Origin of the sequence: Pseudomonas sp. SAS7, assembly GCF_052112345.1 — a bacterium.
Classification (GTDB): domain Bacteria; phylum Pseudomonadota; class Gammaproteobacteria; order Pseudomonadales; family Pseudomonadaceae; genus Aquipseudomonas; species Aquipseudomonas putida_Q.
Genome location: NZ_JBEGGO010000022.1, coordinates 57,672 through 109,210 on the forward strand (window position 1 = coordinate 57,672; position 51,539 = coordinate 109,210).

Annotated in this window: 41 protein-coding genes, 1 other RNA gene and 3 pseudogenes; 28 read left to right on the plus strand and 17 right to left on the minus strand. The window is 59.9% G+C overall.

The window, feature by feature from the left end; translation table 11 throughout:
* Window positions 1-27: 27 nt before the first annotated feature.
* The 8 genes from ccoG to ABI582_RS26655 all read left to right on the plus strand — a co-directional run bounded on the left by ccoG (window position 28) and on the right by ABI582_RS26655 (window position 8,499).
* Window positions 28-1,443 carry a cytochrome c oxidase accessory protein CcoG gene (gene ccoG, locus ABI582_RS26620; RefSeq protein WP_138737460.1) on the plus strand — a complete coding sequence of 472 codons (1,416 nt, stop codon included), beginning with the start codon at window positions 28-30 and terminating at the stop codon, window positions 1,441-1,443.
* A 15-nt stretch (window positions 1,444-1,458) separates the two neighbouring features.
* A complete protein-coding gene (locus ABI582_RS26625) occupies window positions 1,459-1,986 on the plus strand; it encodes a FixH family protein (protein WP_442120759.1) in 528 nt (175 codons plus the stop codon).
* A gap of 156 nt (window positions 1,987-2,142) precedes the next feature.
* On the plus strand, window positions 2,143-4,617 hold the full coding sequence (locus ABI582_RS26630) for a heavy metal translocating P-type ATPase (RefSeq protein ID WP_442120760.1): 2,475 nt from the start codon (window positions 2,143-2,145) through the stop codon (window positions 4,615-4,617).
* Window positions 4,596-4,811: a cbb3-type cytochrome oxidase assembly protein CcoS gene (gene ccoS / locus ABI582_RS26635; RefSeq protein WP_258653453.1), complete on the plus strand. Its 216-nt coding sequence runs from the start codon at window positions 4,596-4,598 to the stop codon at window positions 4,809-4,811. The genes ABI582_RS26630 and ccoS overlap by 22 nt, the downstream gene beginning before the upstream one ends.
* Window positions 4,804-5,487, plus strand: coding sequence for a sulfite exporter TauE/SafE family protein (locus tag ABI582_RS26640; RefSeq protein ID WP_019473381.1), 684 nt, complete (start codon window positions 4,804-4,806; stop codon window positions 5,485-5,487). Before ccoS ends, ABI582_RS26640 begins: the two co-directional genes overlap by 8 nt.
* 104 nt (window positions 5,488-5,591) lie before the next feature.
* Window positions 5,592-6,974, plus strand: coding sequence for an oxygen-independent coproporphyrinogen III oxidase (gene hemN, locus ABI582_RS26645; protein ID WP_442120761.1), 1,383 nt, complete (start codon window positions 5,592-5,594; stop codon window positions 6,972-6,974).
* Window positions 6,975-7,160: 186 nt separating this feature from the next.
* Window positions 7,161-7,895: a Crp/Fnr family transcriptional regulator FnrA gene (fnrA, locus tag ABI582_RS26650; RefSeq protein ID WP_012273416.1), complete on the plus strand. Its 735-nt coding sequence runs from the start codon at window positions 7,161-7,163 to the stop codon at window positions 7,893-7,895.
* 55 nt (window positions 7,896-7,950) lie between these two features.
* Window positions 7,951-8,499 (plus strand): adenine phosphoribosyltransferase, encoded by a 549-nt coding sequence (locus ABI582_RS26655; RefSeq protein WP_019473383.1) that lies wholly within the window; start codon window positions 7,951-7,953, stop codon window positions 8,497-8,499.
* A gap of 127 nt (window positions 8,500-8,626) precedes the next feature.
* Here ABI582_RS26655 and recR read toward each other — a convergent pair whose 3' ends face one another.
* The 3 genes from recR to dnaX form a co-directional block, all read right to left on the minus strand.
* Window positions 8,627-9,229, minus strand: a complete 603-nt coding sequence (gene recR, locus ABI582_RS26660; RefSeq protein WP_114170166.1) for a recombination mediator RecR — start codon at window positions 9,227-9,229, stop codon at window positions 8,627-8,629.
* Between the two features lie 220 nt (window positions 9,230-9,449).
* Complete coding sequence (locus ABI582_RS26665; protein WP_016488349.1) at window positions 9,450-9,785, minus strand: YbaB/EbfC family nucleoid-associated protein; 336 nt, start codon at window positions 9,783-9,785, stop codon at window positions 9,450-9,452.
* Window positions 9,786-9,848: 63 nt separating this feature from the next.
* Window positions 9,849-11,924 (minus strand): DNA polymerase III subunit gamma/tau, encoded by a 2,076-nt coding sequence (dnaX, locus tag ABI582_RS26670; protein WP_442120762.1) that lies wholly within the window; start codon window positions 11,922-11,924, stop codon window positions 9,849-9,851.
* 148 nt (window positions 11,925-12,072) lie between these two features.
* Between dnaX and ABI582_RS26675 the strand changes: the two genes are divergently transcribed.
* Together ABI582_RS26675 and ABI582_RS26680 are read left to right on the plus strand one after the other, a co-directional pair.
* Window positions 12,073-12,816, plus strand: a complete 744-nt coding sequence (locus tag ABI582_RS26675) for a substrate-binding periplasmic protein (RefSeq protein ID WP_442120763.1) — start codon at window positions 12,073-12,075, stop codon at window positions 12,814-12,816.
* 379 nt (window positions 12,817-13,195) lie between these two features.
* Window positions 13,196-13,390 (plus strand): hypothetical protein, encoded by a 195-nt coding sequence (locus ABI582_RS26680; protein ID WP_019472861.1) that lies wholly within the window; start codon window positions 13,196-13,198, stop codon window positions 13,388-13,390.
* Between the two features lie 227 nt (window positions 13,391-13,617).
* Here the strand turns inward: ABI582_RS26680 and ABI582_RS26685 are convergent, their stop codons facing one another.
* Window positions 13,618-14,106 carry a DUF2938 domain-containing protein gene (locus ABI582_RS26685; protein ID WP_442120778.1) on the minus strand — a complete coding sequence of 163 codons (489 nt, stop codon included), beginning with the start codon at window positions 14,104-14,106 and terminating at the stop codon, window positions 13,618-13,620.
* Window positions 14,107-14,189: 83 nt separating this feature from the next.
* Between ABI582_RS26685 and ABI582_RS26690 the strand changes: the two genes are divergently transcribed.
* The 3 genes from ABI582_RS26690 (at window position 14,190) to ABI582_RS26700 (ending at window position 18,085) form a co-directional block, all read left to right on the plus strand.
* A complete protein-coding gene (locus ABI582_RS26690; RefSeq protein ID WP_403013678.1) occupies window positions 14,190-14,609 on the plus strand; it encodes a helix-turn-helix domain-containing protein in 420 nt (139 codons plus the stop codon).
* Between the two features lie 272 nt (window positions 14,610-14,881).
* Window positions 14,882-16,177: a tyrosine-type recombinase/integrase gene (locus ABI582_RS26695; protein WP_442120764.1), complete on the plus strand. Its 1,296-nt coding sequence runs from the start codon at window positions 14,882-14,884 to the stop codon at window positions 16,175-16,177.
* A gap of 477 nt (window positions 16,178-16,654) precedes the next feature.
* Window positions 16,655-18,085: a hypothetical protein gene (locus ABI582_RS26700; protein WP_442120765.1), complete on the plus strand. Its 1,431-nt coding sequence runs from the start codon at window positions 16,655-16,657 to the stop codon at window positions 18,083-18,085.
* A gap of 603 nt (window positions 18,086-18,688) precedes the next feature.
* Here ABI582_RS26700 and ABI582_RS26705 read toward each other — a convergent pair.
* Together ABI582_RS26705 and ABI582_RS26710 are read right to left on the minus strand one after the other, a co-directional pair.
* Window positions 18,689-19,258: a hypothetical protein gene (locus ABI582_RS26705; protein ID WP_442120766.1), complete on the minus strand. Its 570-nt coding sequence runs from the start codon at window positions 19,256-19,258 to the stop codon at window positions 18,689-18,691.
* 213 nt (window positions 19,259-19,471) lie between these two features.
* Window positions 19,472-19,840, minus strand: coding sequence for a hypothetical protein (locus tag ABI582_RS26710; RefSeq protein ID WP_442120767.1), 369 nt, complete (start codon window positions 19,838-19,840; stop codon window positions 19,472-19,474).
* Window positions 19,841-20,101: 261 nt separating this feature from the next.
* On the opposite strand from ABI582_RS26710, the gene ABI582_RS26715 reads away from it, so the two are divergent.
* Window positions 20,102-20,332 carry a helix-turn-helix domain-containing protein gene (locus ABI582_RS26715; RefSeq protein WP_442120768.1) on the plus strand — a complete coding sequence of 77 codons (231 nt, stop codon included), beginning with the start codon at window positions 20,102-20,104 and terminating at the stop codon, window positions 20,330-20,332.
* Window positions 20,333-20,535: 203 nt separating this feature from the next.
* Here the strand turns inward: ABI582_RS26715 and ABI582_RS26720 are convergent, their stop codons facing one another.
* Window positions 20,536-20,919, minus strand: a complete 384-nt coding sequence (locus tag ABI582_RS26720) for a hypothetical protein (RefSeq protein ID WP_442120769.1) — start codon at window positions 20,917-20,919, stop codon at window positions 20,536-20,538.
* Between the two features lie 215 nt (window positions 20,920-21,134).
* Between ABI582_RS26720 and ABI582_RS26725 the strand changes: the two are divergent.
* Window positions 21,135-21,737 (plus strand): annotated as a pseudogene (locus ABI582_RS26725) (recombinase family protein); the annotation flags it as partial.
* A gap of 867 nt (window positions 21,738-22,604) precedes the next feature.
* On the opposite strand, the gene ABI582_RS26730 reads toward ABI582_RS26725, so the two are convergent.
* The 7 genes from ABI582_RS26730 to ABI582_RS26760 all read right to left on the minus strand — a co-directional run bounded on the left by ABI582_RS26730 (window position 22,605) and on the right by ABI582_RS26760 (window position 34,757).
* Window positions 22,605-24,344: a DUF262 domain-containing protein gene (locus tag ABI582_RS26730; RefSeq protein ID WP_442120770.1), complete on the minus strand. Its 1,740-nt coding sequence runs from the start codon at window positions 24,342-24,344 to the stop codon at window positions 22,605-22,607.
* Between the two features lie 657 nt (window positions 24,345-25,001).
* Window positions 25,002-26,432, minus strand: coding sequence for a hypothetical protein (locus ABI582_RS26735; protein ID WP_442120771.1), 1,431 nt, complete (start codon window positions 26,430-26,432; stop codon window positions 25,002-25,004).
* Window positions 26,433-26,690: 258 nt separating this feature from the next.
* Window positions 26,691-26,787: signal recognition particle sRNA small type (gene ffs, locus ABI582_RS26740), an RNA gene on the minus strand.
* 292 nt (window positions 26,788-27,079) lie between these two features.
* A complete protein-coding gene (gene ligA / locus ABI582_RS26745) occupies window positions 27,080-29,410 on the minus strand; it encodes an NAD-dependent DNA ligase LigA (protein ID WP_442120772.1) in 2,331 nt (776 codons plus the stop codon).
* Between the two features lie 99 nt (window positions 29,411-29,509).
* Window positions 29,510-30,400: a cell division protein ZipA gene (gene zipA, locus ABI582_RS26750; protein WP_442120773.1), complete on the minus strand. Its 891-nt coding sequence runs from the start codon at window positions 30,398-30,400 to the stop codon at window positions 29,510-29,512.
* Window positions 30,401-30,605: 205 nt separating this feature from the next.
* On the minus strand, window positions 30,606-34,094 hold the full coding sequence (gene smc / locus ABI582_RS26755) for a chromosome segregation protein SMC (protein ID WP_442120774.1): 3,489 nt from the start codon (window positions 34,092-34,094) through the stop codon (window positions 30,606-30,608).
* Window positions 34,095-34,097: 3 nt separating this feature from the next.
* Complete coding sequence (locus ABI582_RS26760; protein ID WP_016498621.1) at window positions 34,098-34,757, minus strand: GntR family transcriptional regulator; 660 nt, start codon at window positions 34,755-34,757, stop codon at window positions 34,098-34,100.
* A 268-nt stretch (window positions 34,758-35,025) separates the two neighbouring features.
* Here ABI582_RS26760 and xdhA point away from each other — a divergent pair, with 268 nt between their 5' ends.
* From xdhA to guaD, 4 genes are all read left to right on the plus strand, one after another.
* Window positions 35,026-36,480 carry a xanthine dehydrogenase small subunit gene (gene xdhA, locus ABI582_RS26765; RefSeq protein ID WP_442120775.1) on the plus strand — a complete coding sequence of 485 codons (1,455 nt, stop codon included), beginning with the start codon at window positions 35,026-35,028 and terminating at the stop codon, window positions 36,478-36,480.
* Complete coding sequence (gene xdhB / locus ABI582_RS26770) at window positions 36,473-38,872, plus strand: xanthine dehydrogenase molybdopterin binding subunit (protein ID WP_442120776.1); 2,400 nt, start codon at window positions 36,473-36,475, stop codon at window positions 38,870-38,872. Before xdhA ends, xdhB begins: the two co-directional genes overlap by 8 nt.
* A gap of 164 nt (window positions 38,873-39,036) precedes the next feature.
* Window positions 39,037-39,882: a xanthine dehydrogenase accessory protein XdhC gene (gene xdhC / locus ABI582_RS26775; RefSeq protein ID WP_016488359.1), complete on the plus strand. Its 846-nt coding sequence runs from the start codon at window positions 39,037-39,039 to the stop codon at window positions 39,880-39,882.
* A 10-nt stretch (window positions 39,883-39,892) separates the two neighbouring features.
* Complete coding sequence (gene guaD, locus ABI582_RS26780; RefSeq protein ID WP_043197248.1) at window positions 39,893-41,197, plus strand: guanine deaminase; 1,305 nt, start codon at window positions 39,893-39,895, stop codon at window positions 41,195-41,197.
* Here guaD and aqpZ read toward each other — a convergent pair.
* Together aqpZ and ABI582_RS26790 are read right to left on the minus strand one after the other, a co-directional pair.
* Window positions 41,194-41,892 (minus strand): aquaporin Z, encoded by a 699-nt coding sequence (gene aqpZ, locus ABI582_RS26785; protein WP_019472843.1) that lies wholly within the window; start codon window positions 41,890-41,892, stop codon window positions 41,194-41,196. The two genes, guaD and aqpZ, sit on opposite strands and share 4 nt — an antisense overlap.
* A gap of 236 nt (window positions 41,893-42,128) precedes the next feature.
* Window positions 42,129-42,884, minus strand: coding sequence for a GntR family transcriptional regulator (locus tag ABI582_RS26790; RefSeq protein WP_012273431.1), 756 nt, complete (start codon window positions 42,882-42,884; stop codon window positions 42,129-42,131).
* A gap of 283 nt (window positions 42,885-43,167) precedes the next feature.
* Here ABI582_RS26790 and ABI582_RS26795 point away from each other — a divergent pair, with 283 nt between their 5' ends.
* The 3 genes and pseudogenes from ABI582_RS26795 to ABI582_RS26805 all read left to right on the plus strand — a co-directional run bounded on the left by ABI582_RS26795 (window position 43,168) and on the right by ABI582_RS26805 (window position 45,545).
* Window positions 43,168-44,517 (plus strand): NCS2 family permease, encoded by a 1,350-nt coding sequence (locus tag ABI582_RS26795; protein ID WP_442120777.1) that lies wholly within the window; start codon window positions 43,168-43,170, stop codon window positions 44,515-44,517.
* A 260-nt stretch (window positions 44,518-44,777) separates the two neighbouring features.
* A pseudogene (locus ABI582_RS26800) lies at window positions 44,778-45,017 on the plus strand (RHS repeat-associated core domain-containing protein); the annotation flags it as partial.
* A 9-nt stretch (window positions 45,018-45,026) separates the two neighbouring features.
* Complete coding sequence (locus tag ABI582_RS26805) at window positions 45,027-45,545, plus strand: hypothetical protein (RefSeq protein WP_442120779.1); 519 nt, start codon at window positions 45,027-45,029, stop codon at window positions 45,543-45,545.
* Between the two features lie 41 nt (window positions 45,546-45,586).
* Here the strand turns inward: ABI582_RS26805 and uraH are convergent, their stop codons facing one another.
* The gene (uraH, locus tag ABI582_RS26810) at window positions 45,587-45,940 is read right to left on the minus strand and encodes a hydroxyisourate hydrolase (protein WP_003254328.1); all 354 of its coding nucleotides are present in this window, start codon (window positions 45,938-45,940) and stop codon (window positions 45,587-45,589) included.
* Between the two features lie 399 nt (window positions 45,941-46,339).
* Here uraH and puuE point away from each other — a divergent pair, with 399 nt between their 5' ends.
* The 6 genes and pseudogenes from puuE to ABI582_RS26840 all read left to right on the plus strand — a co-directional run.
* Complete coding sequence (gene puuE / locus ABI582_RS26815; protein WP_016488363.1) at window positions 46,340-47,266, plus strand: allantoinase PuuE; 927 nt, start codon at window positions 46,340-46,342, stop codon at window positions 47,264-47,266.
* A complete protein-coding gene (gene uraD / locus ABI582_RS26820) occupies window positions 47,266-47,781 on the plus strand; it encodes a 2-oxo-4-hydroxy-4-carboxy-5-ureidoimidazoline decarboxylase (RefSeq protein WP_016488364.1) in 516 nt (171 codons plus the stop codon). The genes puuE and uraD overlap by 1 nt, the downstream gene beginning before the upstream one ends.
* A 49-nt stretch (window positions 47,782-47,830) precedes the next feature.
* The gene (locus tag ABI582_RS26825) at window positions 47,831-48,334 is read left to right on the plus strand and encodes an ureidoglycolate lyase (protein WP_016488365.1); all 504 of its coding nucleotides are present in this window, start codon (window positions 47,831-47,833) and stop codon (window positions 48,332-48,334) included.
* 43 nt (window positions 48,335-48,377) lie between these two features.
* Window positions 48,378-49,706, plus strand: coding sequence for a urate hydroxylase PuuD (locus ABI582_RS26830; protein ID WP_016488366.1), 1,329 nt, complete (start codon window positions 48,378-48,380; stop codon window positions 49,704-49,706).
* A gap of 213 nt (window positions 49,707-49,919) precedes the next feature.
* Complete coding sequence (locus tag ABI582_RS26835; protein ID WP_012273436.1) at window positions 49,920-51,275, plus strand: nucleobase:cation symporter-2 family protein; 1,356 nt, start codon at window positions 49,920-49,922, stop codon at window positions 51,273-51,275.
* 140 nt (window positions 51,276-51,415) lie between these two features.
* Window positions 51,416-51,539 (plus strand): annotated as a pseudogene (locus ABI582_RS26840) (outer membrane protein OmpK); the annotation flags it as partial.

A 51,539-nucleotide genomic window follows, 5' to 3' on the forward strand; every position in this document is an offset into this window, starting at 1 on the left:
GTTTCTCCACTGCCGTGGGACTTGATGATGAGCAAGCAAATTCCGGTACATGATGTGACCCCGCCTGCCAGCAAAGGGAAGGATTCCGTCGACCTCTACGCCTCCCGGGAAAAAATCTACACCCGCGCCTTCACCGGCTTGTTCCGCCGCCTGCGCATGGTCGGCGGTGCAGTGCTGTTTCTGCTGTACTTCGGCACCGTGTGGCTGAACTGGGGCGGCCACCAGGCCGTATGGTGGAACCTGCCCGAGCGCAAGTTCTACATCTTCGGCGCCACCATCTGGCCGCAGGACTTCATCCTGCTGTCGGGCATCCTGATCGTCGCCGCCTTCGGCCTGTTCTTCGTCACCGTGTACGCAGGCCGCGTATGGTGCGGCTACACCTGCCCGCAAAGCGTGTGGACGTGGATTTTCATGTGGTGCGAAAAGGTCACCGAAGGCGACCGCAACCAGCGCATGAAGCTCGACAAAGCCCCCATGAGTGGCAACAAGTTCCTGCGCAAGTTCGCCAAGCACAGCCTGTGGCTGCTGATCGGCTTTGTCACCGGCATGACCTTTGTCGGCTATTTCTCGCCCATCCGCGAGCTGGTCATCGAATTCTTCACAGGGCAGGCCGATGGCTGGGCCTACTTCTGGGTCGGCTTCTTCACCCTCGCCACCTACGGCAACGCCGGCTGGCTGCGCGAGCAGGTGTGCGTGTACATGTGCCCCTATGCACGCTTCCAGAGCGTGATGTTCGACAAGGACACGCTGATCGTGTCCTACGACCCGCGCCGTGGCGAAACCCGCGGACCACGCAAAAAAGACACCGACTACAAGGCCCAGGGCCTGGGTGACTGCATCGACTGCACCATGTGCGTGCAGGTCTGCCCGACCGGCATCGACATCCGTGACGGCCTGCAGATCGAGTGCATCGGTTGCGCCGCCTGCATCGACGCCTGCGACAGCATCATGGACAAGATGAACTACCCCAGAGGGCTGATCAGCTACACCACCGAGCACAACCTGTCCGGGCAGAAAACCCACATGCTGCGCCCACGCCTGATCGGCTATGCCGCAGTGCTGCTGGTGATGATGATTGGCCTTGCGACTGCCTTCGCCACCCGCTCACTGGTCGGTTTCGATGTGAGCAAAGACCGCGTGCTGTACCGCGAGAACGCCCAGGGCCGGATCGAAAACGTATACAGCCTGAAAGTGATGAACAAGGACCAGCGCGACCACGTCTACGTACTGGACGCTGCCGGCCTGCCGGACCTCAAGCTTGAAGGCCAGCGCGAAATCCGCGTGGCTGCCGGTGATATCGTCAGCCTGCCCGTGCAGCTGTCGGTCGCCCCCGAGAAGCTGCCATCGACCACCAACGAAATCACCTTCACCCTCAAGAGCGCCGACGACAGCGACGCCCAGGTTGAAGCCAAGAGCCGCTTCATCGGCCCACAGATCCGCTAAGAGAGATAACGCACAATGCCTGCCGCCACCGCCGCCAGCCCCTGGTACAAGCACCTCTGGCCCTGGATCATCATCGGTATCCTCACCACCTCGGTGTGCCTGAGCCTGACCATGGTCAGCATTGCCGTGCGCAACCCGGACAACCTGGTGAACGACAACTACTACGAGGCCGGCAAAGGCATCAACCGCTCGCTGGACCGCGAGTTGCTGGCGCAGCAACTGGGCCTGAAGGCCAGCGTGCACCTGGACGAGCTGACCGGCGAAGTGGACCTGCGCCTGACCGGCAGCAGTGGCCCGCAAAACCTGGAGCTGAACCTGATTTCGCCCACCCAGCCGGAGAAGGACCGCAAGGTACTGCTGAGCAGGGTCGACGCGGGGCGCTATGTGGGGCAGCTGGAGGACAAGGTCGACGGGCGCCGCTTTGTCGAGCTGCTGGGCAGTGAAGCTGGCCAGGTGTGGCGCTTGTTCGAAGAGGAAAAAGTGGAGCATGGTGTGACCTTGCAGCTGGGTGACGAAGCTATCCAAGGCGCTGAGCACCTGTAGGAGCGGCCTTGTGTCGCGAAAGGGCTGCACAGCAGCCCCGGCAACCTATGCTGCGAAGCTGAAATCCTGGGGCCGCTTCGCGACCCTTTCGCGGCACAAGGCCGCTCCTACAGGGGTGCGTGCCCGACCGGCCGATTTGTGTAAGGCAATGATGTGATGACCCAGCCCACCCCCTGCTACCACTGCGCCCTGCCCGTCCCCGCCGGCAGCCGCTTTACCGCCGTGGTCCTCGGCGAGCCCCGGCAGTTCTGCTGCCCCGGCTGCCAGGCGGTGGCCGAGTCGATCGTCGCCGGTGGCCTGGAGCACTACTACCAGCACCGCAGTGACAACAGCGCCAACCCCGAGGCCCTGCCCAGGCAGTTGCAGGACGAACTGGCCCTGTACGACCGCAGCGACGTGCAGCAAACCTTCGTCCGCCACCAGGGCGAGCTGGCCGAAACTACCCTGCTGGTCGAAGGCATCAGCTGCGCCGCCTGCGGCTGGCTGATCGAGAAGCACCTGCGCAACCTGCCCGGCGTCGCCGAGGCGCGCCTTAACCTGTCCAACCACCGCCTGCTGCTGAGCTGGGACGACAAGCAACTGCCGCTGTCACGCCTGCTCGCCGAGTTGCGCCAGATCGGTTACGCCGCCCACCCCTACCAGCCCGACAAGGCCGCCGAGCAACTGGCCCAAGAGAACCGTAGCGCTTTGCGCCGCCTGGGCGTGGCCGGGCTGCTGTGGTTCCAGGCAATGATGGCGACCATGGCCACCTGGCCAGAATTCAACATCGACCTGTCACCTGAACTGCACACCATCCTGCGCTGGGTGGCCCTGTTCCTGACCATCCCCATCGTGTTCTACAGCTGCGCGCCGTTCTTCAAAGGCGCAGCACGCGACCTGCGCACCCGCCACCTGACCATGGACGTTTCGGTGTCGCTGGCCATCGCCCTGGCTTTCGGCGCCGGCATCTGGACCGCGATCACCGGCAGCGGTGAGCTGTATTTCGACACCGTGGGCATGTTCGCCCTGTTCCTGCTCACCGGCCGCTACCTGGAGCGCCGTGCCCGCGAACGCACGGCTGCGGCCACCGCGCAGCTGGTCAACCTGCTGCCAGCCTCATGCCTGCGCCTGGACGCCTTTGGCTGCAGCGAGCGCATCCTGCTCAGCGAACTGCACTGCGGCGACACGGTGCAGGTGCTGCCCGGCGCGGTGATCCCCGCCGACGGGCGTATCGTCGAAGGCCGATCCAGCATCGACGAGTCGCTGCTGACCGGCGAATACCTGCCGCAACCGCGCCGCGTGGGCGAGCGGGTCACCGGCGGTACGCTGAATGTCGAAAGCACCCTGAACGTGGAAGTCGAAGCCCTCGGCCACGATTCGCGGCTCTCGGCCATCGTCCGCCTGCTGGAACGCGCCCAGACCGAAAAACCGCGCCTGGCCGAAATCGCCGACCGGGCCTCGCAGTGGTTTCTGCTGTTCTCGCTGGTGGCTGCCGTGGCCATCGGCCTTTGGTGGTGGTACCTGGACCCTGCACGGGCGTTCTGGATCGTGCTGGCCATGCTGGTGGCCACCTGCCCATGCGCGCTGTCCCTGGCCACGCCTACGGCACTGACTGCCGCCACCGGCACCCTGCACAAGCTGGGCCTACTGATAACCCGCGGTCATGTCCTCGAAGGCCTTAACCAGATCGACACGGTAATCTTCGACAAAACCGGCACACTGACCGAGGGCCGCCTGACTTTGCGCAGCATCCGCCCGCTCGGCAGCCTGCCCGCTGACCGCTGCCTGGCCCTGGCCGCCGCCCTGGAAAACCGCTCCGAACACCCCATCGCCCGCGCTTTCGGCCGTAACGCGATGCCCGCCGACGATGTACAGACCGTGCCAGGCCTGGGCCTGGAAGGCCTGGTCGACGGCCAACGCCTGCGTATCGGCCAGGCCACCTTCGTCTGCGCCCTGAGCGGTGCGCAAATCCCCGGCGTGCCGGAGCCCCGAGGCCAGTGGCTGCTACTGGGTGACCGCCAGGGGCCGCTGGCCTGGTTTGGCCTGGACGACCGCCTGCGCGACGACGCCCCGGCCCTGCTCGCCGCCTGCAAGGCGCGAGGCTGGCGCACGCTGCTGCTGTCGGGCGACAGTTCGCCGATGGTCGCCGAAGTGGCCGCGCAACTGGGCATCGACCAGGCCATTGGAGGCCTGCGCCCGGACGACAAGCTGGACCGGCTGAAGGCGCTGCAGGCGGCCGGGCGCAAGGTGCTGATGCTCGGCGACGGGGTCAACGACGTGCCAGTGCTGGCCGCCGCCGACATCAGCATCGCCATGGGCAGCGCCACCGACCTCGCCAAGACCAACGCCGACGCAGTGCTGCTGTCCAACCGTCTGCAAGCCCTGGTGCAAGCCTTCGACCTGGCCCGCCGCACCCGCCGCAACATCCTCGAGAACCTGCTGTGGGCCACCCTGTATAATGGCCTGATGTTGCCGTTTGCCGCGCTCGGCTGGATCACCCCGGTGTGGGCGGCCATCGGCATGTCGGTCAGTTCGCTGATCGTGGTGCTCAATGCCCTGCGCCTGACCCGCATGCCGATGGCATCGAGCCTGCCGAAAACCGAAGCACCCTTGCCCGGGAGGAAGTCGCCATGCCCGCCCTCTATGTCATGATCCCCGCAGCCCTGCTGCTGGTCGGCGTGGCCGTGTACATCTTCTTCTGGGCAGTGGACAGCGGCCAGTACGACGACCTCGAAGGCCCTGCCCACAGCATCCTGTTCGACGACCAGGACCCGCGCCACCAGGCCGCGGTAAAGCCTGACGACACCCCGCAGGACGCCGACAAGGAACCACCACCCCGTGCCTGACCTGCTTCCCCTGCTGGGCTCGGCACTGGTCCTGGGCCTGCTTGGCGGCGGCCACTGTCTGGGCATGTGCGGCGGCCTGATGGGCGCGCTGACCCTGGCCATCCCGCCAGAGCAGCGTGGCCGGCGCTTGCGCCTGCTGCTGGCGTACAACCTTGGGCGCATTCTCAGTTATGCCAGTGCCGGCCTGTTGCTCGGCCTGGCCGGCTGGGCCGTGGCCAGCAGCCCGGCAGCATTGGCGCTGAGGGTGGTGGCTGCGCTGCTGTTGATCGCCATGGGGCTGTACCTGGCCGGCTGGTGGAGCGGCCTGACCCGTATCGAAGCCCTGGGGCGCGGGCTGTGGCGGCATATCCAGCCGGTGGCGTCGCGCTTGCTGCCGGTGTCCAGCCTGCCCCGGGCATTGCTGCTGGGCGCCCTGTGGGGCTGGCTGCCCTGCGGGTTGGTGTACAGCACCCTGTTGTGGGCGGCCAGCCAGGGCAACGCCGGGTACAGCGCAGCGTTGATGCTGGCGTTCGGGCTTGGGACCTGGCCGGTATTGCTGGCCACCGGGCTGGCGGCCGAACGGGTAAACGCCCTGTTGCGCCGACGGAGTGTGCGGGTGGCGGGCGGTGTGCTGGTGATGCTATTCGGTATCTGGACCCTGCCGGGCCCACACCAGCACTGGCTGATGGGGCATTGAAGGGGCTGCTTTGCAGCCCCAATGCCCTTGATACAAATCAACACTGATTTCTACAGACAACCATAGACTCCGGAACACTGCTGCTCTTTCCGGGGACCGCCCTCATGCTCGACGACCTACGTTGGGATACCGACCTGATCCGCCGCTACGATCTGGCCGGGCCACGCTACACCTCCTACCCGACCGCCGTGCAACTGCACAGCGAGGTGGGCTCGTTCGACCTGCTCCACGCCCTGCGCGAGAGCCGTCGAGCCGTGCGCCCGCTGTCGTTGTACGTGCACGTGCCGTTTTGCGCCAACATCTGCTACTACTGCGCCTGCAACAAGGTCATCACCAAGGACCGCGCGCGCGCCGCGCCGTACCTGCAGCGCCTGGAGCAGGAAATCCAGCTGATCGCCTGCCACCTGGGCCCCAAGCAGCGGGTTGAACAGCTGCATTTTGGCGGCGGTACGCCAACGTTCCTCAGCCATGTGGAACTGCGCCAGCTGATGGCCACCCTGCGTCAGCACTTCCACCTGCTGGACGACGATTCCGGCGACTACGGCATCGAGATCGACCCCCGCGAGGCCGACTGGTCGACCATGGGCCTGCTCCGTGAGCTGGGTTTCAACCGCGTCAGCCTGGGCGTACAGGACCTCGACCCGGCCGTGCAGCGTGCGGTCAACCGCCTGCAGAGCCTTGAGCAAACCCGCACACTGATCGAGGCTGCACGTACCCTGCAGTTCCGTTCGGTCAATTTGGACCTGATCTACGGCCTGCCCAAGCAAACCCCGGAAGGCTTTGCGCGCACCGTCGAAGAAGTGATCCGCCTGCAACCCGACCGCTTGTCGGTGTTCAACTATGCCCACCTGCCCGAGCGCTTCATGCCACAGCGGCGCATCGACAACAACGACCTGCCCAGCCCGGCCACCAAGCTGGAAATGCTGCACGCCACCATCGAGCAGCTGACCGCCGCCGGCTACCGCTACATCGGCATGGACCACTTCGCCCTGCCAGACGACGAACTGGCCATGGCCCAGGAAGAAGGCACCCTGCAGCGCAACTTCCAGGGCTATACCACCCACGGGCACTGCGACCTGATCGGCCTGGGGGTCTCGGCCATCAGCCAGGTCGGCGACCTGTACTGCCAGAACAGCAGCGACCTCAACACCTACCAGGAGAGCCTGTCCAACGCCCAGCTGGCCACCCAGCGCGGCTTGCTGTGCAACCACGACGACCGCATCCGGCGCGCGGTGATCCAGCAACTGATCTGCCACTTCGAGCTGGACTTCGAACCCATCGAACAGGCCTTTACCATCGATTTTCGCGGTTACTTCAACGACCTCTGGCCCGAGCTGCTGACCTTGCAGCGCGACGGCCTGATCAACCTGGACGACAAGGGCATCCGCATCCTGCCGGCCGGCCGCCTGCTGGCGCGCTCGGTATGCATGGTGTTCGACGCCTACCTGGCGATGCACAACCGCCAGCGTTTCTCGCGGGTTATCTGAAAACCGAGTCGTTCAACCGCATGGACAAGCCTCCTTGCCAGGCACACTATGGGCACACAAGGACTCCCGGCAGGACGTCTGCCGGGGTTTCGCCAGGGCGCACCATCAACGCGCACGCTGGCCTACACCCTGTGTCGTGGGTTACCCTTACGACTTATGTGTGCTTTCCCACAAGGATCGATTCAAATGTCCGAGCCAGTCAAACTGCGCCCACACAACCAGGCCCATTGCAAGGATTGCAGCCTGGCCCCCCTGTGCCTGCCTCTTTCGCTGAACCTGGAAGACATGGATGCACTGGATGAAATCGTCAAGCGTGGCCGGCCGCTGAAAAAAGGCGAGTTCCTGTTCCGCCAAGGTGACAATTTCGGCTCGGTCTACGCCGTACGTTCCGGTGCCCTGAAAACCTTCAGCCTCAGCGACAGCGGCGAAGAGCAGATTACCGGCTTCCACCTGCCCAGCGAGCTGGTCGGCCTGTCGGGCATGGATACCGAAGCTTACCCGGTGTCGGCCCAGGCCCAGGAAACCACCTCGGTGTGCGAAATCCCCTTCGAGCGGCTTGACGAGCTGTCGGTGCAACTGCCGCAGCTACGTCGCCAGCTGATGCGGGTGATGAGCCGGGAAATCCGCGACGACCAGCAAATGATGCTGCTGCTGTCGAAGAAGACTGCCGACGAGCGCATTGCCACCTTCCTGGTCAACCTGTCGGCGCGCTTCCGCGCCCGCGGCTATTCGGCCAACCAGTTCCGCCTCAGCATGTCGCGCAACGAAATCGGCAACTACCTGGGCCTGGCGGTAGAAACCGTGTCGCGAGTGTTCACCCGCTTCCAGCAGAACGGCCTGCTGCGCGCCGAAGGCAAGGAAGTGCACATCCTTGACCCGATCCAGCTGTGCGCGCTGGCCGGTGGCGCAATCGAAGCCTGAGGCCGGCGTTTAGCGGGTATACTTGGGCATTCGTTTTCCCAGGATACCCGCAACAATGCACAGCGACGCCTTCGACCTCAAAGCCCTGATCCGCCCGGTAGTGGACTTCCCCAAACCGGGCGTGATCTTCCGCGACATCACCCCGCTGTTCCAATCGCCGCGCGGGCTGCGCTATGTGGCCGACCAGTTCATCGAGCGCTATGTCGAGGCTGAGTTCAGCCACATTGGTGCCATGGACGCGCGGGGCTTCTTGATTGGTTCGATCATCGCCCACCAGTTGAACAAGCCGCTGATCCTGTTCCGCAAGCAAGGCAAGCTGCCGGCTGACGTGCTGAGCGAGGGTTACCAGACCGAATACGGCGAAGCCTTCCTGGAAGTGCATGCCGACAGCCTGTGCGAAGGGGATTCGGTGTTGATTTTCGACGACCTGATCGCCACTGGCGGTACGCTGCTGGCGGCGGCCAACCTGGTGCGTCGTACCGGGGCGCAGGTGTTCGAGGCGGCGGCGATCATTGATCTACCGGAGCTGGAGGGCTCGCGCAGGCTTCAGGCCGCGGGTGTGCCAACCTTCTGCCTGACCGAATTCACCCTCAGCGAATACTGAGTTGGCTTTTGGGGCTGCTTTGCAGCCCATCGCGGCACAAGGCCGCTCCTACAGGTGTAGCCGTGCTTCCCTGTGGGAGCGGGCTTGTCCCGCGAATGGGCCGCAAAGCGGCCCCAGCATTTTTGAATCAGAGCGAAATTGGCCGGCGCCCTGCAAAGGCATGGGCCAAGGTCCCGCCATCCACCATCTCCAGCTCGCCGCCCAGCGGCACACCATGGGCAATCCGGGACGCCACCAGCCCCTTCTCGCTCAGCAACTGCGCGATGTAATGCGCCGTCGCCTCCCCTTCCACCGTCGGGTTGGTCGCCAGGATCACCTCGGTGAAGGTGCCCTGCTCCTCGATGCGTGCCATCAGCTGCGGAATGCCAATTGCCTCCGGCCCCAGGCCGTCCAGCGGCGACAGGTGCCCCTTGAGCACAAAGTAACGGCCACGGTAGCCCGTCTGCTCCACCGCATACACATCGGTCGGCCCCTCGACCACGCACAGCTGGGTATCGTCACGGCGCGTGTCGGCGCATTGCGGGCACAGTTCCTGCTCGGTCAGGGTGCGGCACTGGCGGCAATGGCCAACCCCTTCCATGGCCTGGGTCAAGGCCTGGGCCAGGCGCAGGCCGCCGCTGCGGTCACGCTCCAGCAGTTGCAAGGCCATGCGCTGGGCGGTTTTCTGACCGACACCTGGCAGGATGCGCAGGCCGTCGATCAGTTGGCGGATGAGGGGGCTGAAGCTCATGGGGATGGCCTGACAAATCAATAAGAGGCGGTTTATACCCAGCGTGGGCAGCGGCGTCAAATCACATCACCCAACGCCTGCGCGGCCTGCTGTTATGTGAGAGCAACTGCCTTGCACAAAACAGTTGCCCCCACATTAAGAGCAGACCGCGCCTGAGTTGAAATCTTCGCAAAAAAAACCGCCGCTGATGTCAGCGGCGGTTTCCGGTCTCGCAATGCCCTTAGAACGGCATCTTGAAGCCCGGCGGCAGCTGCATGCCGGCGGTCATGCCGCCCATCTTTTCCTGGCTGCTCTGCTCGATCTTGCGCACGGCATCGTTCAGCGCGGCGGCGATCAGGTCTTCCAGCACTTCCTTGTCGTCCTCGTCGGTCGACATCAGGCTTTGGTCGATGCTGACGCGCTTGACGTCGTGACGACCGGTCATCACCACGCTCACCAGGCCGCCACCGGACTGGCCGGTGACTTCGGCGTTGGCCAGCTCTTCCTGCATTTTCTGCATCTTTTCCTGCATCTGCTGGGCCTGCTTCATCAGGCCGGCCATGCCACCTTTCATCATGGGGTATACCTCGATTGGGTCATGTGATGCGGCCCGGCGCAGGGCCAGCCGCATGGTTATCCGTTACTGGCCCTGTTTGGCCAGGGCCTCTACAGGCTCAATAGTATCCTGCCGCACCTTGGCACCGAACAACTTGATCATCTGCTGGATCAACGGATCCTGCTCGATCGAGCTGACCGCGTCCTGCTGGCGCTCTGCACGCTTGCGCGACGCCGCCTGGGCCGGGGTTTCCTGCTCGGGCAGGATCAACTCGATGCGCAGGTTCAGCGTGCGCCCCAGGTGCTGGTTGAGCGCTTCGTTCAGGCGCCGCTGCTGGGTCGTGTTGAACAGCGCGCCCTGGCCAGGGTCCAGGTGCAGCAGCCAATCGTCGCCATCGGCGGCAATCAGCGTACAGTTTGCAGCGATGTTGCCTGTCATCCCGGACACAGGCAACTGTGGGAATAATTCCAGCCATTGCAGGGCCAGCCCGGTGGCCGGCTTGGCTGCCGGCAGCGGTTCGGCCGCCGGCTTGGACACCTCTTCCTGCACATGTTCGGCCAACTCGTCCAGGTAGCTGAAACCGACCGGGTCGCTTTCACCACCGTAGTAGTCTTCATCCAGCGGCGGCTCATCGTCGCGATCCATGCCTACGGCTGCGTAGGCGGAGGGATCGAAAGGCGGCTCGTCGTGGGTCGCGGTGGCCTGTGGTGCCGGCGCCGGGGCAACAGGCTCGGGCGCTGGTGCGGGCACAGGCGCAGGTTCAGCCGCTACCGGCGCGGGTGCAGCTGCCGGCTCTTCCCACGGCAGGTCGACCACCTCTGCGACAGGCTCGGGTACGGAAATGGCCTCGATCTCGGCCTGCAGCTCAACGTCTGGCTCGGCCTCCGGCTCATGGTCGGCTGTCGCAGGTGCAGGCACTTCGAGCTGTGGGGCAGCCGCCACAGGCTCTGCCGGTACGGCCGCGACAGGCGATGAGCGCTCGGCCGACACCGAGGCTGCCACCGGCGTTGCAGGATCAGCTGTGGCTTGGCTGATCCCCACTGGCTTTAGCACCGGTTTCGGCGCGTCGTCGGTATCGGCCGGGCGGAACGCCAGCATGCGTAGCAGGACCATCTCGAAACCACCACGCGGGTCCGGCGCCAATGGCAGGTCTCGGCGGCCGATCAGGCCCATCTGGTAATAGAACTGTACGTCCTCGGCGGGCAAGGCCGAAGCCAGCGCCAGCACCCGCTCGCGGTCGCCCTGGCCGTTGTCCACCGCTTCCGGCAGCGCCTGGGCAATGGCAACTCGGTGCAGCACGTTAAGCATCTCGGCCAGCACGCCAGCCCAGTCCGGGCCCTGCTCGGCCAGGTTGCGCACGGCCTCCAGCAAAGCACGGGCATCGCCTTCGAGCAACGCCTGCAACACGCCATAGACCTGGCCGTGATCAAGGCTGCCAAGCATGGCCCGCACGTCAGCGGCCAGCACCTTGCCTTCGCCAAAGGCGATGGCCTGGTCGGTCAGGCTCATGGCGTCACGCATCGAGCCATCGGCCGCACGGCCCAGCAGCCACAGGGCATCCGGCTCGAACGGCACGTTTTCGGCGGCCAGTACGTGGCTGAGGTGTTCAACCACCCGCTCCGGGCTCATGTTCTTCAGCGAGAACTGCAGGCAGCGCGACAGGATGGTGGCCGGCAGCTTCTGCGGGTCGGTGGTGGCGAGGATGAACTTGACGTAGGGCGGCGGCTCTTCCAGCGTCTTGAGCAAGGCGTTGAACGAGTGGGTCGAGAGCATGTGCACTTCGTCGATCAGGTAGACCTTGAAGCGCCCACGGCTCGGGGCGTACTGCACGTTGTCCAGCAGTTCGCGGGTGTCCTCGACCTTGGTGCGGCTGGCGGCGTCGATCTCGATCAGGTCGACGAAGCGGCCTTCGTCGATTTCACGGCACACCGAACAGGTGCCGCACGGCGTGGAGGTGATGCCGGTCTCGCAGTTCAGGCACTTGGCGATAATACGGGCGATGGTGGTCTTGCCCACGCCCCGGGTACCGGTGAACAGGTAGGCGTGGTGCAGGCGCTGATTGTCCAAGGCATTGATCAAGGCCTTCAGCACATGGGCCTGGCCGACCATTTCGCGGAACGAGCGCGGACGCCATTTACGTGCAAGAACCTGATAACTCATCGAAAAACCATCGTAGCCTGATCGAGCGGAAGATCGCTAATGCTAGCGGAGCGGGGGCAAAATTGCACCCTGCGCGCGTCGTCTACGCTTTGAGGCAGGCGCGTTGTTCAGGGAGGATACGCCTTTGCCAATTCTGCTGGCGCTTCTGATGCTCTGGTCCGCTTACACCCTGGCTGAACAGCCGGTGCTGCGTTTCTCCGTGGCAGAGAGCTGGAGCATGCCACTGGTGCGCCTTGAAGGCGACCAGCCAGTGGAGGGGTTGCTTTACGACCTGACACAGGCCGTTGCCAAGGAAGTGGGCGCTCGTGCCGAGTACCACGTCATGGCCCGCCTGCGCCTGGAGGAGGCGATGAGCAGCGGCGACATCGACGTGCGTTGCTACGTCAGCACCCGATGGCTCAATGACCGGCCGGGGGATTTTGTGTGGAGTATCCCGCTGATTCACCAGCGCGACGTGCTGGTTGGCCGCCTCAGCGACAGCACCCCGATGCCCCCGGAGCAGCTGCCACCCCAGGCTATCGGCACGGTGCTGGGCTACACCTACTCAACCCTGCAACCGCTACTGGACAAGGGCCAACTGCACCGTGAGGACAGCCGCAGCCAGTTGCTGGTGCTGCAAAAGCTGCAGGCCGGGCGGTATCGGCATGCGGTGAGCAACCAGCTGTCGTTGCAGTGGTTCAACCAAGGCCTGCCAGCCGAGCAGCAATTGCAGGCGCTGGCGGTGTTGGAAGAACAGGATTTGGGGTGCATGGTGCGCAACGACCCGGCGATACCGACACAAGCGCTGTTGCGGGCGCTGGTACGAATGAAGCAGTCAGGGGAGATCGAGCGGATTGTGCAACGGTATGGGGGAGCTGGCGACCCGGACAACATGTCTGTGGCCCGGCCCTGATCCGGCCCATCTGATGGAAGGCAAAACCCTCGCGAAGCTTGCGCGCCCTCCTGTGGGAGCGGGTTCACCCGCGAACACCGGCAAAGCCGGTGCCATCCACCGCGGCGCCTGCTTCGCGGGTGAACCCGCTCCCACAGGGTTACTCGATATCCCTGCTATCCCGACTTACTTCAAGACCAAATCATTGGCTTCGGCGCTCAAACGCCAATGCCACCGCATCCGCCTGCCCCCAGGCAATCTGCATGGCCCGCAACCATGACGATCTTGAGGGCAATTGGACTACAACACCAATGGAAGACGGCGGTTTCGCCCCCAAACAAAACCGCACACAATGAAGCACGCCCCATGGCACATTCGCCCCATCAGAATAGACAGGCCGATGCTTCAGGATGATCGTAAACACCTCGAACTTGAAAAGTTACAAATTGGAAACAGCAAGCTTGTCGCCGAGACTCACAAACTCGTGGCAGAAACGCGTAAGCTCAAGCGAGAGACGTTTTGGTACCCGCTATTGGTTGGAGCGACGGTGGTGACAGCCGTCGCGGGCATCATGGCTTTGACCAGCAAACTTTGAGTCTTCATCAACCCAGGTGTAAGGAGTCCCAAATGCCCCGCCCTGCCCAAAACCCCTCTGAGCAGTTACACAGCGAAGCGGAGATGCTTGCTGAGGAGATACGCAAGCTCAGAGAATCCTCCCCGTGGGAGGCTTTAATCCCGCTTAGCATAGGTGCAGGGTTTGCCTTGGTACTACTGATAGCAGGTATGCTGATTGTGCGCTCGCTCTGACCGAACTCACTGCCCTTACACCGAAGCCAGCAACCCCGCACCCAAGAACAACCCCACGCCAAACACAAAATGCGTAACCAGGCTCTTCAGGCAGTTACGCGCAGGTGTCGGCGTTCTGGACGCAAAGAACCCCGCTCCCATCGCCGGCTGCATGAAGCACAGCGGTGCCACGACTGTGCCCACACCCACAAGTACTGCTGGCAAAAGAGTAGGTGACCGCAACCAGCTCTCCCCTGCGATCACAACCAGCAGCAACGCGAAAAGCACGCCAGTGGCGTAATGAATCACCCATCCCCACGCCAACTCATTTCGCACCGGTTCCGCTTTGGCAATCGCTTGGTGCCACACTCGCCCGCCTAACAGATGCCCCACCCAACGCCCAACCATGGCAAAGTTCAGCATTGCCACACCCAACCGCCTCAGCAGTAACCCCCACAGGTCCATCACTACCGTGGCACCGATGCCAATCGGCAACGCAGCTAAAAACATCGCAGTAAACGTCATTGAACAAGCCCTCGAAGGTTGACGATCATTACCCATGCCGCGCAGCATAGAAGTTGAAGTCAACTTCAAGTCAAGGGCCCGAAATGGACATTGCCGACGTCGCAAAACGCACAGGCGTACCCGCATCGACACTGCGTTACTACGAGAAGAAAGGCCTGCTCAAGTCGCTGGCCGGGCGCGGCCAGCGGCGGCAGTTTGCGGCTGATGTGGCAGACCGGCTGGCACTGATCGCCCTGGGGCAGGCTGCTGGGTTTTCGCTGGATGAAGTGGGGGCGATGCTGGTGGACCTGCAGGTCGACCGGCAGATGCTGATCGCCAAGGCGGACGAACTGGATGCGCGAATCAGGCGGTTGCAAGCGATGAGCAAGGGATTGCGGCATGCGGCGCAGTGCCCGGAGGAGGATCATCTGGCATGCCCGAAATTCCAGCGGCTGATGAAGCTGTCGGCGGCCGGAGCATTGGGCGAAAAGCAGGCAAGAACGAAGGCGTTCGTTGCAGACTGATGTTTTCCGACCCCAGAAATGGAGGCGGCCCCACCAGCCACACCCCGGCACTCGATGTTCCCGCTATGGCTGCTCCCTTCCGGGCCTGACCAGGTGGCATGCAAGCATGCTCGGGAATCAATGCGGGCCTTATGAGGCAAGGGTTTCAGGCTGATGAGGTAGCTAGCCATCTACCCGTGCAGACACTCAGCACGGTCTCTCAGAGCTTGGGGTGTGACCAGAATTGTTCCACTCAATTGGTCCACTTTACTGGTCCACTCTGGTGTTCCCTCATGGCCTACATCGTCCGCCGCCAGTCCGTTTACTACCTCAACCTTCGACTGCCAAAGCACCTATTCCCCAACCGGCACACCCTGCGTATTTCCCTGCGAGTGCGAGAGCGGCAGGCAGCCTTGTACCTTGCAACCTCACTGGCTCAGCGAGTGAGCAGCCACTTGAACGAGCACCCCCTAACGCCTCCTGAAACGCTGCGTGTGCTTTGCGTGCAATGGCGCGACTCATCCCCCAGGCCATTACCCTGCACTGCATCAAAGCAAGCTGTGGCGCCCACAGCGAAGCCAGCAAGTAGCGGTCCTACCCTGGCAACCCTTTCCAAGCTTTATATAGAGGAAGGCAAACGCGGTGGTACATGGCGGCAAGGCAGTATCGACGATGTGGAACGTGCACTAGCCGACCTGTTCGAGCTGATGGGTGACATGCCTGCGGCAGCCTTCGATCCACAACAAGCTCGCATACTAAAAGAGCGGCTGAGCCAGTGCCCCCAATACTTCGGGCTACGCCCCGAGTTCAAGGGGAAGACTCTGCGAGAAGTGGTCGAATCGGGTAGCAGTTACAAGACCATCACCGCCGTCACGGTGAACAACCGACTACGCAAGCTCACCGCCTTTGTGAACTGGTGCAAAGCGAACGGGTACGTTACTGACAACCCTCTGGCTGGCATGAAGGTCATGACGGGATCGGCAAAGGAAGCACGCCTGTCATTTGACCGCCACGACCTGGTAGCCCTACTGGATCATGAGGCATTGCGAAAAGAAGCCCGCAAGAATCCTTGGCGCTACTGGCTTCCGTTGCTGGGGAGAGCCACGGGGGCGCGATTGGAAGAACTCTGCCAATTGCGTGTCGATGACTTTATCGAACAACAGGGAATCCAGTGCATCCGCATTGATGACAACGGTGCGGGCCAAAACCTCAAAAACGCCAGCAGTCGTCGCGTGATTCCTTTACACCCTAGCCTGCTAGATATGGGCCTGCTCCAGCACATTGAATCGGTCAAGGCTACCGGTGCTGATCGGGTGTTTCCTGAACTGGAAGCCGTTCGAGGCAAGCTGGGCCATGCCCCATCAAAATGGTTTGGTCGTTACAAGACCAAACAGGGCGTCACCGATGGTCGCAAGACGTTCCACAGCTTCCGCCATACCCTTATCGATGACCTACGGGATGCCGGGGTGCAGGATTCTCTAATCAAACGTATCGCTGGACACGAAGATGCAGCGGTGACGTTCAGCGTCTATGGGAGCCGTAACCCCATCAGGGCGATGCTGGAAGCGTTGTCGCATATCAGCTTGTAACGCTCACTGGCGTATGACATAGCGGTGGCGGCTTCCTAGCTGCGAATCCCGCTAGCTAAATGATGGGAAACCGCTGGCGCCGATACCAAGAACGTCGGCTTTTCTGGCTGCCCACAGCGGCGCTGCCGGTCCCAACCAGACAGAGATAAACCACCCCATGACAACACCAGAAATCTAATCACATGACACAACCAACGCAGCTAATCAGCCGTCAGAAAACCAATATAAACATTAAAGCCAGACCAAAGTAATAACTTTACATGTTCACATTCAGGCCGCAACTACACCATTAGATTCTTGTTGACGCCCAAAACCAAACCCGTATCATCAGCGCCAACAGGACTACCGCACTTAAGTCCCGCCCCACACTTAGATTCATTATTCACCCCATGCCCACCAGGCATTGTGGAAAGACTCCACCTAAAGAACACGTAAAACATATTACAGAACCACACGAAATCAGACGCCCCATACAATATGCAAGTAAAAAAAATCATTTACACCGCTATCGCAGCACCAGGCTCAGGCAAAACGCAAAAACTTCTCGACAACATCCCCAAACTAACCCTAGACGGAAAGCTGCTAGTCCTCGCACTACCTACCATCGCTTTAATCAAGGAAGTAGCATTTCGAGCATCTGACGCCGGGCTGTCATACCAAGCCATTTACCATGGTTGCGATACTCGCGTAGTTGATTGCCTAGAGCAGGCACTATGGGAAAAGAACGATTACCTTATCATATGCACACAAGAATCATTAAAAAAGGCGAACCCAAAGTTACTAGCTTGCTGGACGGTTATCGTTGACGAACTTCCAAAGGTCGTCGAGTACCACGACTACCCCTTGGACCCTTTAGAGCTTAAACGCCTATTTGATTACCTTTACGAAAAAGGCGGACAATTATTTATCAAAGAGGGCGAGAAGGAGAAGGTGGAAAAGCAATTAGCAACAAACAGGTCAGACGCTAATGGCACAGACTGCTCGACACTTGGAAACTCAGGAGCACAAGTATTCCGCCTGTTACTAATGGGTGTTGAAGTTTTCATTGATGAGATGCAGCACAATAAAAAGCGACATGTACGGGCAGTGGAGGAAATTAAGTCCTGGTGGAGGATTTTCACATCAGCTAGAGAGAGTCACATTCTTGCCGCCAATGTATTGAAGACTGAGTTCCATGTGCTTGCCAAGGCCAATAACTTTGAATTTGCAGATTCACCCCTCACACCCGACCATTTGCCCTACAAATGCAGGATTAAAATCTACCCCATTATGCGTAAGGGAGAAATTTTCAGCAAAGCCAAAATGCTTTACCCCCACAATGATGAGACGAAAATAAACATTGCACTCAAACTAATCATGAAACACGTCAAGTCCACCCCGTTACTCTTAGCAAATAAATGGGCCAAACTAGAACACACACCCGATGTCTGCTACCTGCCCAAAGATTGCAGAGGCCTGAACCAGTATACACATGCCACAGAAGCAATCATCATGTTCGGAGGCAATCCAAGCCCATCGGACAGCAAAGGAATAGCATACCTGGAAACCAAATACGGAATTGAGTTCGAAAGTGCATTTATCACTACCAGACTGCTGGAGCCAGCTTTACAAGCAGCGGCTCGCTCAGCTGTACGCATTCCGAGCAACACCGATGAGATCACCTTTTACGTCCCTGATTACCGAGTTGCAGAATACTTTAAGTCCACTTACTTTCCAGGAGCCACTGTTGAATGGTCCCTAGCAGACTCGATACCCATGCAAAGTGACGGGAGAACACTCTGCAAGAAAAAAGAAGCAGAGGTTCAGAGGCGTCTGGAACTAAATGAAAGCGCCGTAGCAATCAACAAAGCAACTGGTGTTTCCAGGGCAAAAATTGCTCTAATAAAAACCGCCCTTAAAGCAGCGTGACCTGTAACATATCCTAAAAGACTTCTTAGGAAAGGTTACACCCCAAGCACGATCCAATTTTTATAGCCCCCATCTCAGTACATGGTCATACAGAGCATGAAGGGTGCCCCTTCACCCTTGAAACTTACGAGCTTTATTTAACTATATGTAACACGCATGCCAAAATAAAACAAACCCGTGCCGAAGGCACGTTGAACAACTTTATATCTAGCAGGAGACGGAGGGCAGCACCCCTCCCTCACCTTAAAATAAAATCAATTTAACGTATTAACCGTGACGCACGTCACGACGAAGTTAACCTGTGCCGCAGGCACATCGCGTAACGTTACATTAAGCAGGGGAAGGAGGGTGATACCCCTCCTCCACCTCAAGATTAATCCACTTAAACAAATTGATCCGTGACGCACTGCGTCACAATTAACATACTCAGATTTGCAACCCAGAAAGATGGTGGGGCTTTGGCTCCTGCCCCACACCCTCCAACACAAAGTTAATTTAATACTTAATGTGTACCCGCAACGGTACGTTGCAATTCAATCAGGGTGGGCGGACGTGCCCCAACCACCCCTACCATTCAACTTAGACTTTCCACTGCATCCTCTACTAGAACATCCACTGGGAGGAAAACCAACTTATACCAGCCACCACTGCCATTGAGTAACCTACAACTTGAGTAGACTTCTTATCCTTGAACGGGCCTAGGTATCCCTTACCTGCCTTCGAAACTATGACCTTGTAGCCTAGCTTATTCAGCTTAGTTACATCCTCGAGGTTCAGGACGCCATGGTCATCTGGTGATGGCAGCAGCATGACATACCACCCCTTCACCGACTCTGGCAAGACTTCTGCCCTGTACAACTCAATCGGTGACTTTGCACATAGGGGACTAACGTAATCAAAATTCTTATCATCCATAACCACCGCCTCCCAATCATCCCCATCCATTGGAAACGCAATATACGGAGTAAATCCAATGTAACCACCAGCGTAGTTTTTTACGTTTGCCTCACCGCATACAACACCCCATGGCTTCACCTGCTCGTTCCGGTATTGAGCGGACTGGGGGTCAGTCATCTGCGCCTCCAACGCAATACGTGCTTTGGAAGTTGAGTCATCACAACCTGACAGCAGCAGTGCACCAACCACAAACACACCTTGAAACATCAATTTCATCGTCTACTTCCTGTACATGGTCGAACCCGGCTACACCAACGCTTCTACCTGCCACACACTGAGGCATGGGAGAAAAGGTATCGTCGGGTTAGGGTATTGAATTCAAACCCCGCAGGGGCTGCGGCAGTGCTGCATTACGAACACTCCACAACCACTGCTGGATGCTGCTTACCTGGCTACCCGATCTTGTCGAGGTAAGTCAGGGTGCACCTCTCAAACCCCAAACGAAAACCGGTTGTTAGCGAGCACTTGTTTCAAAGTCTGGAAATCCGAGTTAGTGAATGCCGAATGGACTACGCATTTGAGAAATCCAAGCCGCAGTGCTTTTTCATCAACCGACTCCACCCAGCCGTACTCGATGAGGCTTGAGATTGCCCGGTGCACCCGCTCCTCACTGACCGTAAGAAAATCAGGTAGCAGCGTGGTGTCGACACTCACCGCACGGTTACTGTCCATACGCATCAGGAGAAGGAGCATCACTGCCACCTTATCCTCGTTCAGGGCGGTATACGCCGCCAACGCCTCAAAGGCATACCGTGGAACACAAACCGTTTGGTCATTGGCTACATTTTGATCAGTCATGAGTCGTCCTCTGCTAAGCAGCTTGTTGAGTAAGCATGGTTTTGGGTCTTGCGGGACTTGCGGGACTTGCTCAACTCGCTGGACTTGCCGACTAACTGGACTCGCTGACTTACCCGACGACTGCCTTTGACTGGGCATCGACGCCGTACACCGTGGACTGACTTAGAGGGTCCGTGTGGGGCACCGCTTTGGATGCCTAACTGACCTGCATGTCACGATTAGTGTGTTCACGATTAAAGCACACTCGCTGACCATTGGGGAATGCCTGCACCTCCCCCTTCACCAGCGCTCCAGAAGCAATTCGGCACCCGAGTCAGGGTGCTCCGCATGGCTATGGGCATGAGCCAGGAAGCGTTCGCAGATCGGTGCGGCTTCGCCCGAACCTACATGTCTCGCATCGAAACGGGTGGTGCCAACCCATCCATCAATGCCATCAAGGTGTTAGCTGACGCCCTGGGCGTGAGTATTTCAGCCCTGTTTGAAGGCCTGTGATTCGGTCAAAAACTAATTCGGTAACTACCAGTTAACTACCGTCGGTACTGGCAGCATGCGCCCCTACGACCAGCAATTTTCATCGCACGCCCTGAATTCATTGGCATTGCGGAGGATTGGGTTTAGCCATACGCCCCCGCTAGCCTTTAACCACAGAAAAAACATGGTTATGCGGTACTTACTTGCTACTCTGCCCGCTGCTTTCAGAAGTCAGTCTTGGTAAAGGTTTGAGTAAGGCCTGTTTCAGACGAAGTTACATAGAGGGTTTCACCCGCCACCTGAAACGTTAGCGCAGCATCCCACTCACCTTCACGCCAACGCCCCCAACTGGCAGTGTCAGTAAAGAAGGCTGACCAGATGATCCGATCCCCAACTACCTTGCATCTGTAACGAAAACGATCACCATCAGGGCGCCTATAACTTATTTCGGGCATATCACCCCGTCGCATAGTTTTCATGGTGTCTGCTGGTCGGCCCATCTCCATCGCTATCGCTGCCTTGCAGAGTTGATCAGAGCTAAATCCACCCGCGTAGACATAGCCTGGTAGAGCGATGGCAACAGCTAGAAGTGCTTTATGCATATTCATGAGAATGCTTCCTTTCCTTTTGCCAGGTTGATGCGTTCTAGCACATCCACGACCTACTGTTCACTGTGTGGTTTAGGGTGTACTTGAGGTGCTACAGGTGCAACGGTATGAAAGGTGCGGATAGTGCCCTCGAAACCGTGTCATTAAATACCTTTACCAACCTTATATGACACAGTAATATGTGATACACCCAAACTGTCACAGAGCAACCTACTATGTTCATCCGTGCTTATCTTCGGGCATCCACCTCCGAACAGGACGCGACACGGGCCAAGCAATCGTTGATCGACTTCGCTGCTGAGCAAGGTCATAAGATCGCAGCGTTCTACATCGAGAACGCCAGCGGCGCCAAACTTGAACGCCCCCAGTTGTTCCGCCTTCTGGACGACAGCCACGAAGGTGACGTGCTGTTGATCGAAGGGGTAGATCGGTTATCCAGGCTAAGTCAGGACGATTGGGCATTGCTGAAGGCTAGGATCGCGGCCAAGAAGGTGACTGTAGTGTCCGTTGACCTAAGCACCAGTCACGCGGCCTTGAAGCCAGCCGAGGGAATGGATGACTTCACCAAGGGGATGATTGCAGCTGTGAACGGCATGTTGCTGGACATACTCGCAGTGGTAGCACGCAAAGATTACGAAGACCGCCGCCGACGTCAGGCCCAGGGCATCGCTACAGCCAAAGCAGATGGTGCATACAAAGGCCGTCCAGCTAACCTTGACCTGCACAAGCGAGTTAGTGAACTACTGGCAGACGGAAAGAGCATCCGGAAGGTGGCCGAGCTGTTGAAGTGCAGTACCACGACGGTACAGAAGGTTCGCCAGTTGAACGCCCTGGAGGCAGCACACGAAGCGTTCAGGAAAGAATACGCAATCCTCGATGAGAAGATTGAGCAATCCCACATGCCCAACGGCCCTGATCTCACTGAGGCGGATTACCAACCCTGGATGGACAAGAAAGAGGCGCTGGAGAAGGCCGGCCAAGTACCCCAGGAGTAAGGAGTGGATACATTCAAGCACCACTGGAACAGGGTGCTGTAAACCCCTACGCTGCGGTATCAGCCCCAGAATTAGCAAACCATGGAAGACCGGGACGCAGCAATAGCGAACACGTTGGAGTTGCTGCATATGAACCAGACTGCCTTGAGGGCAGCGATAGAGGAAGTCAGTACGTGGGCTAGCCAGCGAGGATCTGTGAATGTCCACGACAGCACAATGGCCTGTCTCCAGGCCCTCGACACTAACGCGGATGCCATTACGTCTGCGATAGAAAGCTTCCGCAACTAACCCCTTCAGTGGGGCATTTCATCGCCTGCGATATTTGCCGCTTCTGGCTGTCGGCATCAACTTGGCACGGTAATGGCTCTTAATCCCGATCACCTGTTATAAGGTTTTCACCGACTCGCCCGCTCCCGATCTGATAGTCCGTAATAGGCTATTCGAGTGCCACTACCGCCAAGACAAGGTGCCGGGAAAAATTTGTAAATAAACCCCTAGATTATCCGACCGGAAAAATTAGCAGCTAGACTTGGTATGGAACCAATCATGGCCATGATGGGCTGCCTGGACATTCATCAAAAGGCGATCCCCGAAAGGATCGCATGGCCATGAATAACTCGACCCCCCGTAGGCCGCAGCAAGAGTTTCGCTGAAGGGGTCAAAGCTCAAGCTCACGACCTATTTCCCAGATCAAATTGAAACTGGCCACCTAGCTATCGCCCATTCAGCTAAAACTTTAGTTCGCTGCTCAATTGACTTCGGATTCCAACCAGCCCACTTATCGGCCAATGCTCTCGGAGTAGTAAACATCGACTCTTTTTTATATCTGGCTTTTTTCACATTATACGGCGAATCTTGGAGAGAGGAATTCAATGGCGAGGATAACGGCACAACATTCGCCAAAAGATCCTTCATATGCTTATGCTGCTCCTTATTAAAAACTTTTGCCCATTCAGACCCTTCCCCTAAAGTCTGTGGGAGAATATGCTCTATAGTTGGCAACAATGGAGGGTTATCCCCCTTCAAGCTTTGATCATACTCGACCAAGATATACCCACAAACATTCGCCCTCGCCAAAGCCCTTTTCTCAATCGCACCCTTGACGTCACCATCACTAGGCCACTGAATAGTTGGCCGTGCTTTAATCTGCCGCTTAAACTCACTGACATTGTGATTTTTCATTTGCCCCCATAGCCCCTTGAATACGGCATGCAATCCTGTCGGCTCCAACCCAACGATAGCTCGCCGAATCAAAAACGATTCCAATGCGTCCAGAAGCTCAACCACAGTTTTCTCTTTGATGGAGGATCGTTCATACTCAAGAAGCATCGACATAACATATGGATATACTGAAGCTGGGCGACGTAGGCGTACCAAGCGATCTAATCGCCTGGAAATTTCCTTACTACCCGATTGATAACCTGTCTGATCAATGGCCAAAAATGGCCCTTGAAGAGGCTTCATATCGTTGATCATCTGCTCTGGCGCTAACCCCTTCCAAGAAGCCCTGAGTTGCATGAATAGCTCCGACTTCCTGGTATTGCTATCTTGAATCAGGCAATAGGGAAAGAAGAAGTGCTCCGCCCTGCCGACAAAAGCAGCTTCAAAAGGACTCCAAATGTGATCAAAAACACGCTGAGCATTAACAGGATCTTCTGCCAAACTCGCAAACACCTCATTCCTTACAAGATCAACAACACCAACCTTCACGCCTCTAAAATTCAATCTTTCAAAAATCTTTGTCGCAGCCGATGCATCAGTTAGTTTAAGGTGCACAAAGGAAAGATGCCCAGTTACAATCCCAAGCATTTCACGCAGATGCTCCAATGAATTATCAGGATCTACGCTTAACTCCGACTTAATATGCCGCAGTATGCGTTCATACTGACTTAGAAGTTCACCTTCTGCACCCCCACTTGGCGGAGGTAGAAGTAACTGGACGTCAGCCAACTTATCTTGCAAAATCGACGGGCTATTTATACGATCCCAAATAATTCTAAACTGGCTACGATCAGCGAACGCCGGAACGATTCTAGTTGTGATTTCAAGGCCACGTCGAGAGGGCAGCAGTAGATAAAGACGCACAAGCTCAAGGGCCTCGTCCTTATCAAACGAAGCAATGCATTCCACCAAAGCCATTACGAACACATACAAAGTAAGTATTCGTTGTTGCCCATCAACTATCTCCAGGGCTCGCATACGACCTACAGCATTCCCCCTAAATGGTTTTTCATAAGCAACGATAGCCCCCATGAATTGGGTTTCTTCTACTCCTGACCTTACCTGGTCTATGTCAGCCAAAAGCTCAGCTAATTGCTTATTTTTCCAAACGTAGCTCCGCTGAAAAATCGGAATGTGAATTTGATCCGCATCCCTAATAAGCCCCTCAAAATTCTGTTCATCCTGACTATCTGTTATCCAATCCGACATTGCGACTCCTGCTTGACAACAACCCATATCCATATTGTACGTTTGACATCGAAGCTCTTCTCAGCATCGAGTTCGTGCTAGCTACGCCTTATTATTGATTCGGTATCGAACCATGCGATCACAATAACTGCTGACTTAAAAAGCCTTGTAGATCGCCGCCCACTGTTTCCAAGTGCACAGAAAAATAGGCATAAACACTTATTCATGCCTCCCGGGCAATATAGCAGAATGCCACTCATGGCGGAATCGCACATTGCTCGTGAGGGATGCAGGGGAGGATCCTATGCAAGAACGAAGCGCAGCAGGGAACCATCCTCTATGCCTCACCCCCCCTCAAAATCCACGCACGTTACTATGGACATCTATGAGTCATTCTTTGAGCAGCGCTGCGATGGTTTCTTGCGGCCCCCTCCACCATACTGCTCAAAAGTAATCACAACTGATGTATGCCCTATAATGGCTTGCGCATTACTTGTCGATCACGGCGTGCTGTGCGGCGCGAAGCGTCCATCAGTGAAACCTAGGCTTTCAGGAAATGGCTTCAAGCACCGAAGGGCAGGTGGCCACTTTTCCGCTGATTCCCGCCCCTTTACACAACTCACCAACACAGGTGCTGGTCAGTAAAAATTACTTAGCCATTGCGAACATAAGTCCAGCTTAATTTATTAACAGGTCCCACTGACGTCTAAACTCCTTAAAAATCTCTGCAGGATTGGTTTCATAAACCTTTACCAGGGCTGCAATATCCTCATCATCAAGTACCATCATGTAGCCTCGCCTATCTTGAGCTGTATCCTTACAACGCTGCAACAGAAGCGCCCTATCCTGAATAGATCGACATACTAAAATACCAACTTGACCTCTACTAGGACTGAATCTAGACGACAGCTGATCAATTTCAGGGTTACCTAATTCCTTACCATAATTCTTGCACTCCACAAAAATCAGCGGCGCGCAGTAGTGCAAAGAAAGCCATGAAAAAAAGCCGGTTTTAGCTTCGTTGGTGTATGTAATATCAACCCTCTTACGCCCCGCATGCAACTGCGTCTGTTTTTTCGGATTGCATAGCGAGGGATAGAAAATAACTGAAAAAATCTTTTCAATCACCTTCTCGTACTTATCTGCGTCATCTTTGCCTGGCAGCAGCGCCCTCAACTCTGACACCAAAGAAGACAAATCAGGGAGCTCATTACCTTCGACTTCTGAAAACTGCTCCTGGGTCATCGGAGCAGAGACCTTTGTCGCTTTATATTCCCTATACTCATCGAGCACTCGAGGTCGAACCTGAGTCTCCCTTACAGCGGCCAGTTTATCCTTTCCAAACCTAGCCATTAACGCTTTCTTGGTAACTCGTTCTCGACCACTACTCAATACCTCGACTAAATCAGAGCGGGCACTGAGATGTTCTTGCTGCATTTGAGGCAAGAGAAAGTGGCGGTAGTACTCTTCAAACTTATAGCCCAGACGCTGCCTAACAAGTATTTTCGGAACCAAGATTACTTTACCGAAAGAAGTAACGGGCAGCGGAACTAACCCCGTATCCCACCGCCCTTTCTCGGCATTCCAGATAGGTCCTGAATCAACACCCGGAGTTAGGGGGATGCCGTAAAAATCGCACATATCTTGCGTATATTTGATTAGTGGACCACGAAGAATATTACAGATGGCATCCGATATCATATCTGTTCCGATACCCGGGATTAATAGCGCCGTATCCTCCAAGTCTTTCAACAATCCGGTCCTCACTGCTGCGCTTTGGCTTAGTGCTCCCCAAACACTTTTGGCAGACCCACTTCCAAATCCATGTCCGCGCGACTCATTGGCTGAATACCCCAGGTGAAATTCATTCCGCTCGTTGAGTGAGGACAATAGGTTTTGAGCCTTTTGATTGCTCCCATCCCGAATTAACGTCAGAACCTCTTCAAAGAATGTCTGCAAAAGCGATGCAAGCTCATTCCCCCATGGACTATTCAAGTCCTTTATAGCGCTTGGCTCTAAGAAAACCGGTAAGTCTGTATCCAACTTTATATCTAGAAAGTCCAAGTAAGGCTGGGTGAGGCCAAGATTGAAGTATTCTGAAAATCGCATCATTCCCTCGATGACGTAGGGGCAAAATTGAACGATAGCGAGAGTACAGGCATTTTGCTATGCCTAAAAATTTGACGTCAAGATACAGGCAGAAGGCGAGAATGCAGCCAGTATGGCAAATCAATCATTGGAGGCAGGGTGATCCGAAGCTAGAATAGGTGCATGGTGCACCACTACGATGTGCCTAAGCACTGGTCCACTTCGAGATTTCAAGCGAGGTAAGTCCTTTAAATTCAAGGACTTAAAGAATGGAGGCGGCCCCACCAGCCACACCCCGGCACTCGATGTTCCCGCTATGGCTGCTCCCTTCCGGGCCTGACCAGGTTAACGGGTAATCAATGCGGGGGGACCGACGGGGCCACCACTACATGCCTCGCTGAGCAGCGAGTGGCGCCATTGTACCGGTCTTTAGGGCAGATACAACCTCTGAGGGAGAAAAAGTCATCATTTCTCAATGACTTGTCAGGCGCATGGGCGCTGAACCGGGGCGGAACCTGTGGGAGCGGGCGTGCCCGCGAAGAAGGCACCGCGGTGGATGGCACCGGCTTTGCCGGTGATCGCCGGCAAGCCAGCTCCTACAGGGACCGTACAAGCTTCTGGTTCTTGGTATCGAGCCAGAATGTTGGGGTCCGGGATAGCGCAGGGCTTCAGATAGCAATGCCCTGTTCGGCCAGGAATGTGACAAAGGCATCTTCGTCCAGGACCTTCACGCCCAGCTCAGCTGCCTTGGCAAGCTTGGAGCCTGCCCCCGGCCCTGCCACCACGCAGTGGGTCTTGCCAGACACCGAGCCGGCCACCTTGGCCCCCAGGCTTTCCAGCTTGTCCTTGGCGATGTCGCGGCTCATGCGCTCCAGCGTACCAGTCAGCACCCAGGTCTGGCCGGCCAGCGGCAAGCCTTCGGCTACCTTCTTCTCGCTGCTCCAATGCATGCCGAACGCCAGCAACTGGGCTTCGATGTCCCGCGCCAGCTTTTGATTCGCTTCATCCTTGAAGAACTCACGCACTGCGTCAGCCTGCTTGGCCGCCAGGGCCTGGCGCAGGTCGATGCCGTCGGCGGCGATGATCTTGTCCAGGCTGTCGAGCTTGGCCACGAGCTTCTCGGCACCGGTCGGGCCGACCGAGGCGATGTCGAGCTTGGCGATCATCCCGGCCAAGGTGGTGCTGGCAGCAAACTCGGCAGCCAGTTCGCCTTCGTCCTGTAATTGCATGCCGCTGGCCAGAAGCTGCTCGATGACCTTCTGGTTGTGCTCGTCTTCGAAGAAGTTGTGAATCTCGTAGGCCACTTCCAGGCCGATGTCCGGCAGGTAGGTAAGCACCTGCGGCAGCGCCTGCTGCACGCGCGCCAGGCTACCCAGCGAACGGGCCAGTACCTTGGCGGTCTCTTCGCCTACATCCGGAATGCCCAGGGCGTAGATGAAGCGCGCCAGGCTCGGGCGCTTGCTGGCTTCGATGGCGTCCAGCAGCTTCTTGCTGGACACCTCGGCAAAGCCTTCAAGGCCGACAATCTGCTCGAACTCCAGCTTATACAGATCCGCCGGCGAGCGGATCAAGCCTTCGTCCACCAGTTGCTCGACGCTCTTCTCACCCAGGCCGTCGATGTCCATGGCACGGCGCGACACGTAGTGAATGATCGCTTGTTTGAGCTGGGCGCCACAGGCCAGGCGACCGACACAGCGGTACACCGCACCTTCGCTGGTGGTTTCCTTGCCTTTGCTGCGCTTGACCAGCTGGGTACGTTCGACCTGCGAGCCACACACCGGGCACTCGCTCGGCACTTGTACCGGGCGGGCATTTTCCGGGCGGCGCTCCAGCACGACTTGCATCACCTGCGGGATTACGTCACCGGCACGGCGGATAATCACCGTGTCACCAATGCGCAGGCCCAGGCGGGCGATTTCGTCCATGTTGTGCAAGGTGGCGTTGGACACGGTCACACCGGCAACCTTGACCGGCTTAAGGCGCGCCACAGGCGTTACGGCACCTGTGCGGCCAACCTGGAACTCGACGTCCAGCACCTCGGTAAGCTCTTCCATGGCCGGGAACTTGTGGGCAATCGCCCAGCGTGGCTCACGGGCTCGGAAACCCAGCTCGCGCTGGGCCGCCAGGCTGTTGACCTTGAACACCACGCCGTCGATTTCGTAAGGCAGGCTGTTGCGCCGCTCGCCAATGTCGCGGTAGTAGGCCAGGCATTCATCGATGCCTGCTGCGTGCTTGAGCTCGCGGCTGATCGGCAGGCCCCAGGCCTTGAGCTGCTCGAGGGTGCCGATGTGGCTGTCACCGATGCTCTCGGACACCTGGCCAACGCCATAGCAGCAGAATTCCAGCGGGCGGCTGGCGGTAATCTTCGAGTCCAGCTGACGCAGGCTGCCGGCGGCGGCGTTGCGCGGGTTGGCGAAGGTCTTGCCGCCGGCTTCGGCCTGGGCAGCATTGAGCCGGTCGAAACCGGCCTTGCTCATGTACACCTCACCGCGCACCTCCAGCACCGCCGGCCAGCCCTGGCCTTGCAGTTTGAGCGGGATGTTGCGCACGGTGCGCACGTTGGCGCTGATATCCTCGCCGGTGGTGCCGTCACCACGGGTAGCGCCCTGCACCAGCTGGCCGTCGCGGTACAGCAGGCTCACGGCCAAGCCATCGAGCTTGGGTTCGCAGCTGTAGTCAACCGCCCCGGGCTGGTCGAGGCCTTCTACCACGCGGCGGCCGAACTCACGCAGGTCGGTTTCTTCAAAGGCGTTGCCCAGGCTGAGCATGGGCACTTCGTGGCGCACTTGGCTGAAGGCGGACAACGCCTGGCCGCCGACGCGCTGGGTTGGCGAATCGGGGGTTACCAGGTGGGGGTTTTCAGCCTCAAGCGCCTTCAGTTCGTTGAACAGGCGGTCGTATTCGGCATCGGGCACGCTGGGTTCGTCGAGCACGTAGTAGCGGTAGTTGTGCTGGTCGAGTTCGGCACGCAGTTCGTGGATACGGGTTTCGGCGGTCATTTTTCAGGATCTCTTGCAAAGCAAAAGAGCAGCACTGGGCTGCTCTTGCACTTGAAACAGGGTGGACAGGACCAGGCCAGGCCTGCCCACTTGGGCACATCAGCGCTTCTGGGTCAGCGCGCGGCGCTCGAACTCGACGATGCGCTGGCGGTAGTGCTCGATGGTCTGGGCCGTCAGCACGCTGCGCTGGTCGTCCTTGAGCTCGCCGTTGAGTTCGTGGGCCAGCTTGCGCGCCGCGGCGACCATCACGTCGAAGGCCTGCTTCGGATGACGCGGGCCCGGCAGCCCAAGGAAGAAGCTCACCGCACGGGTGCTGAAGTGGTCGATGTCGTCCAGGTCGAACACGCCAGGTTTTACCGCGTTGGCCATGGAGAACAGCACTTCGCCGTGGCCGGCCATGCTCTCGTGGCGGTGGAAGATGTCCATTTCGCCGAAGCGCAGGCCGCTTTCCAGAATGTTCTGCAGCAGTGCCGGGCCTTTGAAGCCGCCTTCGTCACGGGAGATCACGCTGATCACCAGCACTTCCTCGGCCGGTGGCAGCTCCTTGAGGCTGGTGGCAGGCGCCGGGCTGCTGCTGCGGGTGTTGTCGGCGGCAAAGTCGTCATCGCTGTCGGCAAACAGGTCAGGCTCGCGCGTGTCGGCACTCAGGTTCAGGTCGCCCTGCTGCACATCCGCCGCTGCGGTGGCGCGCTTGTTGCGTTTGCTGGCCTTGGCCGGCTTGGGCTCGCGTTCGCGATCACGCGAAGAAGCGCTGAGCGACGGCAGGTCGCTTTCGTCCAGCTCAGGCTCCTTGTGGGTGTCCAGCACACGCGACGGGCCGAGCACTTCGGCACCGCCACCCTCTTCGTCCGGCAGGTTGGAATAACTGCGATCCAGACGGAATTTCAACTTGCCTTTCCCGCCGCGCATGCGGCGCCAGCCGTCGAAAAGAATCCCGGCAATGACAATGATGCCGATGACGATCAGCCACTCGCGCAGACCGATTTCCATGTAATCCCGTGCCTCTATAAAAATATGCTTGAAAACAAAGGGTTCAAAGCCCTTTAACACGTGGCGCCAACTCTATGTTCTGACAGGCGTTTTACCCACGCAAAAAACGAGTGACATTAAGCTAGCACGACCAAAGACAACTTTACACCGTCTGTCGCACATGACGGGGGCATTTCGCTACAGAATGTGCCCCCATCGTCGCACATCAAGCGTCGACCATGGCCATGGCCGCCTCCACATCAACTGCAACAAGACGTGAACAACCCGGTTCATGCATGGTCACCCCCATCAACTGGTCCGCCATTTCCATGGCAATCTTGTTATGCGTGATGTAGATGAACTGCACGCTTTCACTCATTTCCTTGACCAGCCGCGCATAGCGCCCGACGTTGGCATCGTCCAGCGGCGCATCGACCTCGTCGAGCATGCAGAACGGTGCGGGGTTCAACTTGAAGATGGCAAACACCAGCGCCAAAGCGGTCAGTGCCTTCTCGCCGCCGGACAGCAGATGGATGGTGCTGTTCTTCTTGCCCGGTGGTCGCGCCATGATCGTTACCCCTGTATCGAGTAGATCTTCGCCCGTCAGTTCCAGATAAGCGCTGCCACCACCGAAAACTTTTGGGAAAAGTGCCTGTAATCCGGCATTTATCTGATCAAAGGTATCCTTGAAGCGGTTGCGCGTTTCCTTGTCGATCTTGCGGATGACGTTTTCCAGGGTCTCCAGGGCTTCGACCAGGTCGGCGTCCTGCGCGTCCAGGTAGCGCTTGCGCTCGGACTGCTGTTCATATTCCTCGATGGCGGCCAGGTTGATCGCGCCCAGGCGCTGGATGCGTGCTTCAAGCTGCTCCAGTTCCTGTTCGGTGCCCTGCTCGCTGGCCTCGGCCTCCAGGGTGGCAAGCACGCCTTGCAGGTCGTAGCCATCGGCCAGCAACTGTTCCTGCAGGGTCTTGCGTCGCACATCCAGGCCCTGGCACTCCAGGCGCAGTGTTTCCAGCTGGCCGCGCAGCAGTTGGGCTTGCTGCTCGGCCTGAGTGCGGCGCTTTTCGGCATCACGCAGTTCGCGGTCGGCTTCGTCCATGTGCAAGCGGGCCTGGCGCATTTCCTCGTCGACGCCCATGCGCCGCTCCAGCAGTTCTTCGAGCTTCAGACGCAGTTCTTCCTGAGGGGCCTCGCCCTCCTCCAGGTTTAGGCTCAGTTGCTCCTGGCGCTCGGTCAGGCGCGCAGCCTGCTGTTCCAGGCGCTCCAGGGCCTGACGGGTGGAGTCGTGCTGGGCGCGCAGCGAGCCCAGGCGCACGGCCAGCTGGTGGGTGTGGTCCTTGTGCTGGCGGGCCTCCTGGCGCACCCGGTCGAGGCCTTCGCGCAGGGTGTCGCGGCGGGCCATCAACTGCTCACGCTGCTCGGTGTCCTGGGCCATCAGTTCCAGAGCTTCCTGCAGCAGCAAGCGCGCTTCACCTAGCTGCTCATGCTCCAGGGCGCGCTGCTCTTCCAGCTCGGCCAGTTCTTCAAGCAGGCGTCGACGGCGTAACTCGACCTGCTCGGCACGGGCACGGCTGGCCGACAGGCTGGCATTCAGTTCGCCATGCAGACGGTTTTCTTCCTGGGTGCGGCGGCGCAGCTGTTCGCGCTGCTCTTCCTGGTCCAGTTGCTGCTCGCGCAGGGCCTGCAGCTGTTGCTCCAACTGCTCCAGTGCCGCTTCCTGCTCATGTTGCTCCAGGCCCAGGCGCTCGATCTCCTGGCCGCGCGCCAGCACGCCGCCTTCGGCTTCACCCCCACGGCGCACCCGCAGGAAGTGCCGGCCTACCCAGTAGCCATCGCGGCTGACCAGGCTCTGCCCTTCGCCAAGCGACGCGCGCTGTGCCAGGGCCTGGGCCAGGTCTTCCACAGGCTTGACCTGGCCCAGCCAGGGCGCCAGGTCGATACGGCCCTCGACCTTTTCCAGCAGGCTGCCGGGCAACGATGCCCCCTTGCTGCTGGCCTGCAGCAAGCGCAGCTCACCTTGCTCAAGGCCTGTAAAATCGAGCGTATCGAAATCATCCACCAGCACGGCCTGCAGATCGGCGCCAAGCACCGTTTCTACTGCCAACTCCCAACCCGGCTCTACCCGCAAGCCTTCAGCCAGGCGTGGCTGTTGTTCTAGCCCTTGGCCTTGCAGCCAGTCAGCAGCACCTGCGCCCGGTTCCAGGGCGGCCTGCTGCAAGGCTTCGAGCGAGGCCAGACGACCCCCCAGGCGTTGCAGGTCGCCCTGGGCCTGCTGCTGCGCCTGGGTGGCCTGTTGCAGTTGCTCGCGCACACTCTCCAGGCGCTCGACCACCTGTTCTTCGGACAGCTGCAGTTCTTCCAGCAGCATTTCACTGCTGGCCAGTTGCTCGGCCAATTCGAGCATGGCCGCGTCCTGCGGGTCGCTACCCAGTTGCTCGCGCTCCTCGCCTAGCTTGCGCTGACGCTCGGCCAAACGTTCCAGGCTGGCTTCCAGCTGTTGCAGGCGCGCCTGCTGTACTTCGGCCTGGCGGCGTGGCTCGGCGGAGCGGCTGTTGAAGCTGTCCCACTGCTCCTGCCAGCCGTGCATGCCCGACTCGGCTTCTTCAAGGGCCGCAGCGGCCTCTTCAGCGGCAGCCAGGGTCATTTCCTGCTCGGGTTCGAGCATGGCCAGCTCTTCGCCCAGAGTGGCCAGCAAGGTGCGGTCGTGGCCCAGGTGCGACTCGGTCTCCAGGCGCGTGCGCTCGGCTTCCTTGAAGTCGTCCTGCAACTGGCGCAGGCGCTGCTGGCCGTGCTGGATACTCTGCTCGACCCGGGCGATGTCACCGGCTACCGAGTAGAAGCGGCCCTGCACCTGGTTGAAGCGTTCGGACAATTCATGGTGGCCATCGCGCAGGCGCTCGATGCTGGCATCGGCGTTGCGCTGCTCGGCCACCAATGCCTCATGGGACACATCCTGGTCGCCAATCACCGACTCGCGCTGGCGCACCTGCTCGTCCAGGCCGCGCCAGCGCAAGGCCGACAGGCGTGCCTTCGACTGGCGCTCCTGGGCTTTGTACTCGCGGTACTTCTCGGCCGCCTGGGCCTGGCGGTGCAGGCGCTCAAGCTGGCGCTCCAGCTCTTCGCGCAGGTCGGTCAGGCGCGCCAGGTTTTCCTGGGTGCGGCGGATGCGGTTCTCGGTTTCGCGACGGCGCTCCTTGTACTTGGAGATGCCAGCGGCTTCCTCGATAAAGTTGCGCAGCTCCTCGGGCTTGGCCTCGATCAGCTTGGAGATCATCCCCTGCTCGATGATCGAATAGCTGCGCGGCCCCAGGCCGGTACCGAGGAAAATATCGGTAATGTCGCGCCGGCGGCACTTGGTGCCGTTGAGGTAATAGCTGTTCTGCCCGTCGCGGGTGACCTTGCGGCGGATCGAAATTTCGGCGTAGGCGGCGTACTCGCCGACCAGGGTGGTTTCGCTGTTGTCGAACACCAGCTCGATGCTGGCCTGGCTGACCGGCTTGCGGCCGCTGGAGCCGTTGAAGATGACGTCGGTCATCGACTCGCCGCGCAGGTTTTTTGCCGAGCTCTCGCCCATCACCCAGCGCACCGCGTCGATGATGTTGGACTTGCCGCAGCCATTGGGGCCGACCACGGCCGCCATGTTGCTGGGAAAATTGACCGTGGTCGGGTCGACGAACGACTTGAAGCCGGCCAGGCGAATGCACTTCAGGCGCATCGGTCAGCCTCGGGCCAGCGCCGCCAGCACCAGTTCGCAGCTGCGCTGGCCGTAGGCGGTAAGCACCTCGCGAATGCGCGGCAGGTCGCGGGCGACCACGGCGTCGAGCAGGCGGGCGAACAGGTCGAGGTAGTCGATCATGTTGGCCTGGCGCTGGTCCAGCGACAGGTAGTAGGCACGGCTCATGGCCGGCTGCAGGTTTTCCACGGTTTCCTGCAGGAACGGGTTGTCGGCGAACGGATAGGCCGCGCGCATTACCGCGAAGCTGTCGGCGACAAACGTCTTGATGTCGAGCTGGTCATGGGCACGCTGCAGGCGCTGCTGAATATCCAGAAACGGGCGCAGGTCGGCATCGGTGCGCCATTTTTGCGCAACCGCATTGCCCAGCAGGATGTAGAACTCGCCCATCAAGGAACACAAGCTGCGCACGCTGCGCTCGTCAAGCACGGTCACGTGAGCGCCCCGGCGCGGCAAGATCGCCACCAGGTGCCGACGCTCGAGGATCAACAACGCTTCGCGCACCGAGCCACGGCTGACGTTGAGGGCCAGGGTCACCTTCTGCTCCTGGATACGCTCGCCTGGCGCCAGCTCGCCGCGGATGATGCGTTCGGCCAGGTAATCGGCAATCTGCTCGGAGAGGCTGTCCGGGGCCTTGAACGTCATGGTTTTCCTTCAAAATCATTGAACTGGGCACAAGGGGCGGATTGTAGCGTATTTGGGCGGTAATCGCGCAGAGGGCCCAGGGGGTTTATTTGACCTGCCAGACAGCCGCGCGCCCGGCGCGATCTATGCTTGTTGTATGGGCAATGTGAGCGGCCGGGCGGCGGCATGAGCAATTTCTTGACCTTTGAGTCAGAAAAATATTGACCTGCTGGACAGCTGTTGCTTAGAGTCCGCCCAACAACAATAAAACCATTGCGAGGCTATCCCCGTGATCCAGTTTCTCGTCAACCAGGAGCTGCGTAGTGAGCACGCCCTGGATCCGAACATGACGGTGCTGCAGTACCTGCGCGAGCACCTGGGCAAACCCGGCACCAAGGAGGGCTGCGCCAGTGGTGACTGCGGCGCCTGCACCGTGGTCGTCGGCGAATTGACCCAGGACGAACAAGGCAACGACAGCCTGCGCTACCGCAGCCTCAACTCCTGCCTCACCTTTGTCTCGTCGCTGCATGGCAAGCAACTGATCAGCGTTGAAGGCCTCAAGCACCAGGGCCAACTGCACAGCGTGCAACAGGCCATGGCCGATTGCCATGGCTCGCAATGCGGCTTCTGCACACCTGGCTTTGTCATGTCGCTGTTCGCCTTGCAAAAGAACAGCAGCGGCCCCGACCTGCACCAGGCCCAGGAAGCCTTGGCCGGCAACCTGTGCCGTTGCACCGGCTACCGCCCCATCCTCGACGCCGCCGAGCAGAGCTGCCGCCAGCCCTGCCGCGACCAGTTCGATGCCCAGCAGGCGCAAACCATCAGCCGCCTCAAGGCCATTACGCCGACCCAGACGGGCGAGCTGAACAGCGGCGACAAGCGTTGCCTGGTGCCGCTGACCGTAGCCGACCTGGCCGACCTGTACAGCTCGCACCCCGAAGCCCGCCTGCTGGCCGGCGGTACCGACCTGGCCCTGGAAGTGACCCAGTTCCACAAGACCTTGCCGGTGATGATTTATGTCGGCCACGTGGAGGAGCTCAAGCGCATCGAAAAAACCGCCAGCCACCTGGAAATCGGCGCGGCCACCCCGCTTACCGACTGCTACGGCGCACTCCACGAGGAGTACCCGGACTTCGGCGACCTGCTGCACCGCTTCGCCTCGCTGCAGATTCGCAACCAGGGCACCCTGGGCGGCAATATCGGCAACGCCTCGCCCATCGGCGACTCCCCTCCTCTGCTGATTGCCCTGGACGCGCAGATCGTCCTGCGCCAAGGCGAGCGCCAGCGCACCATGGCACTGGAAGACTACTTCATCGACTACCGCATCACTGCCCGCCAGGACAGCGAGTTCATCGAGAAGATCATCGTGCCTCGCGCCACCAGTGACTGGGCGTTCCGCGCCTACAAAGTGTCCAAGCGCCTGGACGACGACATTTCTGCCGTGTGCGCGGCCTTCAACCTGAGCATCGAAGACGGCATGGTCAGTGGCGTGCGCATCGCCTTCGGCGGCATGGCGGCCATCCCTAAGCGGGCCCGCGCCTGCGAAGCGGCACTGCGCGGCAAGCCGTGGAACCAGGCCGCCATCGAGCGTGCCTGCCAGGCCCTGGCCGAAGACTTCACCCCGCTCAGCGACTTCCGCGCCAGCAAGGAATACCGCCTGCTGACCGCGCAGAACCTGCTGCGCAAGTACTTCATCGAACAGCAAACGCCGCACATCGAAACCCGGGTGACCGCTTATGTCTAACCATCACGTAGCCAAGAGCCAGGCCGAGATGGCCGAGCTGTTCAGCCAGGACCTCACCACCGGGGTGGGCCGCAGCGTCAAGCACGACAGCGCCGACAAGCATGTATCCGGCGAGGCGCTGTACATTGACGACCGCCTGGAATTCCCCAACCAATTGCACGTGTATGCGCGCACCGCCGACCGCGCCCATGCGCGCATCCTGCGCATCGACACCACGCCGTGCTATGCCTTCGAGGGTGTACGCATCGCCATCACCCACGAAGATATCCCAGGCCTGAAAGACATCGGCCCGGTGGTGGCCGGCGACCCGCTGCTGGCCATCGACAAGGTCGAGTTCTTCGGCCAGCCGGTGCTTGCAGTGGCCGCCCGTGACCTTGAAACCGCACGCCGCGCGGCCATGGCCGCCATCGTCGAATACGAAGACCTTGAACCGGTGCTGGATGTGGTCGAGGCGCTGCGCAAGAAGCACTTCGTGCTCGACAGCCACACCCACCAGCGCGGCGATTCCGCTGCCGCCCTGGCCAGCGCCCCGTACCGCATTCAGGGCACGCTGCACATTGGCGGCCAGGAACACTTCTACCTGGAAACGCAGATTTCCTCGGTGATGCCTACCGAAGACGGCGGCATGATCGTCTATTGCTCCACGCAGAACCCCACCGAAGTACAGAAGCTGGTCGCCGAAGTGCTCGACGTGCCGATGAACAAGGTGGTGCTGGACATGCGCCGCATGGGTGGCGGCTTTGGTGGCAAGGAAACCCAGGCCGCCAGCCCGGCCTGCCTGTGTGCGGTGGTGGCGCGCCTGACCGGCCAGCCCACCAAGATGCGCCTGCCGCGGGTCGAAGACATGACCATGACCGGCAAGCGCCACCCGTTCTATGTCGAGTACGACGTGGGCTTTGACGACACTGGCCGGCTGCACGGTATCAACTTCGACCTGGCCGGCAACTGCGGTTACTCGCCCGACCTGTCCGGCTCGATCGTCGACCGCGCCATGTTCCACTCCGACAACGCCTACTACCTGGGCGATGCCACCGTGCATGGCCACCGCTGCAAGACCAACACCGCCTCCAACACCGCCTACCGCGGCTTTGGCGGCCCGCAGGGCATGGTCGCCATCGAGCAGGTGATGGACCATATCGCCCGCCACCTGGGCCGTGACCCGCTGGCCGTGCGCAAGGCCAACTACTACGGCAAGACCGAGCGTAACGTCACCCACTACTACCAGACCGTCGAGCACAACATGCTCGAAGAGATGACCGCCGACCTGGAAGCCAGCAGCGACTACGCCGAGCGCCGTGAGTCGATCCGCCGCTTCAACGCCAACAGCCCGGTGCTGAAGAAGGGCCTGGCGCTGACGCCGGTCAAGTTCGGCATTTCGTTCACCGCCACCTTCCTCAACCAGGCCGGTGCGCTGATCCACATCTACACCGATGGCAGCATTCACCTGAACCACGGCGGCACCGAGATGGGCCAGGGGCTGAATACCAAGGTGGCACAGGTGGTGGCGCAGATCTTCCAAGTGGATTTCAGCCGTATCCAGATCACCGCCACCAATACCGACAAGGTGCCCAACACCTCGCCGACCGCTGCCTCCAGTGGCGCCGACCTGAACGGCAAGGCGGCGCAGAACGCGGCCGAAATCCTCAAGCGGCGCCTGACCGAGTTTGCCGCACGGCACTATCAGGTGACCGAGGAAGACGTCGAGTTCCGCAACGGCCATGTGCGCATGCGCGACCAGATCGTCAGCTTCGAGCAACTGGTGCAGCAGGCCTACTTCGCCCAGGTGTCGCTGTCCAGCACCGGGTTCTATCGCACGCCGAAAATCTTCTACGATCGCAGCCAGGCACGCGGCCGGCCGTTCTACTACTACGCCTTCGGCGCTGCCTGCGTGGAAGTGATCGTGGATACCCTGACCGGCGAGTACAAGATGCTGCGTGCCGACATCCTGCACGACGTGGGCGACTCGCTTAACCCGGCCATCGACATTGGCCAGGTGGAAGGCGGCTTCATCCAGGGCATGGGCTGGCTGACCACCGAAGAACTGGTGTGGAACGCCAAAGGCAAACTGATGACCAACGGCCCGGCCAGCTACAAGATCCCGGCCGTCGCCGACATGCCGCTGGACCTGCGGGTGAAGCTGGTGGAAAACCGCAAGAACCCGGAAGACACCGTGTTCCATTCCAAGGCCGTGGGCGAGCCGCCGTTCATGCTCGGCATTGCCGCCTGGTGTGCGATCAAGGATGCCGTGGCTAGCCTTGCCGACTACCGCGTGCAGCCGAACATCGACGCGCCGGCGACACCGGAACGGGTGCTGTGGGGTTGTGAGCAGATGCGCAAGGTGGTGGCTGCAGCGCAACCTGAAGCCCCAGAGTTCGAAACTGTGACTCAGTAACACCGCGGTCCATGTAGGAGCGGCCTTGTGCCGCGAAAGGGGCGCGCAGCGGCCCCAGGATCTGCACAGGAATGAAGATTTTTGGGGCTGCCATGCAGCCCTTTCGCGGCACAAGGCCGCTCCTACACAAAGCCGACCGCGTTGCACTGAAGAGGATCTGCATCATGCACCAATGGATCAACGCCCTCGCCGACCACCAGTCCCGTGGCGAAGCCTGCGTGCTGGTGACCATCATCGAGGAGCGCGGCTCGACCCCGCGCAACGCTGGCTCGAAGATGGTGGTCAGCGCCAGTGGCCTGTTCGACACCATCGGCGGCGGCCACCTGGAATACAAGGCCCTGCACATCGCCCGGCAAATGCTCGAAGAGCAGCGCACCACCCCACACCTGGAGCGCTTTAGCCTTGGCGCCAGCCTGGGCCAGTGCTGCGGCGGCGTGACCGTGCTGCTGTTCGAGCCCATGGCCGCCGTGCAGGCGCAGATCGCCGTGTTCGGCGCGGGCCATGTCGGCCGGGCTCTGGTACCCTTGCTCGCCGCGCTGCCCTGCCGGGTGCGCTGGATCGATTCGCGCGAACAGGAATTCCCCGAGCTCATCCCCAACGGGGTGACCAAGGTCGTCAGTGAGGAACCGGTCGATGAAGTCGCGGGCCTGCCACCAGGCTGCTACTGCATCGTCATGACCCACAACCACCAGCTCGACCTCGAGCTGACCGCCGCCATTCTCAAGCGCAACGACTTCACCTGGTTCGGCCTGATCGGCTCGAAGACCAAACGGGTCAAGTTCGAGCACCGCCTGCGCGAGCGCGGCTACGACGAGGCCGTGCTGGCGCGCATGCGCTGCCCGATGGGCCTGCCGGAGGTAAAGGGCAAGCTGCCCATCGAGATCGCTGTGTCCATCGCCGGCGAAATCATCGCCACCTACAACGCCTGCTTCGGCCAGCACGACGCTGCTGCCAATGCCGGCCCCATTGCCCAGTTGCTGCCGCCCTCCCGGCGCAGCCAAGCTATTTGACGAGTGTGTTATGACCGTTACCCGCAAAGCCTACCGTGCCGCCATCCTGCACAGCATCGCCGACCCGGCCGAGGTGGGCCTGGAGGCTTCCCATGAGTATTTCGAAGACGGCCTGCTGGTGGTCGACGATGGCCGCATCAGCGCCATTGGCCACGCCAGCGACCTGCTGCCGACGCTGGACGCCGGCATCCCGGTGGAGCACTACCAGGACGCGCTGATCACCCCGGGTTTTATCGACACCCATATCCATTTCCCGCAGACCGGCATGATCGGCTCCTACGGCGAGCAACTGCTGGACTGGCTGAACACCTACACCTTCCCCTGCGAAAAACAGTTCGCCGATAAAGCCCACGCCGACCAGGTGGCGAAAATCTTCCTCAAGGAACTGCTGCGCAACGGCACCACCACCGCGCTGGTATTCGGTAGCGTGCACCCGGAATCGGTCAACGCCCTGTTCGAAGAGGCCGAGCGCCTGGACCTGCGCCTGATCGCAGGCAAGGTGATGATGGACCGCAATGCCCCGGACTACCTGACCGACACCGCCGAGTCCGGCTACGCCGAAAGCAAGGCGCTGATCGAGCGCTGGCATGGCAAGGGCCGCCTGCACTACGCCGTTACCCCGCGCTTCGCCCCGACCAGTACGCCAGAACAGCTGACCCTGGCCGGCCAGTTGCTCAAGGAACACCCGGGCGTGTACATGCACACGCACCTGTCGGAAAACCTCAAGGAAATCGACTGGGTCAAGTCGCTGTTCCCCGAGCAGAAGGGTTACCTGGACGTGTACGACCACTTCGAGCTGCTGGGCGAGCGCTCAGTGTTTGCCCACGGCGTGCACCTGTGCGACGACGAATGCCAGCGCCTGGCCGAAACCGGCTCGGCCGTGGCCTTCTGCCCCACCTCCAACCTGTTCCTCGGCAGCGGCCTGTTCAACCTGCCCCAGGCCGAGCGCTTCAAGGTCAACGTGGGCCTGGGTACCGACGTCGGCGCCGGCACCAGCTTCTCGCTGCTCAACACTTTGAACGAAGCGTACAAAGTGATGCAGCTGCAAGGCGCGCGCCTGCACCCGTACAAGTCGCTGTACCTGGCCACCCTCGGCGGCGCCCGTGCGCTGCGCCTGGACGACCGCATCGGCAGCCTGCGCCCGGGCAACGATGCCGACTTCGTGGTGCTGGACTACAAGGCCACGCCGCTGCTGGACTACCGCATTCAGCAGTCCAACAGCATCGAAGAGACCCTGTTCGTGCTCACCACCCTGGGCGACGACCGCACTGTGCGTGAAACCTACGCTGCCGGGCGTTGCGTGCACCAGCGCTAAGGCTCTTTTGCCAGGCCCCGGTACAGCGCGCCGCCGATTGCAGCACCGATCAGCGGCGCCACCCAGAACAGCCACAGCTGTTGCAGGGCCCAGCCACCGACGAACAAGGCCGGCCCCGTGCTGCGCGCGGGGTTGACCGAGGTATTGGTTACCGGGATCGAGATCAGGTGGATCAGGGTCAGGGCCAGGCCGATGGCGATCGGTGCAAAACCTGCCGGCGCCCGCGAATCGGTCGCACCCATGATCACCACCAGGAACATCGCCGTCATCACCACTTCACTGATGAAGCCCGCACCCAGCGTATAGCCACCGGGGGAGTGGTCGGCGTAGCCGTTCGAAGCCAGCCCCGAAGACAGCTCGAAACCGGCCTTGCCGCTGGCGATGAGGTAGATCACACCGGCCGCCAGAATGGCGCCAATCACTTGCGCGATCACGTAGGGCAGCAGCTCTTTGGCAGGAAAGCGCCCACCCACCACCAGCCCGAACGACACGGCAGGGTTGAGGTGGCAACCAGAGATATGGCCGATGGCAAACGCCATGGTCAGTACGGTGAGGCCGAAGGCGAAGGCGACACCGAGCACACCGATGCCGAGAGGGGAACTGGCTGCGAGTACAGCACTGCCACAGCCACCAAGGACCAGCCAGAAGGTGCCGATCAGTTCGGCACCCATGCGTTTACCGAGGGACATGCTCATGAATCCATTCCTCAAGAAGTTGAACGCAACGAATGCGCAAGCCCAACTGCTTGATGAAGGTTTGCTCACAAGAATTTAGCAGACCTTTGGCTGATGGCCAGAAATGACTGGGGGCCGCTTCGCGCCCCATTCGCAGCACAAGGCTGCTCCTACAGGCATCGCGTAACACCTGTAGAAGCAGCCTTGTGCTGCGAATGGGCTGCAAAGCAGCCCCCTTCAATCACCTTGGCAAACGATCAACCCTTGGCAGAAACCTTGGGCTTTTTCAGCAAATGCGAGAACACCGCATGCAGATCGTCCGAGGCGCTCTCCTCGTCCAGGTTCAGCTTGCTGTCGATGTGGTCCATGTGGTGCATCATCAGGCTCACGGCCTGCTCGGCATCACGCGCCTCGATGGCATCGATCAGCTGCATGTGCTCGTCATACGAGCAATGCGAGCGGTTGCCGCTTTCGTACTGGGCAATGATCAGCGAAGTCTGCGACACCAGGCTGCGCTGGAAGCTCACCAGCGGCGCATTGCCCGCTGCTTCCGCCAGCTTGAGGTGGAACTCGCCGGAAAGACGAATGCCGGCACCGCGATCACCGCGTGAGAAGCTGTCGCGCTCTTCGCGCACCATCTGCCGCAGTTCGTTGAGCTGATCCAGGGTAGCGTGCTGCACGGCCAGTTCGGTAATGGCCCGCTCCACCATGCGCCGCGAGAAGAACACCTGGCGCGCCTCTTCTACCGTCGGGCTGGCCACCACTGCACCGCGGTTCGGCCGCAGCAGCACCACACTTTCGTGGGCCAGGCGCGACAGGGCGCGGCGGATGATGGTGCGGCTGACGCCGAAGATTTCGCCCAGCGCTTCCTCGCTCAACTTGGTGCCCGGCGCCAGGCGCTGCTCGAGGATAGCCTCGAAAATGTGCGCGTAGACGATGTCGTCCTGGGTACCACTGCGGCCGGCCTTGCCGACACGTGCAGGTTTCTTCAGAGGTTGCAGCTGTTCGTTCATGGGCTCTCGAGGCACGAAGAGAAAGTATGGCGCCATTGTACACAGGCTGAGGCGATTCCGCAGGGGGCGTTTTACCTATATAGCCGTTGTACGACGCATTGCGCACACAAAACATAAAACATTATTTGCATTCTTTGTACACAAAAGCATAATCCACCGAGCAACTTCTTGACCCGCGAGTCAATAAAACGGTCAGACGTCTGCCTTCCCTCGCGGAGCCGCCAAGTGCATTGCGCAGGAAACTGGCTCCATAACAACAAGAAAGACTTGAGGAGTACTCGCTGTGGCAAGCCGCAAATCCGAAGCCCCTACGCTGGATCTCGCCCCACCGCTCGAAACAAGCTGGCTGGAGCGGATTTTCAAACTCAAGCAACACGGCAGCACCGTCAAAACCGAGATGATCGCTGGGGTGACCACCTTCATCACCATGGCCTACATCATTTTCGTCAACCCCAACATCATGGCCGACGCCGGCATCGACCATGGTGCCGCCTTTGTCGCCACCTGCATCGCCGCCGCGCTGGGCTGCCTGCTGATGGGCCTGTACGCCAACTGGCCGGTGGGCCTGGCACCGGGCATGGGGCTTAACGCCTTCTTCACCTACACCGTGGTCGGCACCATGGGCTACAACTGGGAAACGGCGCTGGGGGCGGTGTTCGTCTCGGGCGTGCTGTTCATGTTCCTGACCTTGTCGAAAGTGCGCGAATGGTTGCTGAACAGCATCCCGGTCAGCCTGCGCCATGCCATGGGGGCCGGCGTCGGATTGTTTCTCGGGCTGATCGGCCTGAAGACGGCAGGCATCATCGTCGACAGCCCCGCCACCCTGATCAAGCTGGGCTCGCTGCATGAGCCGGGGCCGCTGCTGGCGGCAATCTGCTTCCTGCTGATCGCCATCCTTAGCTACAAGCGGGTGTTCGGCGCGATCCTGATCAGCATCATCGGCGTCACCCTGGCGGGCTGGGGCCTGGGCCTGGTCAAGTTTGGCGGGGTGATGTCGATGCCGCCGAGCCTGGCACCGACCTGGATGGCCATGGACGTGGCCGGGGTGTTCAACGTCAGCATGATCAGCGTGGTGCTGGCGTTCCTGTTCGTGCACATGTTCGACACCGCCGGCACGCTGATGGGCGTGGCGCAGCGGGCCAACCTGGTGGCGGCGGACGGGCGTATCGAGAACCTGTCGAAGGCGCTGAAGGCGGACAGTGCTTCGAGTGTGTTCGGTGCAGTGGTGGGTGTGCCACCGGTGACCAGCTATGTGGAAAGTGCTGCCGGTGTTGCCGCAGGTGGCCGTACTGGCCTCACGGCTGTGGTGGTCGGCCTGCTGTTCATCGCCGCGATGTTCTTCGCGCCGCTGGCCGGGATGATTCCGGCCTACGCGACGGCCGGCGCGCTGATCTACGTGGCGATGCTGATGATGGGCAGCATGGCGCACATCCATTGGGACGAGGCCACCGACAGCATTCCGGCAATTGTCACGGTGATCATGATGCCCCTGACCTTTTCGGTCGCCGATGGTATTGCGTTGGGCTTCATCAGCTACGTCGCGCTGAAGACAGGTACTGGCAAGTACAAGGAAATCTCGGCCAGTCTGTGGGTGCTGTGCGCAATCTTCATTGCCAAGTTTGTGTTCCTTTAACCTCTATCTTCCCCCTGCAGGAGCGGCCTTGGGTCGCGAACGGGCTGCTAAGCAGCCCCAGACATCCCTTTCACGACGCAGATCCTGGGGCCGCTTTGCGGCCCTTTTCTACCAGTCCGACGTCCCGGCAAGGCCGCTGTTACAGAGACCGTGCCAGCCGGCAAGACTGATATTTTTGTCAGGTGCAAGGTGTACCGGGGCCTGATACAAATCATGCAGATCTCCAAGGTTTTATAACCAGAGGCTGACCAATGCACAGTATGGACCTCCCTGCATGTGCTTATACCCCGTATGGACACAGCAGACCTCGCAAAAACCATACTGGCTTCAATGGCGAACCCCAAGACGGGTTGACGGGTCTTTATCCGTTAGGCAACGGACATAGAGCGTACAGCCCGTCGCTCATGAGGTTTCACAGCCCAGACTCCCTGAGTCCTTTCAAAACGGGCGGACTCAACGCCTATAGCTACTGCTTAGGGGACCCGGTAAACCTGACAGACCCTTCTGGTATGTCCCCCGGTCTTTTCGAACAATTCAAAGGTCTGTTTAAACCAAGTAAAAAGCTCGCAGCCAGCACGTGGGACCTCACTGGAAAATCCCTGTTTCCAAGTCGTTCACAGTCCGAGCACGGCTTCATCGAAGGAAGAAGCGTGATCAATGAATACACCCAGAAACTCTCCACCAGCACACCCTTCCTAGAGAAGCTAGCCAAAGTGAACAGCAACCTGGCGAGCCATGGTGATGCTTCCTTGAGTCGCGAGCACGCACAGGCCTACGTCGAGATTGGACAACGCACTAGAAGCGGGAGTCTTTCCAACACTTCAGCCCATTTGCAGGCCGGCCTGGAATGGATGAAAGAGCAAGGAGCACCACGCCTGGTCGGCACATTCTTCAATCTGGGAGGGGCGTTGGCTGCGGGCGCTGAAGATCATGCATTGCTGAAGACAGGCAAGTCACTGCACGTTACACAACATGCCATACGCGATGATATTGCCACCGCCCAGACGAAAAAAAGCCCGCCAGTGTGAGAGCGGGCCAAAGGACCTACGAAGATTCTTCTAGCGACCAACTAGCTTCCACGATAGGTCGAATAGCTGTACGGCGAAATCAGCAGCGGCACGTGGTAGTGCTCCTGCGACTCGTCGATGCCAAAGCGCAGCACAACAACATCCAGAAACGCCTGGGCCGGCAACTGCACGCCACGGGCGCGGTAGTAATCACCCGCGCTGAACTGCAACTGGTAAACACCGGTGCGGTAGTCGTCACCCTGCAGCAGCGGCGCGTCGACGCGGCCGTCGCTGTTGGTCAGGGCGGTGTTTACCAGCTCCAGCTGCTGGCCTTCGACGCGGTACAGCTCGACCTTGATCGAGCTGCCCGGGCAGCCATGCGCGGCATCCAGTACGTGTGTGGTCAAACGTCCCATTGCGTGTCGCCTCTTGTTCAATCTGTGGGCAAAAAATACTCAGCCATCGCACCAGCATAGCGCCTGCGGCAGGCGGGAATGACGCCATTAAGACATTTCATCGCAAAATTGTACACAATTTTTTAAAGCCATCCGTCGCACCCAGCATTTCCTGCCACTAAACGACCCATCGGTCGCAAATACAGGCCCTGTAACGAGGCAAACGTCATTAGCTGACCAATCAGGCAGGTTTCTTGCACTGTATTTCCCGGTCGCTGCGCGGCGACAAAAGGGAAGAAATGCGGAAAAACAGGCTTACAAAAGATTTCAGAAGTTGTATACAATCAGCCCATCCGGTGGTGCGACATACCGACGCGGCCCGCCCACCACCCGCACTAACGCACAAGAAGGAAGACTGCAGTGAGCGCTGACTACCCTCGCGACCTGATCGGTTACGGCAACAACCCTCCTCACCCGCAATGGCCGGGCAACGCTCGCATCGCGCTGTCTTTCGTGCTCAATTACGAGGAAGGCGGCGAACGCAACATCCTGCACGGTGACAAAGAGTCCGAAGCCTTCCTGTCCGAGATGGTCGCTGCCCAGCCGCTGCAGGGCCAGCGCAACATGAGCATGGAGTCGCTGTACGAGTACGGCAGCCGTGCTGGCGTGTGGCGCCTGCTGAAGCTGTTCAAGGACAGCGGTGTGCCATTGACCGTGTTCGCCGTGGCCATGGCCGCCCAGCGCCACCCCGACGTGATCCGCGCCATGGCCGAAGCCGGCCACGAGATCTGCAGCCACGGCTACCGCTGGATCGACTACCAGAACATGGACGAGGCCCAGGAGCGCGAGCACATGCTCGAAGCCATCCGCATCCTCACCGAACTCACCGGCGAGCGCCCGGTGGGCTGGTACACCGGCCGCACCGGCCCGAACACCCGCCGTCTGGTGATGGAAGAAGGTGGTTTCCTGTACGACAGCGACACCTACGACGACGACCTGCCCTACTGGGAGCCGAACAACCCCACCGGCAAGCCGCACCTGGTGATTCCCTACACCCTGGACACCAACGACATGCGCTTCACCCAGGTACAGGGTTTCAACTGCGGCGAGCAGTTCTTCCAGTACCTCAAAGACGCCTTTGATGTGCTGTACGCCGAAGGCGCCGAAGCACCGAAAATGCTCTCCATCGGCCTGCACTGCCGCCTGGTCGGCCGCCCGGCACGCCTGGCTGCACTCAAGCGCTTCGTCGATTACGCAAAAAGCCATGACCAGGTCTGGTTCGCCCGTCGCGTGGATATCGCCCGCCACTGGCACGCCACCCACCCGTACAAGAAAGAGAACGCCTGATGACCGCCTTCAACACCCTCAAGCCCTCCGCCCTGAGCCGTGACGCCTTCGTCGAGGCCTTCGCCGACATCTACGAGCACTCGCCGTGGGTTGCCGAAAAAGCCTACGACCTGGGCCAGCTGAGCGAGCTGGACGAGATCGAGGCGCTGCACCAGCGCATGAGCGACATCCTGCTCAGCGCCAACCACGCCGACCAGCTGGCGCTGATCAATGCTCACCCGGACCTGGCCGGCAAGGCCGCCATCCAGGGCGAGCTGACCGAATCGAGCACCAACGAACAGGCAGGCGCCGGTATCCACCAGTGCACCGCCGAAGAGTTCGCCCGCTTCACCGAGCTGAACGATGCCTACAAAGCCAAGTTCCAGTTCCCGTTCATCATGGCGGTGAAGGGCAGCAACCGGCACCAGATCCTCGCCGCCTTTGAAAAACGCATCCACAACGATGCCGATGCCGAATTCAAGGAAGCCCTGGCGCAGATCAACCTGATCGCCCTGTTCCGCCTGCTGCAGTTGTAAGCGACAGCCGAACCTTTTTCAGTACAACGAACATATAAGAGAGACCCGCATGCGCACCCTGATGATCGAGCCCCTGACCAAAGAAGCCTTCGCCCAGTTCGGAGACGTGATCGAAACCGACGGCAGCGACCACTTCATGATCAACAACGGCTCGACCATGCGCTTCCACAAGCTCGCCACGGTCGAAACCGCCGAGCCCGAAGACAAGGCGATCATCAGCATCTTCCGCGCCGACGCGCTGGACATGCCGCTGACCGTACGCATGCTGGAACGCCATCCGCTGGGCAGCCAGGCTTTCATCCCGCTGCTCGGCAACCCCTTTCTGATCGTGGTCGCGCCCGTTGGCGATGCACCTGTATCAGGCTTGGTCCGCGCCTTCCGCAGTAATGGCAGGCAGGGCATCAATTACCATCGCGGCGTTTGGCACCACCCGGTGCTCACGATCGAAAAGCGGGATGATTTCCTGGTGGTTGATCGCAGTGGTTCTGGCAACAACTGCGATGAGCATTACTTCACCGAGGAACAGATGCTGATCCTCAATCCCCACCAATAAGAAAAGGTCGATCATCGCTAGGTGATCGGCAGAGGTACATACTGTGGAAGCACACCTTCACGAATGGCTGAACCTGAGCATTCGCTGGGTTCACATGATCACCGGTGTCGCCTGGATCGGTGCATCGTTCTACTTCGTCTGGCTGGAGAACCACCTGAACCGAAGCAACCCGCGCGATGGGTTGTCGGGTGATCTCTGGGCAATTCACGGCGGTGGTATCTACCACCTGGAGAAATACAAGCTCGCACCCCCGAAAATGCCCGAGAACCTGCACTGGTTCAAGTGGGAAGCCTACTTCACCTGGATGTCCGGTATCGCCCTGCTGTGCGTGGTGTTCTACTGGAACCCGGCGCTGTACCTGCTGGCCCCTGGCAGCACCCTGAGCGGTGCCGAAGGCGTGGCCATCGGTATCGGCTCGCTGATCGCTGGCTGGTTCATCTACGACTTCCTGTGCGACTCGCCCCTGGGCAAGAAGCCAGCGCTGCTCGGCGGTGTACTGTTCGTGCTGATCATTGCCGCGTGCTGGGGCTTCAGCCTGGTGTTCAGCGGCCGTGGTGCCTACCTGCACACCGGCGCGATCATCGGCACCATCATGGTCGGTAACGTGTTCCGCATCATCATGCCGGCCCAGCGCCAGCTGGTGGCGGCGATCGAGAACAACCAGACGCCCGACCCGGTACTGCCGGCCAAGGGCCTGCTGCGCTCGCGTCACAACAACTACTTCACCCTGCCGGTGCTGTTCATCATGATCAGCAACCATTTCCCGAGCACCTACGGTAGCCAGTACAACTGGCTGATCCTGGCCGGTATCGCAGTAGCCGCGGTTCTGATCCGCCACTACTTCAACACCCGCCACGACAGCAACAAGTACGCCTGGACCCTGCCGGTCGGCGCCCTGGCGATGATCTGCCTGGCCTACGTCACCGGTCCGAAACCGATGGCCGTAAGCCCTGAGCAAGCCGCAGCGAAAGTCGAGTACCAGCCGCTGCCTGCAACTGCTGTCGGCGGCAAGACCGCTGCCGAGCAGCGCGCAGAGGACGCCGCCAAGGCTGCCGAAGCGCCGGCTGCACCTGCGCAAGCACCGGCCCAGGCCGCTGCCCAGGCCGGCGGTGGCGACTTCGACAAGATCCACAATGTCATCCAGGAACGCTGCACCGTGTGCCACTCGTCCAAACCGACCAGCCCACTGTTCAGCGCCGCCCCTGCCGGCGTGATGTTCGACACCCCGCAGCAGATCCAGGCCCAGGCCGCGCGCATCCAGGCGCAAGCGGTCGCCAGCCAGATCATGCCGCTGGGCAACATCACCCAGATGACCACCGAAGAGCGCAAGCTCGTCGGCGACTGGATCGCCAAAGGCGCCCAGGTCAACTGAAACACCCTCCTACAAGGCGACTGAGTCCCCTGTAGGAGCGGCCTTGCGCCGCGAAGAGGCCGGTAAACCCGGCCTCAAACTTGAAGATTCACGCAACAAGCAAGCATCGAGCGTTCAACTGCAAGCGGGAACCCCAGTCTCTCTTCACCGAGAAACTGCCGCTTGGAGCTTGCCGCTTGGATCCGAGAATAAAAACAAAACTCGAGGTGCTGCATGTCCGAGTCACGCAAGGCGTATATCCCCATTGCGCCGCCGCGCGAACCCTTGCCCTTGTTCCAACTGATCCTGGTTGGCCTGCAACACGTTCTGCTGATGTATGGTGGCGCCATTGCCGTGCCGTTGATCATCGGCCAGGCCGCTGGGTTGTCCCGTGAAGAAGTCGCTTTCCTGATCAACGCCGACCTTCTGGTCGCTGGCGTCGCCACCATTATCCAGTCGTTCGGTATCGGCCCAGTGGGCATCCGCATGCCGGTGATGATGGGTGCCAGTTTCGCTGCCGTCGGCAGCATGGTAGCCATGGCCGGCATGCCCGGCGTAGGCCTGCAGGGGATCTTCGGCGCGACCATCGCCGCCGGGTTCTTCGGCATGCTGATCGCGCCGTTCATGTCCAAGGTCGTACGTTTCTTCCCGCCGCTGGTCACCGGTACGGTGATCACCTCGATTGGCCTGTCGCTTTTCCCGGTGGCGGTCAACTGGGCCGGTGGCGGCCATGAAGCTGAAACCTTCGGCTCGCCGATCTACCTGCTGGTGGCCGGCCTGGTGCTGGCGGTCATCCTGCTGATCAACCGCTTCATGCGTGGCTTCTGGGTCAACGTGTCGGTGCTGGTGGGCATGGGCCTTGGCTATATCCTGGCCGGCTCCATCGGCATGGTCGACCTGTCTGGCCTGAAAGACGCTCCGTGGTTGCAGGTGGTAACCCCACTGCACTTCGGCATGCCGACCTTCAGCCTGGCGCCGATCCTGTCCATGTGCCTGGTGGTGGTGATCATCTTCGTCGAGTCCACCGGCATGTTCCTGGCCCTGGGCAAGGTGACTGATCGCGAAGTTACGCCAGGGATGCTGCGTCGAGGCCTGTTGTGCGATGCCGGTGCATCGTTCATTGCCGGCTTCTTCAACACCTTTACCCACTCCTCGTTCGCCCAGAACATCGGCCTGGTGCAGATGACCGGGGTGCGCTGCCGCTTTGTCACCATCGTGGCCGGTGCACTGCTGATCCTGCTCAGCCTGCTGCCAAAAGCGGCCTTCCTGATTGCCTCGATTCCGCCAGCGGTACTGGGCGGCGCGTCCATTGCCATGTTCGGCATGGTCACCGCCACCGGGATCAAGATTCTTCAGGAGGCGGACATCGGCGACCGCCGCAACCAGCTGCTGGTGGCGGTGAGCGTCGGCTTCGGGTTGATCCCCGTGGTGCGTCCGGAGTTCTTTGCCCAGATGCCGCAGTGGATGGAACCCATCACCCACAGTGGTATCGCCATGGCCACGGTCAGTGCCCTGGTGTTGAACGTGCTGTTCAACATCCTCGGTGGCGCCGACCGCGCGGTGCACAACGACGCCTGTCACCAGCATTGAGCCATAAGGGGCGGCGCTTTGCCGCCCCTTACTCACATCTGCAGTAACCGCTACGCCGTCGACCCGCCGGAATGGGTCGCCCGGGGCGCCTGCGCGCCAAAAACACCGCCAACAAAAACAATAAGTCCGGGAATCACAACATGAAGCGCATCACCACGTCCCTGTTGTTGGGCAGCAGCCTGCTGGCCACCCTACCCTCCCATGCAGGCGAATGGCTGCAATGGCATGGCGAAAGCCTGACCTACCTGTATGGCAAGGACTTCA

Excerpts from the sequence above, each read along its gene's own strand:
- xdhB (WP_442120776.1), top strand. The coding sequence starts at position 36,473 with ATGTCTAACCATCACGTAGCCAAGAGCCAGGCCGAGATGGCCGAGCTG.
- ABI582_RS26675 (WP_442120763.1), top strand. The coding sequence starts at position 12,073 with ATGCTCTGGTCCGCTTACACCCTGGCTGAACAGCCGGTGCTGCGTTTC.
- ABI582_RS26730 (WP_442120770.1), bottom strand. The coding sequence starts at position 24,344 with ATGTCGGATTGGATAACAGATAGTCAGGATGAACAGAATTTTGAGGGG.
- ABI582_RS26690 (WP_403013678.1), top strand. The coding sequence starts at position 14,190 with ATGGACATTGCCGACGTCGCAAAACGCACAGGCGTACCCGCATCGACA.
- uraH (WP_003254328.1), bottom strand. The coding sequence starts at position 45,940 with ATGGGACGTTTGACCACACACGTACTGGATGCCGCGCATGGCTGCCCG.
- ABI582_RS26715 (WP_442120768.1), top strand. The coding sequence starts at position 20,102 with ATGCCTGCACCTCCCCCTTCACCAGCGCTCCAGAAGCAATTCGGCACC.
- ABI582_RS26625 (WP_442120759.1), top strand. The coding sequence starts at position 1,459 with ATGCCTGCCGCCACCGCCGCCAGCCCCTGGTACAAGCACCTCTGGCCC.
- ABI582_RS26835 (WP_012273436.1), top strand. The coding sequence starts at position 49,920 with ATGTCCGAGTCACGCAAGGCGTATATCCCCATTGCGCCGCCGCGCGAA.
- ABI582_RS26735 (WP_442120771.1), bottom strand. The coding sequence starts at position 26,432 with ATGCGATTTTCAGAATACTTCAATCTTGGCCTCACCCAGCCTTACTTG.
- xdhC (WP_016488359.1), top strand. The coding sequence starts at position 39,037 with ATGCACCAATGGATCAACGCCCTCGCCGACCACCAGTCCCGTGGCGAA.
- ABI582_RS26680 (WP_019472861.1), top strand. The coding sequence starts at position 13,196 with ATGCTTCAGGATGATCGTAAACACCTCGAACTTGAAAAGTTACAAATT.
- dnaX (WP_442120762.1), bottom strand. The coding sequence starts at position 11,924 with ATGAGTTATCAGGTTCTTGCACGTAAATGGCGTCCGCGCTCGTTCCGC.
- ligA (WP_442120772.1), bottom strand. The coding sequence starts at position 29,410 with ATGACCGCCGAAACCCGTATCCACGAACTGCGTGCCGAACTCGACCAG.
- ABI582_RS26720 (WP_442120769.1), bottom strand. The coding sequence starts at position 20,919 with ATGAATATGCATAAAGCACTTCTAGCTGTTGCCATCGCTCTACCAGGC.
- aqpZ (WP_019472843.1), bottom strand. The coding sequence starts at position 41,892 with ATGAGCATGTCCCTCGGTAAACGCATGGGTGCCGAACTGATCGGCACC.
- ABI582_RS26760 (WP_016498621.1), bottom strand. The coding sequence starts at position 34,757 with ATGACGTTCAAGGCCCCGGACAGCCTCTCCGAGCAGATTGCCGATTAC.
- ABI582_RS26655 (WP_019473383.1), top strand. The coding sequence starts at position 7,951 with ATGCACAGCGACGCCTTCGACCTCAAAGCCCTGATCCGCCCGGTAGTG.
- ABI582_RS26790 (WP_012273431.1), bottom strand. The coding sequence starts at position 42,884 with ATGAACGAACAGCTGCAACCTCTGAAGAAACCTGCACGTGTCGGCAAG.
- ABI582_RS26825 (WP_016488365.1), top strand. The coding sequence starts at position 47,831 with ATGCGCACCCTGATGATCGAGCCCCTGACCAAAGAAGCCTTCGCCCAG.
- uraD (WP_016488364.1), top strand. The coding sequence starts at position 47,266 with ATGACCGCCTTCAACACCCTCAAGCCCTCCGCCCTGAGCCGTGACGCC.
- guaD (WP_043197248.1), top strand. The coding sequence starts at position 39,893 with ATGACCGTTACCCGCAAAGCCTACCGTGCCGCCATCCTGCACAGCATC.
- ABI582_RS26710 (WP_442120767.1), bottom strand. The coding sequence starts at position 19,840 with ATGACTGATCAAAATGTAGCCAATGACCAAACGGTTTGTGTTCCACGG.
- ccoG (WP_138737460.1), top strand. The coding sequence starts at position 28 with ATGAGCAAGCAAATTCCGGTACATGATGTGACCCCGCCTGCCAGCAAA.
- recR (WP_114170166.1), bottom strand. The coding sequence starts at position 9,229 with ATGAGCTTCAGCCCCCTCATCCGCCAACTGATCGACGGCCTGCGCATC.
- ABI582_RS26805 (WP_442120779.1), top strand. The coding sequence starts at position 45,027 with ATGTCCCCCGGTCTTTTCGAACAATTCAAAGGTCTGTTTAAACCAAGT.
- smc (WP_442120774.1), bottom strand. The coding sequence starts at position 34,094 with ATGCGCCTGAAGTGCATTCGCCTGGCCGGCTTCAAGTCGTTCGTCGAC.
- ABI582_RS26700 (WP_442120765.1), top strand. The coding sequence starts at position 16,655 with ATGCAAGTAAAAAAAATCATTTACACCGCTATCGCAGCACCAGGCTCA.
- ABI582_RS26630 (WP_442120760.1), top strand. The coding sequence starts at position 2,143 with ATGACCCAGCCCACCCCCTGCTACCACTGCGCCCTGCCCGTCCCCGCC.
- ABI582_RS26685 (WP_442120778.1), bottom strand. The coding sequence starts at position 14,106 with ATGACGTTTACTGCGATGTTTTTAGCTGCGTTGCCGATTGGCATCGGT.
- hemN (WP_442120761.1), top strand. The coding sequence starts at position 5,592 with ATGCTCGACGACCTACGTTGGGATACCGACCTGATCCGCCGCTACGAT.
- ABI582_RS26665 (WP_016488349.1), bottom strand. The coding sequence starts at position 9,785 with ATGATGAAAGGTGGCATGGCCGGCCTGATGAAGCAGGCCCAGCAGATG.
- ABI582_RS26705 (WP_442120766.1), bottom strand. The coding sequence starts at position 19,258 with ATGAAATTGATGTTTCAAGGTGTGTTTGTGGTTGGTGCACTGCTGCTG.
- zipA (WP_442120773.1), bottom strand. The coding sequence starts at position 30,400 with ATGGAAATCGGTCTGCGCGAGTGGCTGATCGTCATCGGCATCATTGTC.
- ccoS (WP_258653453.1), top strand. The coding sequence starts at position 4,596 with ATGCCCGCCCTCTATGTCATGATCCCCGCAGCCCTGCTGCTGGTCGGC.
- fnrA (WP_012273416.1), top strand. The coding sequence starts at position 7,161 with ATGTCCGAGCCAGTCAAACTGCGCCCACACAACCAGGCCCATTGCAAG.
- ABI582_RS26695 (WP_442120764.1), top strand. The coding sequence starts at position 14,882 with ATGGCCTACATCGTCCGCCGCCAGTCCGTTTACTACCTCAACCTTCGA.